We start from the raw sequence: 56,968 nt of genomic DNA, 5'->3' as shown, positions 1-56,968 counted from the left end.
CACTTACGGTATCTTCTCTAAGTGGATCTCGAATAGATAATAGTGCGGCTATTTTGCCATCTTGAGCAAGTAAAACGGGTGTAACCCCTTTTGCTGCTTGAGTTTCAATAAGTGTATTGATTTCACTAATATCAATACCTGATTCACTCATTAGTTTAGGGTTACCTAAAAGTACTGTTTTACCCTCAATCTCACCACTTAGCCCCATTCCTGCGAGCGTGCGAAATTGATTAATCTCAGGTAAATGAATTCCTTTAGCTCGAGTTAAAATTGCTTTGGCTAATGGGTGATTAGAGCCATTTTCAAGTGATCCCGCTAATGCTAATGCTTGAGCTTCACTCACTTGATTAAAGGTATGAATTTCAGTTACCTGAGGCATCCCTTCTGTTAATGTACCTGTTTTATCAAATACTAACGTATCAAGGTTGCTCGCTTGTTGAAGTGCGTCAGCATCGCGTACTAATACGCCATATTCAGCTGCACGACCCACACCTGAAATAATCGACATTGGTGTTGCCAGACCCAGCGCACAAGGGCAGGCGATAATCAGCACTGTTGTGATAATTACTAATGCATAGGTAATTTGTGGCGATGGGCCAAAGAAATACCAAATAGCGCCAGCTATTAGCGCTATCACAACAACAACAGGCACAAATACGCTTGAAATTTTATCGGCTAATTGCCCAATTTCAGGTTTACTACTTTGGGCTTGTCGGACTAATTTTATAATGCGAGCAAGAGTTGTTTTGCTACCAACAGCTGCGGCTTTAAATAGTACTGAGCCGTCTTGCACCGTTGTACCAGCATGTATGATGTCACCGATGGTTTTTTGCTGTGGAATTGGCTCACCAGTGAGCATAGCCTCATCCATCCATATTTCACCTTGAATGATTTCACCATCAACAGGCACTTTATCACCGGTTGCTAAACGTAAAGTCATTCCTTGTTTAACATCAGCAAGTGGCATTGCAATTTCACCTTTGTCAGTGACAACTCTTGCTGTTGGTGGTGTTAAATCTAATAGTCGTTCTAGTGCTTTAGATGAACGTTGGCGAGCCCTTTGTTCAAGCATATGACCAAGATTAATTAAACCAATAATCATCGCACTGGCTTCGTAATAGAGATGTCGCGCTTGTTCAGGAAAAACCTCTGGCCATAGATTTACTGTAATAGAGTAAAGCCAAGCGGTTCCTGTTCCTAATGCAACTAAGGTATCCATTGTTGCACTACGATTTTTTAAGCTTTGCCATGCACTACGATAAAAATGTCCACCAGCGACAACCATCACAAAGAGGGTGGCAATCCCAATAGCTAACCAAATACTGTGATTAGCTTCTGTTAGCATCATATTATCGCCGATCATTCCCCAGACCATAACTGGAATACCAACGACCAATGCTAATGCTGCTTGCCAACGAAAACGTTTCATATTAGCGACAGCGACCTCTTGCTGGCGTTCTCTACGTTTTACATCGTCTTGAATAATTTCAGCACCGTAGCCTGCTTTTTCAATGGCACTGATTAATGCATCATGATCAGCATCACCTGTTACTAAAGCGCTACGCTCAGCAAGATTAACTCTTGCATTATCAACACCTTCAACACTTTGTAATGCTTTGTGAACTTTACTAACACAACTTGCACAAGTCATGCCATCAATTAAGAGCTGAATACTGCCATCGTCATCAGTATCTATATCTACATCGTTATTAGGAATATCTGTATTTTCAACTGGAATATCACAAACAGCCGCTGACGATGCTTCCAGTTGTGCATGCGTTTGCGTCAGCGGCTCAGTTTTTGGGTGATCAGTACTCGCTAATTCAGCTTCAAAACCAGCATCCTTAATCACATTAATTAATTGTTCTGCTGAAACTGAGCCTGTGACTTTAGCGTGAGTTAGCTCTACATCTACGTTTTCTACGCCTTCTATTCCTTCAAGCGCTTTTTTTACTGAGCCAATGCAGTGGCCGCAATTTAAACCAGAAAGGGTTAATTCAATGGTATTATTTGTATCAGCTAAGCTTGCTTTAAAGCCTTCAGCTTCAATGGCAGAAATTAAGGTATCTGCGTTTGCATCACCAAAGATATCAGCCGATTCTTTAGTGACATTAACATCTACAACACCTTCAACCGCTAACAGCGCTTTTTCTGTTTTACCCACACATTTCATGCAGTTAAGGCCGCTTAGGCTTAATTTAACATCAGGGTGGGTTGCTATTGCCGCCTCATATCCAGCTTCTTCTATCGTTTTGATTAAGCTTTCAGCAGTTGCATCGCTATCAATTTTAGCGTATTGAATAGTTACTACGGACTGTTCTATATCATTGCGGGCATCAAGTGATTTTTTTACACTGTTTATACAGTGGGAGCATGAAAGCCCTTGTAGCGCGAGAAGCGTATTTTTTGCCATGATTTTTTATCTCCGAAATAAAAAAGCGAATACCTCTATTATTACGCAATATTAGGTAACTTGCTTTCTTTAAAGGTTTTTATTATCTGAGATAAAGGCTAAACCTTTCCGCAAGGGGAAGGTCAAGGGGGAATTTTGAATATTAGTGAAATCGCAAGTAAAACAGGATTAACAGCCAAGGCAATCCGATTTTATGAAGAAAAAGATTTAATCACACCACCAGGAAGAGGTGAAAATGGCTATCGCTATTATCGACCTCAACACCTTGAAGAGTTGACTCTGTTACGACAAGCCAGAGAAGTGGGATTTAATTTAGAAGAGTGTCGATCATTATTAATGTTGCTTAGAAATCCATTGCGGCATAGTGCTGATGTTAAAGAGGCAACATTAAAAAAAGTTGCTGAAATTGAGAAAACGATTAACGAATTAAATGCAATTCGTCATCGTCTTCTCTCATTAGCCAGTGAATGTCCTGGTGATGATGGTGCCGATTGCCCAATAATCAATCATCTTTCTGGGTGTTGCCACCAGCAGAAGTGATCGCGATAACGTGCAATGTAATACCATCAATGGTAACAACTTCAACTTTGTCACCAGCATGTAGTGGCGTGTCTGAATAAACACGCCAGCTACCATCAGCAAGTTTCACACGACTAAAGCCGCTTTCTGTATCTGACAATAAAACGGCTTTCACTCCCATAAGTTGATGACTTTTTTGATTTAAATTCTCAGCTTCTTTTGATAGTTTTCTTTGCTTAAGCCAAATTCGCCAAAGGATTGCACTAATAACAGTAAGCAAAGCAAACAGAATACCTTGAATAGGCCAACCAATAGGTAATATCCATGCAAGCAAAGAAACACATAGCGCTGCAATACCTGACCATAATAGATATCCCGCGGTTCCTAGCATTTCTGCTATTAACAGCAAGCCACCGAGGCCAAGCCAGAAAAGCGCAGATTGAGCACTAATCAGTTCAATCATCATTAATTGCTCTTGTTACCAGAATCAGTTTTTTTCGTGTTACTAATTAGCTCTGAAATACCACCAATTGCTCCCATTAAATTACTTGCTTCTAATGGCATCATAATGACTTTGCTATTTTCAGCAGAACCAATTTGTGACAGTGCATCAGTATATTTCTGCGCAATAAAGTAGTTAATGGCTTGCATATCTCCTTTAGCGATAGCATCAGAAACCATTTGAGTTGCTTTTGCTTCCGCTTCTGCCGCACGTTCACGAGCTTCTGCTTGCAAGAATGCTGATTGACGCTCACCTTCAGCTTTTAGAATTTGGCCTTGTTTTTCACCTTCTGCTTTTAAGATAGCAGCCTGGCGAATACCTTCCGCTTCTAAAATATCGGCACGTTTTGTACGTTCAGCTTTCATTTGCGCATTCATCGCAGAAATAAGCTCTTTGGGTGGACGAACATCACGAATTTCGATACGGGTAATTTTAATACCCCATGGGTTTGTTGCGTCATCAACAATCAGTAAAAGACGGCTATTGATTTGGTCACGTTGAGATAAAATTTCATCAAGCTCCATCGAGCCTAACACGGTACGAATATTTGTCAGTGTTAAGTTAATAATTGCCAGTTCAAGGTTATTAACTTCATAAGCGGCTTTTACAGGATCAATAACTTGGATAAAGCAGACCGCATCAATACTGACGTTGGCATTATCACGAGAAATGACTTCTTGAGAAGGGATATCAAGAACTTGTTCCATCATATTAATGCGACGGCCAATACGGTCAACAAATGGGATCAGAATTTGAAGACCTGGCGAAAGTGTGCGTGTATAACGACCAAAACGTTCGACAGTCCACTGATAACCCTGTGGCACGGTTTTAACACCACTTAACACTAAAATAACAGCAAATAAAATGATAATACCAATGACTATTTCCATATACCTGTCCTAAAGTCGTTTCAGTGAGTAAAAGTTAATAAAGTAAAGAGTACATCATACGGCGATATTTAGATGCCAGACTGTCATTAGCCCCTAAAGCCGACAAAATATCCATCAGGGTTTTCTTAACTTGCCCATCACCTGCATTGAGATCTCTTTTCAAGAAACGATAAAGTAATTCTAATGCTTCTTCATTACGGGCAACCTCATGTAATTTTAGTGCAAGTTGAGTTGCCAGCGCGGTATTTTCAGGTTGTTGATTAAAATCGACTTGTAACTGCTGAATCTCAGGGGTATCAGCTGCTTGTTTTTGCAATTCAATTTGCGCTAATAGGCTGTGATAGTAGCTATCTTGGTCTTGTAATGGGATGGTTGTTAATAACTCTTGAGCTTCTTCATTTTTATTCAATGAAATTAAAGCGCCAGCTAAAGCTAAGGTTATTTCACTGTTTTTAGGTGCTAGTTGATGTGCTTCTTTTAGCAATGGTAGTGCTTCATCAGCTTTACCTTCTGCCAGTAACTCAGCCGCCTGTGCTGCTTTTAGCTCTTCTGGTTTTGGTAGAGTTTTACCCAGAATATTGCGAATAACATCGTCAGGTTGAGGGCCTTCAAAGCCATCAACAGGGCGACCTTCTTGTAAAATATAAACAGTCGGGATTGCTCGTAAGCCAAATTGAGAGGCAATCATTTGTTCAGCATCGCAATCGAGTTTGGCTAAAATAAATTGGTCTGCATATTCTGCAGCGAGTTTATCTAGTGTTGCACCAAGCTCTGCACAATGTGGGCTGCGTTCTGAATAGAAATACATCATGACAGGCTTTGTCATAGATTGTTCTATAATTTGCTGAATATTTGATTCATTTACATCAACAATATGTGCAGTTGCTAACATTAACTTGTCCCTTTTTGAGAATTCTGAAAATAAATACTATTTTTAAAGCTATTTAGTTAATAAATAGGGATGAAATCCATAAATATCAAGCCTTGCCACTTTGATGGCTTAAAACAGCATCCATTAATGCATCAGGTAAAAAGCGTTTTAATATTCTGACAGCGTAAGTTAATAGGGTCACGGGATAACGTAACTTAGGTTTTGGACTTTCTAAAGCATGAATTAGCTTTTTCACTACGTCGTCAGGTGTTAATGTGAAACGGCTCGCAATCCCCGGATTTTTTACCGGTTTATCTTTTTCTGCTTGAGCAACGTTTTTAGTAAAAGAAGTCTGTATTGGGCCAGGTTCAATTAAACAGACTTTTACACCAGAGTGTGCGATTTCCATCCTTAATGCATCAGACCATGCTTCTACCGCATATTTACTCGCCGCATAAGCACCTCGACCCGGAGTGGAAATAATTCCCATTACAGAGCTGGTTTGAATAATACGGCCTTCACCATGAGGTAGCATGGCAGGCAGTAATAGCATTGTTAATTGATGCATGCCAAAAAAGTTAGTAGAAAATTGTTTTTCCATCTGTTGGCGGCTAATGGCATCTAACGGGCCATAAACACCAAAACCGCCATTATTAAATAATCCATATAAACGACCATTTGTTAGACGAATAACTTCTAATGCCGCTTTTTCGACACTTTTAGCATCATCAAGATCAAGGTAAATAGGTTCTAATCCCAGTGTTTCCATACGTTTAAGGTCTTCATCTTTACGGCAAGCGGCAAGTACACGAAAGCCTCTTTCTTTTAAAGTTTTTGCAGCACAAAGGCCAATTCCACTGGAACTTCCTGTTATCAATACCGTTTTTTGCATAATTTTACAATTAATCTCGTTTAATCTAGCTTAACTACTGTCAGAATAGTCTAGTGTGTTAAATAAGGAGATAACGTTTTGTCCATCCACTCAGCAATAAAAGGTTGAGCTGCTTCATTGGGATGAATGCTATCACTTTGCATCCACTCTGGTTTATCTGCTATTTGCACCATATAGAATGGAATTAGTGGTAGTGCGTTATTTTTAGCTAATTCTGGATAAATAGCGGAAAACGATTGTGTATAACGTTTACCGTAATTAGGGGAAATTATTATTTGCATAAACAAAGGTGTCGCGCCGGCATTTTTCACTTGTGTGATGATGTTTTGCAGTGCTTCTTTTGTTTGTGCAACAGGGTATCCTTGTAAGCCATCATTTGCACCTAGTTCAATCAATACCCAGCGAGGTTGATGCTGTTTTAATAAATCAGGTAGCCGATTTTGCCCTTGAAATGCAGTTTCACCACTAATGCTAGCATTAATAACCTTGATTTCAGGGTAGGTTGTTTTCCATTTATCAGTAAGGCGCTGTGGCCACGCGCTCTCAATAGGAAGGCGATACCCGGCACTTAAGCTGTCACCAAAGATTAAAAATGTATCAGCAGCAATTGCCTTAAAGCTAAACATCATGATAACGATAAGGAAAAATGTATGTCGTCGGAAAAGGTTCTTGAAGTTCATCAGTTAACCAAACAAGTAGGACAGGGTGATAGTCAGATCTCTATATTGCAGGGTGTTGAGCTTGTTGTCGAGTCTGCACAAACAATTGCGTTAATTGGTGAATCAGGATCGGGCAAATCCACCTTATTAGGTATAATTGCAGGATTAGATGATGGCAGTGCAGGTTCTGTAAAATTGATGGGACAAGATTTAACGACCATGAATGAAGAGCAGCGAGCGATGTTACGTGCTCAGCATGTGGGCTTTGTCTTTCAATCATTTATGTTGATCCCGACATTGAATGCACTTGAAAATGTGCAGTTGCCCGCATTATTAAAAGGGGAGTCAGAAAAACACAGCCATACGCGTGCAGTTAATTTACTAAACCAGTTAGGATTAAGCGAGCGGTTATATCATATGCCAGCGCAACTTTCTGGTGGCGAACAACAACGAGTCGCGCTGGCGAGAGCTTTTTGTACTCAACCCGCAATTTTGTTTGCTGATGAACCAACAGGAAATCTTGACCGTAAAACGGGAGATAAAATAGCCGATTTACTGTTTTCACTTAATCGTGATTATGCGACCACGTTGATTTTAGTCACTCATGATAATGAGCTTGCAGCGCGGTGTCAGCGTCGGTTACGTTTGGTTGATGGTCAACTTAAGGAGGAGTCATGATTTGGCGTTGGTTTTGGCGCGAATGGCGTTCTCCCGCTTTATTAATTGTTTGGCTATCACTCGCTTTAGCTGTAGCTTGCGTTTTAGCATTAGGGCGGATTGGTGATCGCATTGATAAAAGTATTTACGCCCAAAGCCGTGATTTAATTGCGGGTGATTTAGTTTTACGTGCATCTTATCCCGTGGATGAAAATTGGCTAAATGAAGCTAAAACAATGGGCTTAACGCTAAGCCGCCAAATGCAATTTACGACCATGTCGTATGCACCAGAAGGAGATACACCACAACTTGCCTTAGTTAAGGCTGCGGATAATTTATATCCACTTTATGGGGAATTAGAAACTCAACCTGTAGGCTTAAAACCAGAAAAAGGGCAAGCGTTAGTAGATGCTCGCTTATTATCATTATTAGATATTAATGTTGGAAGCAAAATTGATGTAGGTGATGCCACATTTACGATAGCAGGTATTTTAATTCAAGAGCCTGATAGTGGATTTAATCCTTTTCAAATCGCACCTAGGATTTTAATTAGTTTAGAGGATGTTGAATCGACGGGGGCAATTCAACCGGGAAGTCGACTCACTTATCGGTATATGTTTGCGGGTAATGAATCCGCAATTGATGCCTATCAGCAACGTTTTGATCCTCAGCTAAAGCCAGATCAGCGCTGGAATAGTTTAAAACAAGATACTGGTGCACTCTCTCAATCTATGGAAAGAGCGAAAAATTTCTTATTGTTATCTGCACTATTAACGCTGTTATTAGCTATCTCAGCCGTTGCTGTTTCTATGACTCACTATTGTCGTAGCCGTCATACCTTAATTGCAGTATTAAAAACATTAGGCGCTGATAAACGGGCATTGCGTAAATGGATTGTTGGGCAATGGGGCGTTATTATTTTTGCCGCAATTATTGTTGGTTCATTGGTTGGTTTGGCTTTTGAAACGATTTTGCTACAGATATTAGCGCCAGTGTTACCAAAGACATTACCCGATGCCAGCCTATTACCTTGGCTGTGGTCGGTGGGCTCTTTGCTGTTAATCGCTTTATTAACAGGTTTAAGGCCTTATCACCAATTAATGTCTACGCAGCCTTCTCGCGTATTACGTAGTGATGTTACTGCACCTGTTTGGCCACTAAGATATTATTTGCCAATAGTAGCGTTAATCGTAGTTGGTGCTTTAACGCTATTTGCGGGAACTGGAGTATTGTTATGGTCTATTTTATTGGGTGTTGTCATTATTGCATTTTTATTAGGTATTATTGGCTGGTTAGGGCTGTGGATCTTAAAACAGTTTAAATTTCGCCAATTAAGTGCGCGTTTAGCCGTGACACGATTGTTACGTCAGCCATTTCAAACCATGACGCAATTAGCCGCTTTTGCATTATCGTTTATGTTACTCACACTGTTGGTGCTAATTCAGGGGGATTTACTTGAAAAATGGCAAAAACAGTTACCCGAAGATAGCCCAAATTACTTTCTAATTAATATGTCGCAGCCACAGGTACAAGAAATTAATACCTTAATGGCGCAATACAAAGTAACGCCGACCGATGCTTATCCTGTGGTACTCGCGAGGCTTACGCAAATTAATGGTAATAATGCTAAAGAGTGGGCTGATGCGCGAGATAATGGCAACAATACGGTTCGTCGAGAATTGAATTTAACGTGGCATAGCGAGTTACCAAAAGATAACCTGATTATTGAAGGAACTTGGCCTCCTGTTGGCAATGGCGTTTCACTTGATCAAGGTGTTGCTGAAAAACTAGAAATTAAATTGGGTGATGAATTAACCTTTGTGGGTGATACCCGCGAATTTAAATCCGTTGTCACTAGTATTCGCCATGTTGATTGGGAAAATCTTCGTCCTAACTTCTTCTTTATTTTTTCAGAAGAAGGATTGAATAATCAACCTGAGAAATGGATGAGTAGTTTTTATTACCAAGGAGATGGTTCGTTGATCACGGCATTGAATCGACAATTTCCGACAGTGAGTGTGCTAGATACAGGTGCGTTGATTCAGCAAGTTCAGCAGATCTTACAACAAGTCAGTCGTGCGTTAGAGATAATGGTTGGGCTTGTGATGATTTGTGGTGGATTATTACTGATTGCTCAGATTCAAGTGGGAATGACACAACGGCGTATTGAGCTAGTGGTTTATCGTACATTAGGCGCAGGAAAATCACTGTTACGCAGAACTTTATGGGCCGAGTTTGCATTATTAGGTTTAATGGCAGGGCTCGCCGCCGCTATCGGTGCCGAAGTTGCGTTAAGTTTATTGCAAAAATCAGTATTTAATTTTCCTTGGCAGCCTCAGTGGTTAATGTGGATCACGGTTCCTTTATTAGCAGCACTTTTACTCTCACTTTGTGGCAGTGTATTAGGTGTTAGATTATTGCAAGATAAAGGGCAATATCGACGGATCCAAGGCGAGTAATAATCAAATTAGTTTCACCAAATAAAAATGCTGATGTGCAGTATATTAAAGACATCAGCATTTTTATATTTAGGTCATATATAAATTAGTTAGCTTTTTAAAACATAAGCATAAATACGTTTACTACCATCTTCTTCATGATGGGTATAAACACCTTGTAATTCTGTTGAAAATCCCGGCAGTTGATTGATGGTAACTTCAAGGGCTTGGAAATAACGTAATACAGCGCCATCCCAAACTTCACCAGGAACTGCACACAATACACCCGGTGGATATGGCAACGCACCTTCTGCCGCGATCCTACCTTTTAATTTACTGAGTGGTAAAAGCTCAATATTTCCACGCACAAATTCAATATTTGCTTGTTGTGGGCTAAGTGCTCGTTTGGGAAAATGTGATTTTCTAAACATCTGCTTTTGCAGTAATTTAATATTATAAGTGACACAAAGATTGTGCATTTCCTGGCAGAGTTGACGCAAGGTGTAATCTTGATAGCGTGATTGATGACGATGGCAAATAGACGGTAATACTTGCTCTAGTGGTGCATCTTCAATTAATAATTTCTCAAATCTAATAATCAATGATATTAAGCGTTCAAATTTCTCGCTATGTTCAGCTGGTGTTAATAAAAATAAAATAGAGTTCAGATCGCTTTTTTCAGGAATAACGCCATGCTCGCGTAAATAATTTGCCAATATAGTTGCTGGTACGCCAAAAGCCTCATATTCACCAGTATGAGGATCAATTCCTGGTGTAGTCAGCATTAATTTACATGGATCAACAAAATATTGGTTATTGGCATAGCCTTCAAAAGAGTGCCAATTATCATTAGGAATAAAATTAAAGAATCGTTGATCGTGGGCTATTTCATCGGTGTTATGATCTTGCCAAGCAATGCCATCAACCATTTCAGGAATAAAAGGTTTAATAAACTGACATTGTTTTATTAATGATTTACGTGCTTCGATGCCTTGTTTCACACAATCCATCCACATTGCCTCACCACTTTTACCTACGTGCATTTTTGCATTGATGTCTAATGCAGCAAACAGAGGGTAAAAAGGGCTGGTGGATGCATGCATCATAAAAGCATTATTCATACGTTTATGATTGATATAACGCTGCTGTCCTTTTATATGAGCATCTTTCTTATGAATTTGAGAAGTTTGCGAAAAACCAGCTAATTGCTTATGTACCGATTGTGTGACTAATATTCCGGGATCATTTTCATTTAGTGTGAGTAACAGTGGAGAGCACTGTTTCATCATCGGAATGAATTGCTCATATCCTACCCATGCTGAATCAAACAGAATGTAATCACAAAGATGCCCAATTTTATCAACGACTTGTCGTGCGTTATAAATTGTACCGTCATAAGTACCTAGCTGTATAACAGCTAAACGAAAAGGGCGTTTATCATATTGGCGTTCTGGGGTGATTTCTGCAATTTGTTGACGCAGATAATCCTCTTCAAAACAGTGGGCATCAATGCCACCAATAAAGCCAAAGGGATTACGGGCTGTTTCTAAATAAATAGGTATCGCACCCGCTTGAATCAATGCTCCGTGATGATTTGATTTATGATTGTTTCTATCAAATAACACTAAATCATTCGGCGCTAACAGTGCATTTAAAGCAACTTTATTTGAAGAAGAAGTACCATTTAAAACGAAATAGGTTTTATCAGCATTAAATACTTGTGCAGCAAAGGCCTGCGCATCATAAGGCGCACCTTCGTGGATCAGCAAATCTCCCATTTCAACATCAGCATTACAGAGATCAGAACGAAATAAATTCTCGCCAAAATATTGATAAAATTGCTCTCCAGCTGGATGGCGACGGAAAAATTCACCACCTTGATGACCAGGGCAATCAAAAGCGATATTCTGTTGTGCGACATAATTGACTAAACGTGAAAAGAAAGGCGTTGTAAGACTTTCTTCATATTGAAGTGCTGCTTTTTCAATTAATATGCTGTTTTTTTCATTAGCACTGTTCTCCATAATAATAATACCTTCAACTTGACTAAGTACATCAGCAGAAAGAGTGTCGTTAAGACCAACAGCAATAAATATAGGTAATTGGAATTCTGTTTTTTGAATACGTTTTAATTCACCTGCATTAACCGCAGTTAACGACAATATCACTGCTGATATTTGCGTTAAATTGGCGCCTGTAATGTCAATAACTGTGCGCTCAGTCGTAAAATAGTGTGAAACCGTTGGGCTAGATGCCAATTGCATTTTTTTCATTAGGCTTGGATTTTATTATGGGTCAACAAATATGCCGCCAATATACTTGGTTGCTTATATGAATGGAATGTATTAAAAGAAAATTAGTATCGTTTTATGCGGTTATTTTGCATAAAAAAACATTTTAATCATAAGGGAATAGAGTGAATAAAAAGCAAGAGAAGTTTACAGCTCAGCTATAAACCTCTCACTGTAATTACTGTGGTGCTACTGGTGATGATTTTTCAATATAAACAGTTTGAGATGGAAAAGCAAAATCAGCGCCATGTTTATGCACAATATCTATCATCTTTAAATAAACTTCTTGTTGGGCTGCTAACCATTCGCCCCACACTGTTGTTTTGGTAAAACAATACACCATGATATTAAGAGATGAGTCAGCAAATTGATTAAAATAGACCAGAATAGTTTGCTGAGTGTCTATTTTTTCATTTTGCATTAACATATTACGGATATCTTCTACTATCACACCGATTTTATCTGAATCTTCATAACGTAAACCAATTTCTGTTTCGATACGTCTATTGGTCATCCTGCCTGGGTTTTCAACGCTAATAGATGAAAATACAGAGTTGGGAATATATAAAGGTCGATGGTCAAAGGTAATAATTTTGGTAATACGCCAGCCAATTTCCACTACTGTTCCTTCAATATTACGATCAGGAGAACGTACCCAATCACCAATATTAAAAGGGCGATCAAAATAGAGCATCACACCGGAAAAAAGGTTGCTCATGACATCTTTACTTGCCATACCAATGGCAATGCCGCCTAAGCCACCAAAGGTCATTAATCCCGACAAGCTCATGCCAAAATGTTCACCAAATAATAAGATGATAACGACGAAAAGGGTAATTTTAAAGACACGAGAAATAATACGTGCTGATGTAGGGTCACTTCCTTTTTTAATTTGGTTTTGCTCTAATCTATTAATCAGCAAAAAGAATTTTCGCATCAAAATTAAGGCAATAGCCGCAGAGGTAAAGAAATTAACCAGTTTGAAAGAGATAAAGTGGAGATTAAAATCCACTATCGCCATTTCAACGTATTCTCCTAAGATAATCACTAAACTACATAGTAAGATAGCTTGGCTAATATGAATAATAATATTTCTTTGGCGTTTTTTCTTTTTGTGTTGAAAAAAAGAAATAATCAAAAAACCAATAAAACAGGCTAAAACAATCCCCACACCAATGGAGTACTTCATTATTAATGCTTCATTCATCAGCCTAACGTCTCCTTATAAAATCGCTTTTATATGATGCTACTTTAGTTATTAAGCTACCTTGCTGATTTAATAAAATAACTGCTTATTTCTGTTTTTTACTAGCATGTTGATAAGTTGGATAAGCGGGGGGCCGCATAAATAACGTTACCGCTAAGATAAGCAAAACAGGAATAGTAAGAATAAGAAAAGCAGGAGTAAAACTGCCCGATATATCTTTAATTGCACCAGCAAAAAAAGGTGCTAAACAAGCTAGTGTCGAAATTAAATTCATCACTGAGAAAAGCTCAAGATAAGGTGCCCGCCCAAAATAATTAGCCAGTAATATGCTTGATGCTAAAAAGGTCATGCCATAACCAATACCCACACAGATGGTAAATAAAATCAGATAGAGCCATGAATTCGCCATACTTAATGCGAATAAGCCGATAATAATAATACTCAAGCTTGCGATAAGTAGTTTTTTCGGTTCTAGCCATTCACCTATCGCACCACCCGCTAAGCGTGAAAATGCATTGATAAATGCCATCGTACTTAATAGTGTTGCAGCAATGGTTTCACTAAAGCCATTTTCAATAATATGAGCAACGGCAAAGCTATTTACGGTAATACCACACCAAAGAAAGGCGGTGTAAGTGGCAGCGATAACATAAAATTGCCATGTTCTTAAAGCATGGCGAGCTGTCCAAATCTCTTTGGTTTGATAGATACGTTTAGTGGTTTGCAGTTGGCTAATTTTTTTCGCATGTTCTTGTTCTGTTTTCCCTTCACGCAAAAATAAAATGGTAATTAAGGTAATAATAGTGAGTGCTATGGCAGAGATAAGCCAATGCATACGCCATGTATGCCATAAATGCGTTGCTAAAAAATAGATCCAAGGGCCTGCAACGCCACCTAAACCACCAATAGTAAAATAGACACCAAAAGCAAAGGACTGTTTTTCAAATAACCGAGAGATAACATAGGTGCCGGGAACGGTTGCCAGCAGAGTAAAACCAATACCTAACAGTGCGGTACCAAGAAAATAGCAAGCAATAGTGTAGGTTTCATATAAAAAATAGAAACCACTGACAAAAATCATTAATCCAATTAATAGTGTAAGGCGAACACTGAGCTTACGGATGAGCAGAGTAGGCAAAAAACTGGCAAGTCCACAGGTTAATCCTAACAAAGTAAAACCGAGGCCTGCTTGTGTCCAGTTCCACTCTAGCTCATTTATCATGCTTGGGAGAACGACACCTAACGAAGTAAACGTAGTTGCTGTGGCTAAAAAATACACCAAACCCAGTAATATCAGCATAGTCCACTGATACACGGGGCCAAAAATCTGTTGCGTGGCTTGCATCCTGACTCCATCAAACGGGTGCAGTAACCTGAATAATCAGGAGAAAATAGCGAATAACAGACCTTTATTTTAAAGGTCTGTTCGTTAAGGGCTATTATTCTCTAACTTTATGAGTCGGACTGCTAGCTTAATTTTTCTAAAGCCCATTTGATAGGATACTGATAAGCCTCATCAAGCAGAGGGCTTAATTGATTTAATGTGTTTTGAAGTGATTGGGTATCATTGTGTGTGATATTTAAATGTCCCACTTTGCGCGCTGGACGTACTTCTTTTTCATACCAATGAAGATGGACTAAAGGTAACGACAGCCACTGGGGATGCACTTCAGTACCAATAAGATTTACCATTACCGAAGTTTGACTCACTTCAGGTGTTGGCATCGGTAAATTTAATATGGCGCGTAGGTGCAATTCAAATTGGCTAATTGATGCACCATTTTGAGTCCAATGACCGCTGTTATGTACGCGAGGCGCTAATTCATTGATAAGTAGTTTATTACCAAGGATAAAACACTCCATTGCCATTACACCAACATAATTAAGCTTATTAAGAATAGCCTCAAGCATTTGCTGGGCTGATTGTTGTAGTGTTGGTGATGGCGTTGGTAGTGCGACACTCATGCGTAAAATACCATCTTGATGAAGATTATGTGTTAAAGGGTAAAAAACACAATTGCCGTTGTTGTCTCTAGCACCAATCAATGATACTTCGCCAGAAAATGGGATCCCTTGCTCAACGATGCATTCGCCATAAATTTCTGCAGGAAGTTGGTTTTCTTCGCCAGGATGGATACGCCATTGGCCTCTGCCGTCGTAGCCACCAACACGGCGTTTTACAATTATAAAATCACCAAGTTGAGCATAAATATCTGGCCATTGATCAGGGGATGTTAACGGCATCCAAGGTGCAGTTGCTAAATTGAGCTCATCAAGTAACTGTTTTTGCGGTAAGCGGTCTGCAAGTAGCGGAAAAATATCACGATTAACAAAGTTAGAATGACGCTCAAGTTCCTTAGTTAATGCCGTTTGTGGCCAACGTTCGATTTCTGCCGTTATAACACTTTGTTGATAAGGTACGGCTTCGGGTTCTGCATCTAGCCCAATAGGATAAACTGAAATACCTAGAGGTTCCCCAGCTTGGCGCAGCATTCTACCAAGTTGACCATTCCCAAGGACACAAACGGGTTTCATAGCGCCTCCCTAGGATCTGGGTTATTCAGTACATCGTCAGTTTGTGTAGTTCGCCATGTTGTTAATGAATCAAAAATAATAGGGTTATGTAAGGCTAAAATTTGTGCTGCTAATAAAGCAGCATTAGCTGCACCAGCCTTTCCGATAGCTAAGGTGCCAACTGGGATACCTTTTGGCATTTGAACAATAGAATAAAGGCTATCAACGCCACTTAATGCAGCACTTTGTACCGGTACGCCTAAAACAGGAACTAATGTTTTTGCTGCTAACATTCCTGGTAAATGGGCAGCACCACCTGCACCTGCGATAATTACATCAAAGCCGTTGTCTTTTGCATTTTCAGCAAAGCTAAATAGCTTATCAGGTGTGCGATGTGCAGAGACAATTTCAACATGATAAGGAAGTTGCAGTGCATCTAATACATCAGCAGCATGAGACATTGTTGCCCAGTCACTTTTAGAACCCATCACTATGGCAATTTGTGGCGAAGGAGTATTTAGACCAACTTGAGAAGACATTACTTAACTGCTCCTGTAAGCATAAACAGAGATAGCCTGATAAACAGAAAGTGATAGTATCACGCTAATACGTCAAGGAAAACGTTTGCGTAAAGAAAAAAACGTCTTTTTATCGTGTAAATGACAGTGGTAAATTAAAAGGGAAAAGAGATTAATTCAATGTTTTCAGCAGTGACTTTAAACATAGAGCCTTCTGTGTGCCATGCGCCTAATACACCGCGGTAATGATTCTCTCCCTCAATCTCAACTGTGTGAATAGCGGGGCGATGAGTGTGACCATGGATCATCCATTGGGTATTAAAATGCTTAAAAGTATCGATAACTGTTTGAGAATTTACATCCATAATCGTTTCAGATTTATAACGATTGGCATGTTGGCTGCGTGTTCGCATTTTATCTGCAATACGAAGCCGGATAAAAAGAGGAAGAAGCAAAAATAGGCGTTGAATAAGCTTATTATGCACTTTTTTTCGATAACGTTGATAGGACTCATCATCGGTACAAAGCGTATCACCATGTAAGATTAAGATGCGATGCTGATAAATCTCAAGTACTTTTTCTTGTGGCAATATCGTGATGCCACTCTCTTTGGCAAAACGTGAGCCAATTAAAAAATCACGATTTCCATGAATAAAATAACAAGGAATACCTGCATTTTTCAGTTGCATTAATGCTTGAGCTATTTGTGGATGTAATGGATTTGGGTCATCGTCACCAATCCAAAAATCAAAAAAATCACCTAAGATATAGAGCGCATCGGCATAAACAGCCTGTTCTTTTAAAAAGCGAAGAAAACCGGCAGTAATTGCCGGTTCATGTTCACTTAAATGTAGATCTGCGATAAACAGCGTACACATAAAAAGTGACTGCTTATTCGCTAACAGTAACGCTGTTGATTACGATATCTTCACGAGGAACATCTTGGTGGGAACCGCTGCGACCCGTAGATACAGCTTTGATTTTATCAACAATATCCATCCCTTCAACAACTTCTGCGAATACACAGTATCCCCAGCCATTTGCATTTTCAGCACGGAAATTTAAGAAATCATTGTCTGCTACGTTGATAAAAAATTGTGCAGTTGCAGAGTGTGGATCGTTAGTACGAGCCATTGCCAATGTGCCACGGTTATTTTTTAAGCCATTGTTTGCTTCGTTTTTAACGGGTGCTTTGGTCGCTTTTTGCTTCATACCAGGTTCAAAACCACCACCTTGGATCATAAATCCATTGATAACGCGGTGGAAAATAGTGTTATCGTAGAATCCTTCTTTACAGTAGTCTAAAAAATTCTCTACGGTTGCAGGTGCTTTATCTGCAAATGTATTAATCACGATATCGCCGTAATTGGTATGAAAAGTAACCATATTTAGATCCTAATATAATTTTAGCTTTACCCAGACTTGGGCAGAAACAATTGTGCTTTTTTTTATACCACAATTACCTTATTTAGTCAGTATTCATCTTTTTTTCACTGGCATTTTTCGCTTAAATCAGTGGGTAAAATAAGTAAAAAACACTTTTAGCCAATTTTTTGGCTGATAAAGCGAAATTTGATTGTTCACAGTCAACTATTGGGCAGTGAAAATAAGTGCAGAGCAGAGTAATATAAGCGGTTGTTAATCTGAATTGCTTTTGTAATTGGTGTTCAAAACCCTTATAAAGGTAATGTTATATTGGTATTTTATCGTTGTAATTACTATTTTTATTATTACATACGTAATTTGCGTATATAGACATGTAATAAACACGTACAGTTGAAAACGGGAACGTCCTCTGATGCTAAAGATTTATAATACTCTCACTCGCCAAAAAGAAGAATTTAAGCCTATCCATGCAGGGAAAATAGGTATGTACGTGTGTGGCATCACTATTTATGACCTATGTCACATTGGTCATGGACGTACATTTGTGGCGTTTGACGCTATAACCCGTTATCTGCGTTTTTTAGGATACGATGTTAATTATGTCCGTAACGTCACGGATGTTGATGACAAAATTATCAAACGTGCGATAGAAAATAATGAAACCTGTGATCAACTAACAACTCGAATGTTAGCTGAAATGCACAAAGATTTTGATGCACTGAATATTGCTCGTCCTGATTCTGAGCCACGTGCAACTCATCATATTGCTGAAATTATTGCGTTAACAGAGAAACTGATTGAACGTAAACATGCTTATGTTGCTGATAATGGCGATGTGATGTTTGCGATAGATACAGACTCTGATTATGGTTTACTTTCTCGCCAAGATCTTGAGCAACTGCAAGCGGGTGCTCGTGTTGAAATTGCTAACGCAAAACGTAACCCAATGGATTTCGTATTATGGAAAATGTCTAAACCGGGAGAGCCAAGTTGGGAGTCTCCGTGGGGAGCAGGTCGCCCTGGTTGGCATATCGAATGTTCTGCGATGAATGGTAAAGAGTTAGGCCATCATTTTGACATTCATGGCGGTGGTTCTGATTTAATGTTTCCACACCATGAGAACGAAATTGCACAGTCAACTTGTGCTCATGATGGTCCTTACGTTAATTACTGGATGCACTCTGGTATGGTGATGGTAGACAAAGAAAAAATGTCTAAATCGCTAAATAACTTTTTTACTATTCGTGATGTGCTTGCGTATTACGATGCTGAAACTGTTCGTTATTTCTTATTATCAGGCCACTATCGTAGTCAGCTAAATTATACTGAAGAGAACTTAAAACAGGCTCGTACCGCGTTAGAGCGTTTATATACGTCATTACGTGGTACAGATTCAAATGCACAACCCGAGGGGGGCGAAGCATTTGAAGCTCAGTTTATTGAAGCGATGAATGATGATTTCAATACACCTGAGGCTTATTCAGTACTCTTTGATTTAGCTCGTGAAGTAAATCGCCTAAAAGTGGTTGATATCAATGGAGCCAATGGATTAGCAGCAGTACTACGTAAACTTGCTAAAGTACTTGGTTTATTAGAACAAGAACCAGAGCACTTTTTACAAAGTGGCGCTAAAACTGAAAGTGCTGATGATGTTGAAAAAATTGAAGCGTTAATTCAGCAACGTAATGATGCACGTAAAAATAAAGATTGGGCAGCCGCTGATATTGCTCGAGATGCATTAACGGCAATGGGAATTGTATTAGAAGATAGCTCACAAGGAACAACGTGGCGTCGTAATAACTAATATTTGTCTGAGATGCTCAGTTAAATAAGCCAAATAAAAATATCGGATATTTATTATCCGATATTTTTTTCATTATATTGAGTTGTTATTATCATCTAATGAGGCGTTGGTCGGCGAGGGAGCATAAAGGTATATTTATAATTTTAATGGTGTTAATTCAACTTCAGTCATCATACGAGCGAGTTGCTCGCGATCTGTAATACCTACATTGGTTTGGCTAACCGCCAAGGCTGAAACGGCTGTTGCAAGGCGTAATGTATGTTCACTTGTTTGGCGCATCATTAAACCATAAATAAGCCCACCAACCATAGAATCACCCGCACCTACAGTGCTTACAACATCACATTTAGGCGGTTTAGCCATCCAAGCACCAGATGCATTGACCCACATTGCTCCTTGTTCACCTAATGAGATTACAACATGAGCAATGCCTTGCTGACGCAAATCTTGTGCCGCTTGCACGATATCTGAAAGTTCTGGTAAAGGTTTACCAGCCCAAATCTCTAGCTCATGGTGATTAGGTTTTACCAACCAAGGCGATGCTTTTAATCCAGCGACAAAAGCATCTCTGCTACTGTCGAAAATAATACACATGCATTCACTGCGTAGTTTTGTCATCCAGGCAGTAAAATCATTTAAATCAACACTGGGGGGAACACTCCCACTAACACAGATCATATCAAACTGACCCGCCCAACTTAGTGAGTCGTTAACGAATTTATGCCAATCTTGTTTAGTGATATCAAAACCTGAAAAATTAAAATCTGTCACTTCACCATTTGGCTCAGTCAGTTTTACATTTATACGTGTACGACCTTCAACCAATTGAAATCGATTCACAATACCAGATTCACTAAACTCTTTTTGAAAGCCATCTTGATTCTCTTTACCCAAAAAACCACCTACAGTGACATCAACGCCTAAGCTTTTTAAGACTTTAGCAACATTGATACCTTTGCCTGCTGCATGAAAACCCGCTGTTTTAACGCGGTTAACTTCACCAAGTTCAATAGGCGTACTTAATCCCACTAGATCATAAGCAGGATTGAGGGTAATGGTCGCGACTCTGCGTCTCATGCTAATTTCTTACCCTAAGCAATAGAATAGGTAAGCATTTTTTCTCTGCCATAAGAGTAAAAACGTTACCTTGAATAGGTTGGTTAAGCATAAGATCTCCTGTTAGATAAAACATCAAATAATGCATAAATAGCGTAAAACTGCTTGTTAAATAATATCACTAGGCTGAATCGTTTCAAATTATAAGTTATAATTTAGTACAAACAATGCTCTTTTGCCTATCTAAAGTAAGGAAAAATTAGATCCAAATCACGTTTTGGTGCTTTAAATCAATAATAAATAGACAAAATAGTCACTGAAAGATTGTTGTTTTAGTTTTGAATACTATATCTAAAATTAATATTTATTTTATAAAACAATACGTTATGCTTTACATTGTCACGTTGTATTTTTGAATATGATAAATATATTCTTTTTAAGATAATAGATTATAACCATAAATGATGTTTAAAAAGATGATTTAAATTAGATAATTTCAGTTTTATATTAATAAAAATATTAAAATTCAAAACGTTATCTTATTTTTTATTTTAGAAGTTAAAATAAAAGAAGGTAAAACAACTCAAAAAACAAGATAGAGAGGAAAAAAACATTAAAAATAAGAAAAGCGCTACTTACAAAGTAACGCTTTGGGTAACACTATCAAATTGCTGATTATTTGCTGACGGTGGCTGAAAACTCACCAAAGGTCACAACTTTGCCCGCTATAATCTTACAGCGTTTACGTGTTTCCACTTTGCCATCTACGCTGACTTTACCTTCAGCAATAAGATTTTTTGCTGCTGCACCACTTTCTGTCCAGCCTTGAAGTTTTAATAAATCACAAAGCTCAACATAGTCGTGCCCATCTAATTGAAATTTTTCCATTGCTTAATAATTACCTGTTTCAGGATCATGATACTCTTCACATGCCTGTAAAGTGTTTTGAATAAGTGTTGCTACTGTCATTGGGCCTACGCCACCAGGAACAGGTGAAATCCAGCCTGCGCGCTCTGATGCTTGTGCAAAATCGACATCACCCGTTACTTTACCATTTTCAAGGCGATTAATACCTACATCAATAACGATAGCACCAGGTTTTATCCATTCTCCAGGAATAAAGTTAGGTTTACCTACAGCAACGATTAACAAATCAGCATGTTCGACATGAAAACGCAAATCTTTGGTGAATCTATGAGTCACTGTTGTTGTGCAGCCTGAAAGTAATAGCTCTAAGCTCATTGGACGGCCAACAATATTAGATGCACCAACAATAACGGCATTTAAACCATACAAATTGATATCGCAACGTTCTAGCAGTGTGACAATACCGCGAGGTGTGCAAGGGCGCAATTTAGGTGCACGTTGGCATAAACGGCCAATATTGTAAGGATGAAAACCATCAACATCTTTATCAGGATGGATGCGTTCTAATACTTTGACATTATCGATACCAGCAGGAAGAGGCAGCTGTACTAAGATACCATCAATAGTGTCATCATTATTAAGTTGATCGATTAGGTTTAATAAATCAGCTTCACTGGTTGTATCGGGTAAATCATAAGAACGAGAAACAAAGCCAACTTCATCACAAGCACGGCGTTTGCTAGCGACATAAATCTGCGATGCAGGGTTATCACCCACTAAAACAACAGCTAAACCAGGGGCGCGTTTGCCTGCTTCAAGACGCTGTTTTACTTTTTCTGCAACTTCACTTCTAATGGTCTGCGCAATCGTTTTCCCATCTATAATTCTTGCTGACATCTGTACATCCAAATTATCTAATTACGGTATGTGTCTATTTTGTCAGATCAAGAGCAATCTGTCAGTTGCTTCCTTGCCATATTTTAACCACATAGATTGATATCGTTGAAAAAGCGTTGACTCTCAGAATGTTGAACGTATAATTCACACCCGTTATCAGCAAGAACGATGACGCCTATCTTTTCTAGGCGCCCTTAGCTCAGTTGGATAGAGCAACGGCCTTCTAAGCCGTAGGTCACAGGTTCGAATCCTGTAGGGCGTACCATTTAAAATCAATGAGTTACAAGATTTTAAAAAGAAACCCGCAAGAGATGCGGGTCAAGTAACGGGTCAAGTTAGCATTACAGTTTTTCACTTCTAACCCACTCTTCATAGACATGTTCTGGCCAGCCTAAAAACGTACCACCTTTTGTTCTTTCTGGTCTGGGAAACTCATTTCGTTTTGCGTACATTCTCCAAATTGTAGGTTTGCTTTTGCCAGTTAACTGGATCATTTCCTTCCACTTAATGTATCGAGTCACACTTGTCATTTTTTATTTCCTTCCCTATACCCGTTCTCCATAATGCACTGTGCGATAGTCGCTGGTGGGTTATCCCAATGGGCATCAAAAATGATATCGTTTAAATGATATTTACTGATGTCATCTAAAGTCTTAGGTAAGGTGTCATGGGGTAATTTTAAACAAATAGAATCACCCGTCATGCTTACTGCAATATCAATGATCTGCTCAGTGGTAAAATCTGTTTTACGATAACCGGCTTTCCAGACTGCATCAGTTATATCACCGGGATCACTACCTGCATTTTTGATGACACTAACGAGATTGAAATCTAAAGTTGTCATTAATCATCATCCTTAATTAAGCTGTAAACTTTATCAGCAATATCAAAAGCATTATCAGCCACTGCTAATACAAGTAATTTAGGATCACCAAATGATTTTTTTGTCAGAAGTGAAAAATCGAAAAGCACACTTTTGCTATCTTTTGTTTTCAGCATTCCCGTAATAACACGGCCAAATAGTAGATAAGGCAAGGCTAAATACATGGACTGCAATAAAGGTGCTTCACCTTTAATAAATTCCTGCTCAAAAAGACGATTAAATGACGGGTACTTATCTTTGATTAAAGTGAGTTTTGTTTTATAGTAGGGATAGAAATTTTCATCCTTCTCTTGCTTATAATGAATAGCGACATAAGAACCATCGTCATATGATTTAATATGTGTATATTCAGCATCGCTAGGAATTGCTTCATCAAATTGAATAACAATATCATCACTGAATTCAGAGTTGTGTTTCATGCGTAATACTACATGCCCATTAGACACTTCGATATGTTCAGCGTTGATATGTACACAGTTAGTAACAAGACGAACATCATCACTCATTTTTAATAATGTAAGTGCAGCTCTTAATTGGCTTGTCTCGATGTAAGGTAATTTAGTTGTCATTTTTTACCGTCCTTAGTGCATAGTTGGCATAGCTAGAAATCCGTTATTAGCTTCTAACTCGCGAATATAATCATCATGAAGAATACAGAGCCCTTCACGTCCTTTTTCTGATAGGCGAGGACCATGTTCAAGGGAGATGTCCAGAAAGCCGATATAGGCTTTTATGATGAAGTCAGGACAATAATCTTTATAGATACCCCCTAACTCTTCGATAAGAATGCTTTCAAAATGGCTTGCAAGACAAAGGCGCAAAGAAGCTGGGTAAATGGTTAAAGCGTTTTCTCCGTTACTGTAAATAGTGGCAAGATCAACACCGCCTTCTTCATTACGAATTTCAGTGGTGCCATTCTTTTCTTGTAGTTCACGAATAAAGCAAGTTGCTACCACCCAGCGCCAGACAGAAATTCTCTGTTCAGGTGTTAATGTTTCAGGTTCATCAGCTAACTTACCCATGACTGCAGCGGCTAAATATAAACCTTTCAATAACTCTTTATCGTATTGACCTGATTCAAGGGCTGTTACAGCTTCAGAGTAAGATATTAAAGCACCATCATCAGAAATAACGCCATTACTAGTATCAGTAAAATAAGCCATTATTTACCCTCCTAGCCAATTGCCTGAAACAATCCCATTTTAGGATGATGCCAGCGAGTGCCACGTTTTTCGGCTTCACTCATCATTGCCTTGAATGCAGATATAAAATCAGCTTCATGAATAATGGCCATAGGCCTAGGCATACCTTCGGGCGTAAGAATAGTTATTTTATTTTTGCGAACATTGAACTGTTTGGTGAGTGTTTTGCATTTATCCACCGTCATACCTGATTTAGTTCTCGCCAGAGAGTACCCAATCCAACCTACAGGGATCGTTCCTTGTTTTATTTGCTCAACGACTTCATTCACTTGTTCAACTTTTTGCTCTACATGAGATATACGGCGTTCGCTTTCTAAGTTAGCCAGCGCCATAGCAGCAATAATTTCTGCTTGTGATTTTGGTTTGACTCGTTCATCTTCAAGTTCTTTCCAGCGATCAACTAACCGAGCTGTAAACTCTGGGGACAGTTGCGCAACGACAATTATACTGTCTCGTTTACCTTTTTCACCTGTGAAAACATAATGTAGTGGAGTGGTTCCGTTTGCTGCTTTAATCCCATCCACCGTTGGTGGTTCGGATATAACATTTTTCTCTGCCAACCGTTCGATAGTTCTTTTAACACTATCTTCACGGCTACCAACTAATTCGGCGATCTCTTTAGAGGTCATTGACGCATTGGTGCTAATTAAATTATTCATATTGACTATCCTTAGTGTATTAATTGACTTTTACCTTGTGAGATAAGCAAAGTGGCGCTATTGATGAGTAGTTGATCAAGCATGTCTTGCATCCATTTATCACCTTCTTCGCCTTTTGCTTTGTTACCTTCGTAAAAACGGAACAGGGCGAATACGCCATCGCCTGACTGATCGAGAATGACTGACTCAACTTTTACAATGAGTAGCTTCTCGATAATTTTTAAATCCAAATCGACAACAATATTTTTGTGTCTAAATGAAAACTGCTCATTAAGACCAGGACCGAATCGCGTTACACAGGAGATTAAATATTTATTTGCTACAATCGTTCTTAAATTATCAACAATGTGCTTAACAAATATCTCTTTTTCTTCTGGTGTTAATTTACGATTTGACTTAATAGCTTCTTTATCTAATAAGGAAGCAGGGAAACCTTTTTCTTTTAAATATTCGATGATTTCATTTGTTGTCATTTTTTTACTATTCATAACATGCCACCCGGTATTTTAATTTTGGCTTTATCTAAACAACGCTTAGATGATTGATTACTTATTTTTTGTTGATAACTCATTGCGCCTTTAGCTGGTGGATCTGCGATAATAAAAGCTTGGTTATATTGCTCTAGTGCGCGTCTATAAAATCCTTTCCCCTCTAATTGCTTACCTTTTTTCATGAATTCAGAATACGTCATGATATTTATATTCCTCTCCATTTAAGTAAGGAGGTAAATACTCAACGATATAATCAATCATGAATTTACCCATTTCAGAAATAGAGCCGTTAGATTTATATAAACGCTCATAGGTGTTATAGATATCTTTATCACTCCACTTACAACGTTGTCGACAATCTTTTTCTTCATAGATATCACGGAAGAAATTATTTAAATTTTCAAAGTTAATTTCTGTAATAACAGTTTTACTATTTACCTTTGATTTAAACTCAGCTTTCTTTCCATTTTGTTTAATGTAAATAAGCACTGAGTTGATAAAACGCTTTCTTCTTACCTCAAGTAAATTAACTTTATCCATGTTGCTTACTCCTGATTCAGAGCGCAGCAATCCCTAGCATGAACGCTATAATTAATTTTTATGTAGTGGATATTTTATTTATTGGTTAAAGCATTATTTAATTCGTAATATAATCTATCAGCTTCTTTTTCTGCATCATCATATTTAGCGACAGCTTTGGCATATTCTTTTTGCAATCGTTCAATATTACGTTCCTGCTTTAATCGCTCTTGGAGTTCGGTTAGTTTAGCTTCCTTGCGTTCCATAAAGTGTTCGGTAGGCTCGCCACGCTTGAAAGCGATTGTGCCATTTTCAAGTTCGCATCGTTCACCTTGATAATTAGTCTCAATGCCTTCTTTATGGAATTCACACTCAGTGAGAATGTTGGCTAGCTTGTTTAATGCTGAACGTTCACTCAAGTAAGCACGATTAGCACCTGCGATAATATAAACAGGGCGCATAGCAATAGTAATTTGATTATCAGTTGCTTTCTCAATAGCTTCGTGTTGGTTATTCATTCCCGTGTTCCTTTTATTTTTCGATTTGATATTTCGTATTCAACTCCACCAAGTTTGTCATTTAATATTGATATCAATAATGACACTTGGCTTAAAAATAATCCCACATCACCAAGATGATCTTTACCATCGGGATAATTTTCATTAGCATCAGCCCAAAACATAAAATCGCCGAATATCTTCATTCCTGTAATGAGTGAGTCAATAGCTAATTCTAAATTAGCTCTTAAATTACCTATTTCTTTTCCCGATAATTTGTTTAAATCAGGAAGGGTAATTAATTCATCGATATTCATTAGGCCTCCGTGAAGCTTACTTTTTTATAAATAGTTTCTAAATTTAATTTTGCTGACTGGATTAAATTTGTAATTTGAATATCGTAATTTTTAATATGACCGCTTTCTTCAGCTACTTTTAAATTAATTGCAGTTTCTAATGTGTTTAAAATACACCCGACAGCCGTTTCAATTGTATCGTTATTACTGATTTTAATTTCACCGATAGGCTTTGGTGATTTGTCAGTATTAATGCTTGATACATTTTCTTTAGCTCTTTCTATATTGGCTACTGCAGATTCAATCGCATTAAACATATTATCGCTAGGTGTTACGTTATCGTTGATAATGAGATTTAAAATAGAAGTTGCATAAAGTAATTCATCACAGGCAGATTCTTTTAATTTAGTGTTATTCATCATTTAAAACCTCATTAATTTCATCTTCTGCTTGAGATAACAAGCTAAGTTGAATCGCTTGCTCTTCGCTATTACGAGAAAGAAACTGAGCTGAAATTAAGAATGCTTTTACTCGATGTAATGTATCTAGCATTTTCCCGCTATCTACAGTAATTATTTCTTTTGTCATGATCATTATCTCTCTGTGCATTTTCTTCGATTAACCAGATCGAGATGTCACCTGATAATTCGTAAGCCAATCCGATTAAACTTTCTATTTCAGGTTGACCCGATATACGTTCAGCATTGAGCTGGAATAAAAGGGCGTTTAGTTGGTCACTTTTTTTTGCAACAGCTTCTAAGTTGAGTTCGTGAGCCATAATTAAGCCTCGCAAGGAAATTGAGCAGAGAAAACAACATTACCACCGAGTAATTCTTTAGCTTGTTCAGCGCTGGTGGCCATAACTTCTTTTTTCTCTGGATGCTCTGTTTTAGTCCAAAAACGAAACAAGAACATAGGTAACATTACTCCTGTATTTATGTCAGGTTTCGGTAAATCAGCTATTGCAGTAGAATGTAAAATGGTCATCTTATAATTCCTCTGTTTTTGGGGTACAAAAATTTGTCATTTCACCTTCTCCGTAAGCCAACCAGTTACGATCAATACCTAATGCTTTGGCTATTACGCTAGTGCGACACACCCCTGATACCTTTCCGTTTATCACCTGACTAATTGTGCTTTGCGATACGCCTATTTTTTTTGCTAATTCAATCTGAGTCATTCCGGAGTAAGCAAGTGCTAGACGTAAACGTTCTGCAAATGAGTTGCAAGTAGCGAGAGTTTCTATCGCTAGAGTCTTTGGTTGCTGGTCAGATTCAGGCTTATTTTCGATAATAGAGTTAATTGTCTTACTTTTCTCTATCGCCATTTCTATCAGTGATTGAACTTCACTTGATGAGCTTGACTCAAGCGCACAGCCAAGCAGAGTTTGCACCTGTGAATTTGTTCGTAACAATTTTGATTCATCAATAATCTGGATCATGACACGCCCTCAATAATTACCTTTCGAAACCTAGGTTACAAAAAGCTGGGTTTTGTGTCAATAGAGAAATGAAAGAAAAGTTTCGGGTGAATAAAGGTAGGAAAGAAATTCGATAGTTGCAGACAACAAAAAACCCACCGGAGTGGGTTAGTTTTCATCTCATCATCCGATTTAGATTGCTTCAGATTCCCTATAATTAATATTTTCTGGTATGAATTTTCTATATTTTTCTTCTAGGTAATCTGTAGCTGTCGTTCTGCTTGCTTCATACCCTAGTTGTTTTTGGAAAAAATGTAGCCTTGCTTGTGCTGCCTGAATTATTTCAGACCAAGTATAAATCCACACTGATAGGTTATCTTTTTCATAAATCAAACCTCTAGCCCTGTTCGTTTGGTCGATTTCTTCTAATGCAAAACTATCCATTTCATTTGAAACAGCTATAAAAGTCCATCTAGTATTTGTTTTGTCAAATCTTTCATCCGATGAAACAGCAAATGCATAGCTTTTTATTTGAGATATTATTTCGGCATTTATTTTTTGTGATGGACGCTTTATTTCAACAACTAAGTGCTCAATTTTACCCTCACTCGGCTGTCTAGTTTTACTCAGCATCAAATCTATTCTTCCAGTAGAGCCATCAGGACGAGTTACTGGCTCGCTCTCATCATCGGACCGCTTTCCTAACTTTTGCATGTGCTTTTTAAGAACTTCATTTAAAGTTTCTTCACTACCAGTTAGGTAAAAGTCCTCTCTAAATATCCAAGCTTCTTTTTCTAAGATCTTATGCAGCTGATCTCTTTCCAGTAGGGCCTTCTTTGATTCCTTATCAAAGACTAGTTGCCTCAAACCATGAATAAAATCAAGCCTATCTGTAACAGATTTTGAAGCGCTAATAATAGATGAAAATGTAGTTTTTTCTAGTAGGTTAGCTAAATCGTCCTGCTCTTCTTGGGATAATTCCAAAACATCATTAACTATCTTCTGGACTGACTCTGGATTAGATTCAAGAGCCTGCTTCAATAACTTAAAAGTAAATTTTTTAGTTTTATTATCCGATTTTTCAAACTTTTTTAAATACGTCTGAACATTTACTGCCAATATATCGAATACTTTTTTTTCAGCCTCTAGGACAGGATTGAAAGTATTAACGTTTTCATATGGATATATGTTTTCATCAACCCAAGAGCTAACAACTTTACTTCTTTCTATGGACTTTAACTCTAAAAAATAATCTAAAGTTTTATCTGTAATGATTCTTCTTATTGCCGTAAGCTCATCTGACAGATCTATTTCTTGTAGCGTGCCATTGTCTTTGCATTCATCAAAATAGTCAGACTCTGCAAACACTGTAAAATTAGAGATTACGGCAGGTAATTTTTTAGTTATTTTTTCTTCGTATAGAGTAAATCCATTTTTATTACAATAATTTACCTGCTTGCAGGATTTTATGCTTTCCTTCCATTCAACTATGTTTATTACTAACTCTATTGTCAAATCTTCACTAACATAGACATCGCCCATATTGATTTTTTTAACACTTTTTTGTACCAAATCAGGCGTTATTTCTTCATCCTTAAAAAATAGCTTTTTATCTTTATACTTTGATAAATACATGCAAAATATTTCAGCAAGCTTCACCTTAATCTCGGTGTTTAATATGCTTGCTTCTTTAGTTACATTGCTAATTGTGACCGTAGTCCCTTTCTTCTTTACTTTATTTTTAGTTTTTTCAGTTTTATGCGCTCTGAGCAACTCATTAACATCTGACTTAATTTTATAGTTATAACTGTCGTCACCATCTATATAATTGGTATCCCACTCAACAAGCCCTCCCAATGAAAAAGACTTAAATCTACCCTGCCCATTTTCTCCATGTAGATAATCTTCCCCTGATTTTTTTGCACTTTTTTTCCACGAACCGCCAAGGTCACCAAATAGATCGTCTAGCTTCTCAAAAACGATACCATCACCAGTATCCATTACCTCTATTGAGTCTATAGAACCCAAGTCATTATTATAAATTTTTACATGGACATTTTTAGCCTTAGCATCAAACCCATTCCAAATTAGTTCCGCCAATGCCTTTACTGGCGTTTCTTTAGATATTTTTTCCAGTAGGTCAGGATGAGCCTTTATATCAATAGGTTCCATGCTATAACCTTTCAGTAAAAAGTTGACAATTTTTTTGATCATAGCAGTTTGGACCTATTTATGTTATCTGTTAATTTACACAGGGAATAAACACTGTATATAAAAACAGTATATCTTGTTTTTTAGGGAGCTCAAGAGAAGTCTTGCAAGGATTCTTTTAGTAATTCGGATATCTTCGGACAAGGTTGGGATTGTAGCTTTCAAAAAACGAACAAAGGGCACGGATGCCCTGAGTTTGAGCGATAAGAATCAAATACAGCAGTTTGTTTTGAAAGTTCAATGTATCATACGAAACGCATCATCATTTGAACCACGACGCCGATAATTTTACAATTACCATTAATCGATATCATTGGCCATGCTGGGTTTAAACCCTTGAGAAAATGACTACTTCCATCTATTACTAGTTTTTTAAAAGTAGCTTCATTGGTATCAGTCAGTTTAGCAATCACTAAGCTTCCATTTATAGGTTCTCTACCTGTATCAACAAGCACAAGCGAGCCTTCAGGAATACTAATCCCAATAGGGGCAGTCATTGAATCGCCCTCCACCCGTAGCCAGAATGCAGAGCCATGTACTTTGACCTCTGATTCATACCATTCATCTATTTGATCTAGTGTATATGGCTCGCAAGCCTCATTCCAATTCCCTGCTTGAACCATGCTCAATACTGGATATTTGGGGGACGGTTTGTATGGCCTTGGGTTTGATACATTTCTATCAAATTGCTCAGTAACTTCCTGCTTTGGTTCTTTCCCATGAAGTAACCATTTTGGTGAACATTTCATCGCTGCTGCAATCTTGAAAAGATTTGCTGATCTTGTGTCTTGAGATTCACCGAGTTCAATTTTACTAATTGTTACTCTCGACACACCTGTTAATTTTGCAAGGTCATCTTGCGACATACCCAGCTCAGTTCGCCGCTCAAGCAATCTTTCTCCAAATGTACTCATTTTTTCGCCTCAAAAAGTTATTCCGAAACTAATATATCAAAAAGAATTGAAACTTAACTTTCTTTTTAATATGATTTAACGAAAGAAAACTTTCAAGGATAAATTATGAATTTATATGAAATCTTAAAAGGCATTCATAAAACGAATGCTGCGATAGGCAAAGCTTATCCGTTAAAAGGGAAGGCTCGTAGTAGTCAAGGCGTTGGTAAATGGAAGTGGCGTGGTGTTCCTGAAGATGTGGCAATTCTCTGCCATTACGACCCTGAAATCCCATATACACATGAGCGATTAAATCATGCACCAAATCAACATGCCGATGCCTGAATATTACTTCCATGATGATGCTAAGTGGATTCAGGAACAACTTACGAAGTTAAGCCCAAGCATGAGACAGAAGGCATTAGTTAAATATTCAGAAGTGTATCAAACGGAATGGGAACGAGAACAAGTTCCCTACCGTAAAGACAACAAAGCTCGTCATGAAGCTAACGTCAGATTAAGAGAGTTCATAAAGCGTTATCAGAGAGCAATGCAAGGGTATACAGCAAAGCCGTTATCGATTTAGCAGTAATTAGGTTTAGGAGTTATTGGAGGTTAAGACGTTTAGCCGTCTAGGTTGTTTTCTGGGGAAGAGGGGAAAACTTTCTAGGGGGGAAAGGGGGGTGATCTTTGAAAGGGGTGTTAGGGAAGGCACAGCCAAGGGAGTGAGTAGATCTTAAATATAGATCTCTATAGGAGTTAAAAAGCCAACAGCCGTTTAGACGTCCAGATAAAAATAAATCCCTTCCTTTGGCAGTGCTAATTATTAGATGAGGAAACCGATGTTAACAATCACACCAAATTTTGCACAGGAACGCGGATTGACGATGTTACGTCAGGCATGGAAGCAAAATAGAACATTCATGATTTATAGCCCAACAGGAAGCGGAAAAACGGCATTAGCCGCGTTTATTACTGACGGACATATTCAGCGTGGAATGAGAGTGATGTTTCTTGTTCCTTACACCATTTTGATTGATCAAACAGCCAGCCGTTTTATTGAGTATGGGTTGCCAGCCGAAGAGATTAGCTATGTATGGCGCGATCATCCTAATTACGATCCGACCCGTTTTATTCAGATAGCGTCAGCAGATACCGTTATTCGTAGAGATTTTCCAGACAACATCGATTTACTCATTATCGATGAGGCACATTTACGCCGTAAGAAAATATTAGAAGTGATCAGTGAAAGTGAATTCAAGGTAATTGGTTTGTCTGGCACACCGTTTGCGCCATTTCTTGGTCATTACTACGAGACATTGATTAAGCCAACCACGATGAAAGAGTTGATCAAGCGTGGTGATTTAAGCTCATACGAGTTCTATGCGCCGACTAAACCCGATTTATCAAAAGTGAAATCGTCCAGCAACGCAGAGTTCGGTAGTGATTACAAAGAAGCTGAGATTGCTGAAATCATGAGTGGTGCGGACTTGGTGGGGGATATTGTTGATAACTGGTTGGTGAATGGTCGAAATCTACCTACGATTTGCTTTTGCGTCACAGTCAGTCATGCCAATTTTGTCACCGTCGAGTTTAATCGTGCAGGTGTCAATGCTGAGGTGATCACCGCAGATACGCCACATGATGAGCGTCAGATCATTATTCATCGGTTTGAGCAAGGCGCGACTAAGGTGCTTGTAAGTGTGGGAACATTGATTGCCGGCTTTGATAGTGATGTTCGTTGCATTATTTACGCTCGTCCAACTAAATCAGAAATTCGTTGGTGTCAGGCTATTGGTAGAGGATTGCGTACTGCGCCAGGGAAAGAAACTTGCCTTATTTTCGATCACTCCGGTTCTGTTCACCGCTTAGGTTATCCAGATGACATTGAGTATGACGAACTACCTACCAAAAACGACGGTATGAGTGAATCTTCGTCTAGCCGAGAGCAAGAAAAACGAGAGAAGAAACCGAAAGAATGTTCCTCTTGCCATTACATGAAACCAGCAGGTGTTTATGTTTGCCCTAAATGCGGATTCAAACCTTTAGTCGGTGAAGATATTGATGTTGATACTAGCCGAAACATCAAAAAGTTGAATAAAAAAGAGCGCACTTACACCCAAAAAGACAAGCAAAGCTGGTGGTCTCAATTGAAATACTACCAGAATCAACGTGCGACACAGGGTAAGCCGATTAGTGACGGCTGGGTTTCTAATACCTTCAAAGATAAATTTGGCGTATGGCCACAAGGTTTTCATGACACGCCACAAGAAATCACACCTGAAGTGAGCAACTTTATTAAATATAAACAAATCGCCTTTGCTAAATCTCGCAAGAAGGCGCAAGTCAATATTCAAAAATTACGCACTCAAATTAGCCACCAGCCACAGCAAGGAGGTTTACTGTGAATACAATTGATGCCGTAAAAGGGCTATGGGCAAAAATATTTGCACATTATGGATTACCTCCTATAACGGGGCGTAAGCACTTTAAAGGAAAGTGCCCTATCTGCGGACAAAAAGGAAAATTCCGTATTGATGATAAAGACGGGCGAGGAACTTACATCTGTACATGTGGTTCGGGTAATGGCTTTCAATTACTGGAAAGAACACAAGGTAAAGACTTTAAAACATTAGCAGATGAAATTGATGTATTGATTGGTAATCAGCGAGAAAAAGAAGCTATTTTGCCAACTAAAATAAATAAGAATAATTTATTCCAACGCATCACTGGCTGTTATTCCAAACTACCCATACTGAAAAACACACCCGCCATGCAGTATTTGCAGAATCGAGGAGTTTTTGAATTACCAGCAGATAATGTCCGTTATTGTGATCATCAACCTGTTCGTAATAGTTTTGACAAATTTCAAGCTATTTGGTCACTAGCTACTGATGCTAAAGGGCAACTTTGTTATTTACATAGAACATATTTACAAGGAGACAAAAAAGCCCCTCTTGATGTTGTGAAGAAAATGACCGCGGTGCAGGAAGATAACTATTTAGAGTATGCAGAATCTGTCGCGATAAGAATGTTTCCTGTCGATACCACACTTGGCATAGCTGAAGGTATCGAGACGGCACTTTCCTGTAAGCAACTCTATGGTGTAAATACTTGGTCGGTCATTAATACTAACTTCATGAAAAAATTCAAAGCACCGAAGGGTGTTACGCATCTTGTTATTTTTACAGATATGGATTGGAATGCGGCAGGTCATGCGGCCGCTATGGAGTGTGCACATAAAAACCTACTTTCTAATAATGATGTAGAAACGGTCAGTGTGAGATGGCCTGATAATGGTGATTTTAATGACATGCTAACAGAAGCTTGTGAGGTAAGAGAGTTAGTATTTTCAAGACAACATAAGGAAGTGGCGTAATGCGTGATATACAACAGGTATTAGAAAGATGGGGTGCATGGTCGGCAGATAATACAGAGTCGGTTCAATGGTATTCGATTGCTGCGGGATTTAGTGGATTAATACCAAGCAAGGTTAAAGCTCGTCCTCAATGCTGTGAAGACGATGCAATAATTATTTCTAGTTGTATGGCGCAATTGAATAAAAAGAATAGTGATATGCATGATCTATTGCTTGATTATTACTTATTCGGAATGACATTTATGCAACTTGCTAACAAGCACAATTGTTCTGATGGGCATATAGGTAAAAAATTACAAAAGGCAGAAGGAATAATAGAAGGTATGTTAATGATGCTAGATGTTCCATTAGAGATGGATCGATATGTAGAAAAAATCATATAAAAACTTTACGTACGTAAAAATGATGATATTGTGATAAGACTGACATCAAGGTCAACTAGCTTATGAACCTCATTTAAAGTGAGGTTTTGTGTTTTTATTGGTTATTCTCTTTGTCTGCGCTTTTAATTTTTAAAATGAAATAGCTTCATATTAAATATGAAATAGTTTCAATATCCATTTTTTTTATTAATGCTATGTTTGGTAGCAAAATTCTTAATAAGAAAATATAGGATATATTGAATGAGCACTAACATCCCTCCATTTAAAGCTGATGTCGTTGGTAGTTACCTTCGACCTGAATATCTACATAAAGCGCGTAGCGATTATGCTAATGGCACTATTTCTAGCCATGAATTAAAAAAAATAGAAGATAAAGCAATCATTGAGTTAGTAGAAAAGCAGAAAAAAGCCGGATTACATGTTATTACCGATGGTGAGTTTCGTCGTAGCTGGTGGCATTTAGACTTTATGTGGGGATTAAACGGCGTTGAAAAAGCCTTTTTATCTAAAGGATATTCATTCGATGGTATTGAAACTCGTCCAGAGACGGCTCGATTAACAGGGAAAATCTCTGGAAATAACCACCCTTTTATTGAACATTTTTCATTTTTGTTGAAATTTGCTGAAGATAATATTGTTCCTCGTTTAACGATCCCAGCACCAGCTCAATTTTTCAAAGAGCTTTATCGGCCAGAGAATTTAGATAGCACTAATGTAATTTATTCTTCAAAAGATGAGTTAATTAACGATATTATTGGTGCTTATCAAGAGTTCATAAAAGAGTTATATCTTGTAGGGTGTCGTAATTTGCAATTAGATGATTGTACTTGGGGCATGATGGTTGATTCTCGATATCACAACTCAGGTATTGCTGAGAGCGAAAGTGTAAATAGTTGCTCATGCCATTCAGATCATACTGTAATAAGCAATGATATAAACTCATTAGCGGAAACGCTTGTTTATTTGAATAATGAAGCTATTAAAAACGCACCATCAGATTTAGTGTTAACAACGCATGTTTGCCGAGGTAATTATCGCTCTACATGGGCAGCTAGTGGTGGCTATGGACCGATTGCTGAGATCCTTTTTGGAAGAGAAAATGTATCAGCATATTATTTAGAGTTTGATACAGATAGAGCTGGTGATTTCTCCCCGTTATCTTATGTTTCAGGCAATAAAAAAGTTGTTCTGGGATTAATTTCTTCAAAAACTGGAGAGTTAGAGAGTAAACAAAAAGTAATAGAGCGAATCTATGAAGCTAGTAAGTTCGTACCATTAGATCGACTATGTTTAAGTACTCAATGTGGATTTGCATCAACTGAAGAAGGGAATGCATTAACTGAAGAGCAACAATGGGATAAAATTGCATTAGTAAAAGAGATTGCTCAAGAAGTCTGGAAATATTAATCCCACAGACTGAAAACGTTATTACTCATAAGACTCTATATATCGTGAGATTATTGATAGTTTTTTCAAAACCTCGTTTGGCGAGGTTTTTGTTATTTGTGTAATACTTATCTTTGTGGGTAAGTATTAATGGTGTTATCGGTTGTATCGTTATAATTCTTTTGCTAATTTTAAAAAACATAATAATGAAACTAAACATGGAATGAGCGATGGACTACTATTTAACAAACGCAATAAATGGTATAGGGTTCACATTACATAAAGACGCTTGTAAAAAAGTTCTTTTAACCGAGAGACGATTTTATCTTGGATACTATTTTGGAGAATATAATGCTATCCAAGAAGCAAAAAGAGTCACTTCTGGTATGGTGGTTCTTTGCTCTGAATGCATGAAAAAACCACAATAAAACCACTATGAACTCGAATGGCTCAGTAGTATGTGATCTAATAGTAAGTATAATTTAACTAATTAACATATTATCTCTTTGTGTACACAAAAACAGGAGGTATTTATGTATCGTTATTATGTTCACACATCCACTGACAACCATGGAGATTATGAAGTGCATAAAGAAGGTTGTAGTCATTTACCTACCTACTATATTAAATAGAGAGTATTTAGGATTATTTTCTAATTGCACACAGGCTGTTGCTCAAGCAAAGGCTAAAGGTTATAAAACTGCGGATGGTTGTTATTGGTGCTGTCAGGCATGCCATAGATCATAAATAAAAGTGTGTGAGTTAATTAAAGATCGCCTAGGCGGTCTTTTTTATTATCTAAAATAAGGAACGAAATTATGTACGCACTTAAATTAATTACTGAACGTGAAGGTCGTAAAGTGGAAGAAGTCCACTGCTTAGGAGAAATGTACCGCCTAGAGTTTTACCCAGAATCAGAAAATAAAGATATCTTGGCGCGGGTTGAACACACAAAGAAAGATGCTATCCCTTCATTTGATATTAAGCGTACAGATCATGCTTACATTACGACAGTAACAGGTGATACTGTTCGGGTTATTTCCAGAGGCAGAAAAGCTTGCCAGTAAGGTCATTTCGGTGGCTTTTTTTATTTCTACCATTTTGTTGATATCACCGAAATGGTTTCGTATATGCTCCTTTAGTTTCAATATGGTAGAACGGCTATCTTCGGATGGACGGCTTGGGTTCGAATCCCGAAAGGAGCCTCACTTATGCCGACCACAGAATCAATCACAACACCTCACATTCACACAAGAGCTGTGAGTCGGCGTTCTATTAACTAATTCCTCCAAAAAGGAGGCGGTATGACACGAATGGACGAGAAAGACAAATTCAGTGCCACCGCATGGGGTGTCATATTCGCTATCTCCCTATACGGTGGATTAGCTAGATACATTATTGACAATAAACGTAACGGTTATCGGTGGAGTTGGGTAGGAGCAATTATGCAAATGTTCGTATCTGGCTTTGCTGGAATGATGGGCGGTCTTATATCAATAGAGCTTAACGCCTCATTCTACTACACGTTATTTACGGCTGGCTTATGTGGTTCTGCCGGCTCTTTAGCATTGGACTTCTTCTGGGATAAATTTACAGGAGGCAGGAAGTGAGTAAGTTTAGATTAAGCAGACGTAGTGAAGAAAACCTCCGTGGCGTTCATCCTGATTTGGTTAAGGTAGTACATCGAGCATTAGAAATTACCGATATTGATTTTATGGTGATTGAAGGTAAGCGCAATGAAGCCCGCCAACGACAATTAGTTGCAAGCGGTAAAAGCCAAACGATGAATAGTCGTCACTTAACTGGCCACGCTGTTGATTGTGCTCCGCTGGTAAATAATCAGATCCCTTGGAGCGATTGGTCATACTTTAAAAAAGTAGCTGATGCCATGATGCAAGCAGCGAAAGAGTTAAGCGTCGATATCGAATGGGGCGGTAACTGGAAAACATTTAAAGATGGCCCTCATTTCCAATTAACCCATAAGACATATCCCGCATGAGCACGCTAACTAAGGTATTAGCTGGACTACTGGCAATATCTGCATTCTGGCTATGGTGGGTAATAGATGACTACGGCAAACTGAGCAAAGATTACAACACAGCAACCAATCAGTTATCTCAGCAAGTCGAAATCAACAAAGACTATCAAGCCCGTATAACTAGACTAAATCAACTCGATATTCGTCACTCACAGGAGTTAGCCAGTGCAAGGAATGAAATTGATAGGTTGCGTGTTAGTGCTGAGCGCAATCCTGAACGGGTGTACATCAAAGCCAACTGTCCAGAGAGCACCAGTAATCCCACCACCAGCATGGCTAATGCAACCACCGCCCGACCTACTGACACCGCTATCCGAAATTATTGGTTACTCAGAGAGCGAATTGCAGAGTCAGAGCAAATAATTGAAGGGTTGCAGGATTACATTAGAGTGGAGTGTGTAAACAAAAAAAAGCCCAGCATGGGTGCATGGGCAAACTAACAATATATCAATTAAAGTATAGTGATATTTGCTTAGTATAGCTTAAGTAAGTATATATACCAGATTGATAATTCTGATTAACCCATCTCCTACCTAAATAAACAACGCAAGATAAAAATAACCCTGTGATTTTGGGCTTCCTCAGGGCTTTCACTGGTATGTGTGAAAACAATAGATTACCAATATCCACTAAGCCAATCTGTTAATAATCAACGTAAGTTTTTAGAAAACAATCGCCTCGCAATAGCGGGGCTTTTTAATGGAGAAATATCATGGCAGTAGAAGGTTCAGATAATCCAGTTAAATTCCGTGAAGAACTGGATAAAAGCATTCCGAAAGAATAAAAAAAGCCCAGCATGGGAGGCTGGGCAATACTAACAATATATTGTTTCATATGGGTATAGTTAGACTTATTATTATAACTAAAGTAAATATATATGCTAGTTTATTGTGTTTAATTATTTATTTTTATTTGATTAATAGACGTAAGATAAAAAATAACCCTATGATTTAATGTTCATAGGGCGGTTAAAATGAAGCAAAAAGTAAATATCAATCATTTCCAATTATATAATTATTATTTCTTTATGCAATAGAATATATTGTATTTCTGTTATATTAGTAGATTAAAAAATATATTTAATTGTAATATGTCATATAGTATCTATTTGATGTAAGTGCCTCTTTAGAGGTAGATAGTATTCCACTCTATCTGAACTCCCAATGGAATAAATAACGATGTGTAATCAAAAGTTAGTCGCACTTTTACTCGCTGATGGATCATGTAAACAAGTTGATATCACGGACATGTACTAATGACATGAGCATAAATACTCCAGATATCTATTTAGATAATAGTGACTGCTCGTCATTTGTACTGGGTTAGGGGGGCAGTAGATTTTGATGAAAAAAAACTGTAAGAGAGATTATAGGGCTGAAAAAACATAAATATATTTATATATCTTTTTGAAACAGAAAGCGCCGCATTGTCGCTGTTTCCTATGTTAGCCATGACCTGTTTTATTCTCGACAGATAGCGCATAGTGAGAGTCAAAAACAATGAATACCACCGCCTTAGCTATTTTCGGTCATTATCAGCAACGTCAGCTGTAGGTAGAAGAAAGGACGTGACGATGGAGAGACATCATCTACAAACGTCATTCATTGATTGGTGTATACAGATAGCCATCAGTTAACCGCTGGTGGCTTTTTTATTGCGGAAAATTTGTAATGGAATGAAAAAAATGAAAAAACGCAATGTCTATGGTGGTCGCTGGGCTAAAGTGCGATTAGCTTTTCTTAATGAGAACCCGCTCTGTGTTATGTGTCAAGAGCAAGGTCGTATTACTGCAGCAACTGTTGTTGACCATATTATTCCGCATCGACTTAGAGATGCAATCCAATCTGGTGATAAGGCGCTCATCACAAAAGCACAAGCCCTATTCTGGGATAAGAAGAACTTTCAGAGCTTATGTGACCTTCACCACAACTCAACAAAACAGCGAATGGAAAAGAGTGGAAAAGTTGTTGGTTGTAATGCTGACGGCATTCCCCTTGATCCTAACTCTCACTGGAATAAGTAAAGTAATATCAATTGTAATTATAACGGTGGGGGCGGGTAAAAAGTTCAAATCTTTTTGTTTGGATTACCTAGCCCCGTCATTTGTGTGCACAACCGCGAAATGAAAAGTTTTTTTCTGGGAGGTTCCGATGGCAGGACGACGCCCGAAACCGACCCACTTGAAGGTGGTCACCGGTAATCCGGGGAAAAGAAAACTTAACGATAAAGAACCCCAACCTAAACGTGAAATTCCAAGCCCACCTGAACATTTGACGGACTGGGGAAAAATGGCATGGGTAAAGTTAACGCTATTGTTGGATGGGATGGGCGTTCTGACTATTGCTGACGTATTTGCGTTAGAAAGGCTGTGTGATATTTATGCCGATATTCTTCAGTTGCGAGACACCATCGCCATTGAAGGTCGAACATATACAACAAAAACCCAATTAGGGGATTTTTTAATTAAAGCGAATCCCGCAGTGGCGATGCTGGCTGATGCGGATCGACGTTTCAAAAGTTATTTAGTCGAGTTTGGTTTAACGCCAGCATCTCGCTCAAAGGTGAAAGTAGATGGTGGAGAAGAAGAGGAAGACCCACTCAACCAATACTTCGGTTGATCCTGCAACTCAATATGCTCAAGACGTTAATAGTGGAAAGATACTGGCTGGCCCTGACATCAGAAATTCTTGCGCAAGGCATCTCAAAGATCTAAATGAAGCTAAAAAGCGTGGTTTAGTCTGGGATGTTGATGCTGTACAGCGCGCCATTGGATTTTTTGCAAAGGTGTTAAAGCTTAATGGTGGTGAGCATGAAGGGAAGCCATTTATCCTATTGCCTTGGCAATGTTTTGTCATCGGCTCCATCTTTGGGTGGAAAATGGAAGATGGTACACGTCGATTTCGCATGGCGTATGTTGAGTCAGGAAAAGGCTCAGGCAAGTCTCCATTAGCGGGTGGTGTTGGTCTTTATTGCTTAGTCGCTGATGGTGAGCCTCGTGCTGAAGTTTATGCAGCAGCAACAAAGAAAGACCAAGCCATGATCTTGTTTCGTGATGCAGTGGCAATGGTTGATCAGTCACCTGCGCTTAGTCAGCGTATCACTAAATCAGGCGGTGCTGGCAAAGAGTGGAATTTGGCTTTTTTAAAGACAGGCTCATTCTTTAGGCCAATTAGTTCTGATGATGGGCAATCAGGCCCTCGACCACACTGCGCCCTTATCGACGAAATTCATGAGCATCGAAATAACACTGCTGTTGAAATGATGCGTGCGGGTACAAAAGGTAGGCGACAGGCACTGATATTCATGATCACAAACAGTGGTCATGATAAAACAAGCGTATGTTATGACTACCATGAGTACGGACGAAAAGTTGCTGAAAGCACCATTGAAGATGACAGTTTCTTTTCTTATATCTGTTCTCTTGATGAAGGCGACGACCCGTTTAAAGATGAATCGTGTTGGGGAAAAGCAAATCCTTCTCTAGGTTATACCTTCACGGATCGCTATTTACGTGAGCAAGTCACACAAGCCCAAGGCATGCCAGCAAAAGAAAGCATTGTTCGGCGTCTTAACTTTTGCCAATGGGTAGATGCAGATAATCCGTGGATCAATGGTGACACATGGATGAATAGAGAGAAACTCTTTACTTTGGAAGATCTACAAGGTGAAGAATGCTATGGCGGATTAGACTTATCAGGAACACGAGACTTAACTGCGCTCGCGCTCTATTTTCCTCGCATCAAACACCTATATGTTGAATTTTGGACACCCAAAGACACTTTATTGGAAAGAGCTAAAACTGACCGGGTTCCTTATGATGCATGGGTTAGACAAAGCTTTGTTCATACAACACCGGGTAAAGCAGTTAAATATGAATTTGTTGCAGAGCGTCTCTCTGAAATAACTCACCACGTTAATTTGCTTGCAATTGGATTTGACCAATATCGTATTAAATATCTTGAGCCTGAGCTAGATGAAGCTTCAGTTACTGTGCCTCTTATTCCTCATGGGCAGGGATATTACAAAGCTAAGGACTCAGGATTATGGATGCCTCACTCAATAGAATTATTTGAAGAACTTATAGATGATGAAAAATTAGTTATTCATGCGAATCCTTGTTTGAGATGGAATGCAGCTTCTGCTGTTTTAGAAGCTGATCAAAAAGAAAATCGTATTTTTGCTAAAAAGAAAAGTACCGGACGAATTGATGGTGTTGTTGCATCAGCCATGGCAATTGGTACTGCTGAAGGTGAGGTTACTGATGATGGTAACCTTGATGATTTCTTCTCTAACCCTCTGAGTATGTGATGACAGATAAACAATATTCAATAGATTTGCGCACTAATCATGGTTGGTTTGCGCGTCTGGCTTCTTTCTTTGTTGGTGGAAGGCTCGTAACACCTGAACAAGGTTCACAATCAGGCGTTATTTCTGCACAAGGATCACTTGGTGATTCCTCTGTAAATGATGAGAGAATATTACAAATATCAACGGTTTGGCGTTGTGTTAGCTTGATTTCGACGTTAACTGCCTGCTTGCCATTGGATGTTTTTGAAACGGATAAGCAAGGAAATAGAAGCAAAGTTGATTTAAGTAACCCATTGGCTCGATTACTACGATATTCACCCAATCAATATATGACTGCTCAGGAATTTCGAGAGGCAATGACCATGCAGCTTTGCTTTTATGGTAATGCTTTCGCACTGATTGAGCGAAATAAATTTGGTGACGTGATCAGTTTGCTTCCTTTGTTGTCTGCCAATATGGATGTCCGCATGGAGGGGAAAAGTGTTATTTATAAATATCAGCGAGATCATGAATTTGCGAAATTTAAACAACACGAAATTTTTCACTTAAAAGGGTTTGGTTTTAATGGGTTGGTAGGGTTGTCACCCATTGCGTATGCGTGTAAGACAGCAAGTACGGCAGTTGCGATGGAAGATCAACAGCGTGAATTTTATGCCAATGGAGCGAAGTCCCCTAAAATCCTGACAACGGGTGATAAGGTATTAAATAAAGAGCAACGTGGCCAACTTGAAGAGAATTTCAAAGAAATCGCAGGTGGTCCCGTTAAAAAACGATTGTGGATATTGGAGGGAGGGCTTAAAGCCGAAGATATTGGTGTTAGCCCTCAAGATGCAGAAACAATGGCATCGCGTAAGTTTCAAGTCAGTGAGTTAGCTCGTTTCTTTGGTGTCCCCCCTCATTTAGTTGGTGATGTTGAAAAGTCAACGAGCTGGGGAACTGGTATTGAACAGCAAAACTTAGGGTTTCTTCAATATACCTTACAACCCTATATCTCTCGATGGGAAAATTGTGTTTCAAGATGGCTTCTAAAACCGAGTGATATTGGTAAATACCATGCAGAGCATAATCTTGATGGGCTATTGAGAGGGGATTCTACTTCTCGTGCGACCTTCATGAAAGCGATGGGAGAATCAGGTCTAAGAACTATTAATGAAATGAGACGGCTCGATAACTACCCGCCACTTGAAGGAGGGGATGTTGCATACCGACAAGCGCAATATTTACCAATAAATCAACTTAGCAAAGAGCCTCACGAAAGTGGGGCTTAATTATTTATGGGGGCAAAATGTCCGACATTAGAAAAACACTCGCCTTTGATGATGCAGAGATTAAATTCACCGGTGATGGAACCCAAGGAATTTTTGAAGGGTATGCATCTGTATTCAGTAATACCGATTCAGATGGAGATATTATTTTGCCCGGTGCTTTAAGGGCGTTTTAGCAAACCAGAAGCGTAAAGTAGCCATGTTCTATAACCATAGAGCATGGGAATTACCAGTAGGTAAATGGGAACACATGGAAGAGGACTCAAAAGGATTGCTTGTTCGAGGGCAACTGACACCCGGTCATAGTGGCGCTCAAGATTTAAAAGCAGCAATGAAACACGGTACCGTGGAAGGTATGTCAGTTGGTTTTGGTTGCGTTCGTGAGGATTTTGATGTGACTTCCTCTGGACGTATTTTTAAAAATATTTCTATGCTACGGGAAATCAGTATTTGTACTTTCCCTGCAAATGAACAGGCTCAAGTTTCGTCACTAAAAAGTGTCGATGGACTATCCACTATTCGTGATATTGAAGATTGGCTGAGAGAGTCAGTAGGTCTGTCAAAATCAGAAGCGATTGGCTTCATCTCCCGCTTCAAATCAGCTATTCGGAGTGAGTCCGATGGCACTCAAAAATCTCAAGTAGATTCCATTATTAACCAAATTAATTCATTTAATCTGAAAGGATAAATTATGTCTGATTTAACCCAAATTCAAAAAGCCATCGAAGACTCACAAACTAAAGTTAAAGAGTTATTTGATGAGCAGAAAAAGCAAATTGAAGAAACGGGAACCATTTCAAAGCAATTACAGACTGATTTAACAACCGTGCAAGAAGAACTAAAAAAAGCGGGTGAACGCCTGTTTGATTTAGAGCAAAAAGGTGCGACAAGTGCTGATGACCCAAATGCTAAAAAGGATTTCTCAGAACGAGCATCAGAAGAGCTTATTAAGTCGTGGAATGGTAGTGCAGGGTCTTATGAAGTGAAAACATTCAATAAGTCACTGGGTAGTGATGCAGGTTCAGCGGGGCCGTTAATCCAACCGATGCAAGTGCCTGGTATTGTCATGCCAGGTATGCGTCGTCTCGTTGTTCGTGATTTATTAGCGCAAGGTCGTATTTCTAGTAATTCACTAGAATATGTTCGCGAAAAACTATTTACCAATAACGCTGCTCCTGTGAAAGAAAAGGCTCAAAAGCCTGAATCTGACCTGACTTTTGAAAAGCAAACCACTAACGTGATCACTATCGCGCACTGGATCCAAGCGTCACGCCAAGTTATGGACGATGCGGCACAACTGCAGTCTTACCTGAACACTCGTTTATTATACGGTTTAGCATTAGTTGAAGAAAATCAACTACTTAATGGTGATGGTTCAGCTGATAACCTGACAGGTGTTAACCAAGTCGCAACTGCGTACGACATCACGCTAAATGCCACTGGGGACACGCAAGCTGACTTAATCGCCCACGCTATTTATCAGGTAACAGAATCTGAGTTTAGTGCATCAGGAATTATTTTAAACCCTCGTGACTGGCATACCATTGCACTAATGAAAGATAAAGAAGGGCGTTATATTTTTGGTGGTCCTCAAGCATTTACTTCAAATGTCATGTGGGGATTACCAGTTGTACCAACAAAAGCACAAACACAAGGTGAATTTACTGTCGGTGCATTCGATTTAGCTTCTCAAGTTTGGGATCGTATGGATGCAACCATTGAAGTGAGTCGTGAAGATCGCAACAACTTTGTGAAAAATATGCTGACTATTTTATGTGAAGAACGTCTAGCGTTAGCACACTATCGCCCACAAGCACTTATCAAAGGCTCTTTTGCAACAGCGGAAGGTAAGTCAACAAAATAAATAACAGGCAGGGGGAGGCAACTCTCCCTAATATTGCTTATGGATATCTTAGATGTAGTCTCACTTCCATTGTTAAAACAACATATTGAGTATGACGATAATGATCGCGATGAACAAATTACATTCTATGCTCAAAGTGCTCTCGATTATTGTTTGAGATGGTGTGATGAGCCAGCATGGAAATTACCTGAAGATATTCCTCATCCAGTTAAGTCGGCCATGCTCTTAGTGCTCGGAGATATGTTTGAACATAGAACTAGTCAAAGTGAAATTCAATTATATGAAAATAAAGCGGTAGAACGGTTGTTATTTCAATATCGGAATTGGCGAGGTGCTGAATGAATCCTGGTCGATTACGTCATAATATAAAAATACAAAAACCAACATTAGCACCCGATGCAATTAGCGGTAATGAAGTAATTTGGGAGGATTTCTTACCAAAAATACGAGCATCTATTGCACCTTATCAGGGGCGTGAATACTTTCAGGCACAGCAAGTCCAAAGTGAAGCCAGCACACGTATTCTTATTCGTTATGTGTCAGGAATAAACACGTCAATGCGTGTCGTTTATGGTGAAAGGGTATTCGATATCATCTCAATTATTGATCCGAAAGAGCAACACAGAGAGCTACAACTGATGTGCAAGGAAGGAGTTAATGATGGGTGAGATTAAAATCAGTGGATTGCCTGAAATACAACGAAAAATGCAAGAAGTTGCGCGCAAAGTTAGAAACCGTAGCGCACGCAAAGCAATGAATGCAGGGGCATCGACATTAAAAAAGGAAATTAAGAGCCGTGTCCCTATTTTAAAAGAAGATGTTCCACATCGACGCAAGGGGACGATTAAACGTAACGTTCGCTCTAAAACAAAGGTACAGCGTAACGGGCAAACAAAAACACGTATCTGGATAAAGTCTTTACCGGATAAAAAAATCACTGCATTCAAACAAGCCACAGGAAAAAGTGCAGCATTGAATCCGAATGATCCCTTTTATTGGTGGTTTGTTGAGTTTGGTACTTCAAAGATGCCGGCTCAACCTTTTATGAGACCGGGTTTTGAAGCTAAAAAAGAAGCCACCGCAAAAGTGATTGTTCAAACGTTAAAAGAGGAAATTGAGAAAACAAGGTAATAATATGATTTATCAATTAAAGGAAGCCCTTTCACCGCTAGTCGATGAAAGGGTTTTTTTTCAGGTATTGCCTGAAGGTAAATTGGTTTACCCCGCTATAGTGATCCAATTTTCCAGTATCACACCGAATAACGCGCTTGCTGAGATGGATCTTGATGATTATCGCGTCCAGCTCGATGTGTACGACTCTAACCCAAAAAACCTCACCGTAATGCGTAAGAAAATAAACTCAGTTATGACTGAAAGCATTCCTTTTTCTCAACGCATTAACACGTTTTTCGAATACGAACCCGATGTCAAATTACATCGGCTCATTCTGGAATTTATTATCTCATCAGATAAATAGGATATTGATATGGCAAAGCAAAAAAGTCATAAAGCAACTCCCTTCCTTGGCACGAAGCTGTTTGTTCAAACAGGATTAGGTGAAGAGGTTAGCATTACTGCTGCGACACTCTCTCCTGCCACGCTCACCATTGAAGGAAGTAAATTAAAAGCTGATGACATGATTGTGTTATCAGGTTTAGGCGAACTCGATGGGCGTTTTCCTGTCGCCAGTGTTGAAGGTGATAAGGTGACGTTGTGTGATGAAGTGGATTGGAGCGAGAAAACATTACCCACCGATTTCACCGAAGCAAAAGCACAACGAATTCAATGGTCAAATAATTTCTGTGCCGTAAAAAGCTTCAGTAAAGATGGCTCAACAACTGAACAAATTGATGTGACGACAATTTGTAGTGACGGCAAAGAATATGAGTCGGGTGACACTGAATACGGCTCAATTAAATTAACGTTCTTCTTGCAGTATAGCTCTAGCGCTGTTCAGCGATTATTACGTAAGTATGAAAATAGCAAAGAAAAATTTGCTGTAAAAATGGTGCTCACTCGCGATGAAGGCGCCATGTTCTACTTCGGCTCAATAGAAACAGGGATGAACATTGAGGGGAGCGTTGGACAGATGATGGACTCAGGTGTGTCGATTAAATTGTCTGGTCGTGACTATTTAAATGCTCCTTTAGCTTCTGTACAAAAAACTAATCTTAGCAAAACGAAATAAGGGGCACTATGTCAAGCGCATTATTACGTGAGTTGGTGTTAAATCAAGCACTTAAAATTACTCCTTTTACTTATCTAGATAATACCTTTTATGTTAAAGAACTGGATGTTGGCACCATGAATTACATTCAGCGAAAATTACGTCAAATAAAGATTAAGCTTGCAGAAGAGCAAGATATTTATTTAGACGAAGAGGATTCGGATCAATTCAATGAAGCAGTGAACCGTGTTTATGACGAGTTTGATGTGGCACGTATGCTGGCCTTTAAACTCTGTGATGAAAAAGGAGAGTTACTTTTTGATGCTGAAAATGAAGAGGACCTAAAAGGCCTTAATCGCTTAGGGCAAGGGTTCTCTAATGCTGTTTTTAATGCGGAGGCAGGTAACGAAAAAAACTCACAGACCGACGACAATTCCAAATAATATTGTCGTTGGCATTAGGTAAAACCCTTTCTGAAATAGAACAAATGCCAGAAAGCCATTTGTGTGAATACGAAGCCTTTTATCGCAAACAGCCCTTTGGTTTATGGCGAGAGGATTACCGAATAGCACAAGTGGCTCATCTTTTAGCAATAGCGAATTGCGATCCGAAATCTACCCCGCCTCAACTAACTGACTTCATGCCCATGTGGCAGAAAAAGCCCACAGAAGCTGAAGAGTGGGATAGCGTGACTCAGAATGTTTTAGCTCATCGTTAGCCCCTTAGTGGGGCTTTTATTTTATCGTTTTAAGGAGTTTCTATGGCAGGCGCATTGGGAACATTAAATATTGACTTAACGCTGAACACGGCTAGTTTCACCAATGCGATTAACCGTAGTCAGCATCAAACAGAACGATTTAATCAAAGTGTTCGTGTGAGCCTGCAGTCTATTACTGTTCAACAAGAACGCATGGCATCACAAACAGCAAAATCAGCCTCGTCATTTGCTAACTTTGCTAAAGTAGTGACAGGCGCACTTTCTGTTCATCAGGTGATCAGTTATGCCGATGGTTGGACGGACTTACAAAACAGATTGAAGTTAGTTACAAAAAGCACTCAAGAATTAAATAAAGCAACCAATGACGTCTATACCATCGCTCAAAAAACTTACCAATCTTTGGATGCTACGGCACAGGTTTATCAGCGTTTTTCTGATAATGCAGAACGATTAGGTATTAACCAGCAAAAAGTCGCTGAACTGACTGAAACGGTATCTAAAGCCGTCTCTCTTTCTGGAACCAGCGCAGCAGCTGCAGCAACGGGTTTAACACAATTTGGTCAAGCATTGGCGGCAGGTCGGTTACGTGGGCAAGATTTAAACTCTGTTATCGAACAAATCCCCGGTTTAGCACAAGCTATTGCCGAAGGCATGGGGATCAGTATGGGAGAGTTAAAACAAAAAGCTCAAGATGGTGAAACCTCGATAGATAAAATTATTGAATCATTAGAACGAGTGAAAGCCTCTGTTGATCAAAAGTTTGCCACTAGCATTACTACTGTTAGCCAATCCTTTACTAATTTACAGTCTGCAATGACGAGGTTTGTTGGTGAAACAAATCAAAGTACTGGTGCAACTCAATTATTAAATATGGGGTTATCTGCATTATCTAATAATTTTTCTGAAGTAATGAAAGTAGTAGAAGCATTAGCGGTTACGGCTATTGTGATAAAAATAACAAAATGGACTCAAGCTACTTATGCGCAAACTACAGCAACAAAATTAAAAGTCCAACAAGACCTGATTGCAGCTAAAGCGACGCAAGCAAAAATGACAGCAGAGTTAGAATTGGCTCGTGTTGAGATGCGTTCTTTGCAAGCACAACTTCAATTAGCTCAGACAGAAGCTCAGCGCAGTAGTATTAGAATGCGAATGAAAGCGCAATCTTCAATTATTGTATCGGCTACAAATGCCGAAACGTTAGCAATACAACGACTGAATGCAGCACAAAGAGCCAGTTCAACATTAGGGCGTGGATTTGGAGGGGCGCTTGCTTTTCTTGGTGGTCCATTAGGGATCGCGACGGGCCTATTGACAGCAGGTGCAATGGCTTATTATGAGTGGCAACAGCAAGCTGAACAATCAAGGCAAAAGGCTCTTGAGTATGCCGAATCATTAGACGTTGCAACAGAGTCATTGAAGAAATTAAGTGACGCAGAGCGTCAGGCGTCAATAGGTAAATTGTTTGATAGTTTTGACGCACAAATTGAAAAAATAGAAGAGCTAAAGAGAAAACAAGAGGATTTAAAAAAATCATCAGATTTTGGTGGAGCAAATAAAGGCATCTCTTTTTATTATACAGGAGATTACGAGTCATTTTCAGCGGAAGCAGTTAAGGCAAGGAAGGACGAAATCCAAGTAACTGCTGATCTTGAAACAAAGAATAGAGAATTAGAAGTTATACGTAAAAAAATGGCATTATTGCTTGATGCTGAAGTTCAAAAAAATGGAATGGTTTCTAATGCCTATGCACTTTATGCAAGTCGTATTTATGATGCATCGGTTAGATCTGATGAATTAATTGGTAAACTTCATCTACAAGGTTCTGCTTTTGATAATTTAGCGCAATCTATTCGCTCAGCCACTCAAGAGCAACAACAGTTTTCAGCGAATTCTTTAATCATCGTATCTGCTGATGCTCAAAAATCAATAGATGCCTCTCTCCGAGCTATTGAAAAAGCTAAGGCTACTGGCGAAGCATTAGCTAAACTGAACGCTGAGGATGTTCTCGCTAGTAGAAAAGTAACGCCTGATATGCAAGGCTATGATAAAGCGTTACAGGCTGAAATTGACGCACAACTTGCCTCACAATCTAAAAAAATCAAACCACCTAAAACGCCAAAATCAAGCATTGATTATGCCAAACAGTACACAAAACTCCTTTCTGATTTACAAGAAAAACAAGCTTCATTAATTGCAGATGGACAGAGTATTCAACTGTATGGCACCACATCTTCATTTAATGAATATAATTCTGCACTTGCCGATATCAAAAAGAATAAAGAAAAATTCGACGAAATATTAAAGATTGACCCAAAGGCAATCGAAACTATTAAAGAGAAAGCTAAAGCCATTGATGATATGGCTCGTGCTAATTCTGTTGCGCAATTTGCTTATGATCGCGGTAAAGAAGTTGAGCAAATGCAGTTTGAAACCTCTCTAATAGGAAAATCAAGGGCGGAACAGGAACGATTAAATGCCTTGAGGCAGGTTGATTTGCTTTATCAACAAGCAAAAGTTGATTTAGGAGATAAAGAACTCGCAAACTTACAGCGCAATGTTGAACTTACAAAGCAAAAAATTGATGCCGAATTACAAAAACGGGAGTTAATGAAATTAGATCCAGTCGAAGGGCTAAATCAGGGACTTTCAGATTTTAGTGATTCTGCTACCAATGTGATGGAAAACGTTAAAAATGTAACCGCTAATGCTTTGAATAATATGTCTGACTCTTTAGCTGATTTTGCTTTAACTGGTAAAGACAATTTTAAAGACTTTGCGAATGCTGTGATATCTGACATTACTCGTATGGTGATGAAAATGCTGGTTTTCAAAGCGATTGAAGCAGGAACCAGCTTTTTTATGGGCGGAGCTTCTGGCGGTGGTGATGCTGGTGGAGGACCAGGAGGACTTTTTGCGTATGGCGGATATACGGGCCATGGCGGAAAGTTTGAACCTAAAGGCGTTGTTCATGGTGGTGAGTTTGTTTTCACAAAAGAAGCGACAGCAAAATTAGGGATCGGCAATCTTTATCGCTTGATGAATTCGACACAGGGCTATGCTTCTGGTGGTTTTGTTGGTTCATTGGCTGGAAAGGTGCCTTCAACACCAGTCACAACATCATCTTCATCAGGAGTTAATATCACAGTGGTAAATCAAATTACAGTGACAGGTAATGGTGATGCTGTTCTTGCTCAAGCAATGAAAGAAGCGGCAGAGCAAGGCACCGAAGCTGGTGCACAAAAAGCAAGAGCGATTATATTGCAAGATTTTCAGAGTAATGGAACTGCACGTAGAACGTTAGGAGTGTAGATGAATATTTTAGCATGGCCAGAAGATGTATGCCCTATTAATGAAGATTGGCAATTACTCAGTAATAGTAAAACATTCACCTCTCCGTTTAATGGCAGTAGTCAAACAGTTCGTTTTCCGGGGAGCCGTTGGCGCTGTGAGTTAACGTTTAGTAATTTAAGCGAAGAAAAATCACGTAAACTTGAGGCTCTTGTTGCTGCACTTGATGGTATGTCAGGAAGAGTGAGAATATCGAGCTGGATCAGAAAAGGGAAAGAAGGGTACGGAATTCCTAAAGTTGCTTTAGCCGGTCAGTCTGGTGTCTCTTTACAAACATCAGGCTGGAAGCGAAATATGCGCGTCTTACAGCAGGGTGACCGCCTCACAATTGGGAATGAGTTGAAAATGGTAGTAGCCGATGTTGTTAGCGATAACGAAGGGCGAGCTGTTATTTCAATTTCTCCCATGCTCAGAACGCCACCTGCATTGAACGAAGAGGTGATCATCAAAGCCCCTTTTGGAGTTTTTCGATTATCAGACAACGATCAGGGAAAGTTTCAACATCGCCGGTTGGGATACTCTAATGTTACCCTTTCATTTGAGGAGGTACTGTATTAATGCAATATCATCCATTTTCTGATGGTATGGTAAAAGCAATCAATGAGGGTGCTTATATCGTACTTGCGGCTCGACTAAACCTAAAATCAGGGGTTACTTGTGCGCATACTGGCGTTGGTCAACTTGTGATTGCAGGAGAGACTTATTTAGGTGTTGGGAGTCTTGGTGAAATTAGCCAACTTAATGAAAACAAGACAACAAGCCCCCCTCAATTACAGCTTAAACTAGCTGGTTTTGACAAATCCCTTGTCGGTATGGTGATGAATGAACAAAGCCGAGGGAGAGAAGTGCGATTAATGATGGTAGCGATTGGGGAAGATGGAAAACCATTGTTAGCAGAAATATTGTTTGTCGGGCAGATCTCATCAATTAGCGTCGTTTCTGGTGAAGAGAACGCTGTTTGTGTTAATGTTTCTAATCGATTCGAACGATGGTCAATCGGTTTACCTGACAGGTTCACTGATGAATCATGGTCATCTAGAAGGCAAGGTGACCGTATCTTTCGCTATGTCGCTCAAATGGCTGAAAGGGCTATTTATTGGGGTAGCAAGAAAGACGCACCTGCATTTATTTATAAATAATTTTCATAAGGTAATGAAGTATGTATAAATATTTCTTTTGTATATTTTCTATTTTTTTCATGACGGGGTGCGCTAACCAAGAACCATTAAAGAAAGTAACTTCATCAGGCAAGCCGGAGGGCGTATACAGCAATACGACTAAATCATCAGTAAAAGATGCGTTAAGCACTTACTGTAATGAGAGAGGTTTTATAGTATTAGAATCAACGGATTCAGGGGTTTTGTGCTCAAAGAAAACTGAAGGCGGCACAGCTGTTATGTCACAACTTGCTATTGGTAACTCTTATTCAACAACACCAGAAGTAAAACTAAAATTTTCGATAAGTGAAGTGGGTGAAGTTATTAAAGTTTGGGCTGATGCTTGGTTTGAGACCCAAATGGCTATGGGGCAAGTTAATAGAATGGATATTAAGAACAATTCAGATATTAACCAAATACAAGATAGGTTAGATAATTTATCTCCTAAAAAAATTCAAGAAAAGAAATAAAGAAATTATCGAGGGGTGAATGAAACAACCAAACTGGACACTCCAGTTACCAGAAACCATAAGGGTGGCCATGAGCCGCCCTTTTTCATGGGGTGAATTTGACTGTTGTATTTTTGCCTCTGAATGTATTTACGCACAATGTGGTTTCTCTCCAATAAAACTCTTTCTTGGGCAATACAAAACCAAAGCAGAAGCCTTCAACCTTATTAAATCTAAATTTGGCTCACTTGATAAGGCAGTTTCCCACTACTTTAAATCTATTTCTGTTAATTATGTACAGCGTGGGGATCTTGTCATGTTTAAGGGTGATGACGGGGACAGCATGGCCGTAGTATGGGCGGGTAATTATTGGGGCGTTACTTCTATTGGCGTTAGACCCGTGCAAATTAACCCTATCAAAGCGTGGAGAGTAGAATAATGGGTGGTAATGGTGGATTAATTACAAAAGTGGTTGGCGCTGGGTTGATGATCGCAGGGTTATTCAATGGGGGGATCACCGCACCACTAGGCATCGCGTTAATGTCGGCAGGTATTGCAGTTCAAGTTGCTGGCTCTTTAATATTCAAACCGAAAATTCCCTCAATGGACTATCGTGACACTAGCGAACGCAAGCAAATGTTACGCTCTCCTTCTGCGTCAGAAACCGTCATTGTTGGGAAAACCGTTGCTTCTGGATTACTTTTCTTTGCTGAAGAAGAACCAGGAGAACAAGAGGAAAATGAAAAAATCACACTGGCGCTTGCTTTGGCTGGGCATTCTATCGATAGGGTGGGAAAAATTTGGCTTGGTGATGATCTTATTGAGACTTTTGGTGACAAGGCTTCGTGGGAATTACATAACGATAGAAAAGATGCTGATCCCTTTATGCTAAAAAACTGCCCATCATGGAAAGAGGATATGATTGGGCGAGGTATGGCTTGGTTACGTGTGACACTCACATTTGACCAAGAAAAATTCCCTTATGGTTTACCCAATGTGAAATGTGAAATTTGGGGTAAAGAACTCTTCGATCCGCGTACAGGGGAAACACAATGGTCGAATAATGGTGCTCTAGTTATTCTTGATTATTATAGAGATTATTTAAAAGTTCCTGATAGCGATATTGATTTTGAAAGTTTTAAACAATCTGCGGATTTATGCGATGAAAATGTAAGTAATGCTGAAAATGGCTCGGAGCACCGATACACGTTAAATGGTGCTTATGATCTAAATGAAAGCCCATCTAGCGTATTGGAAGCAATGCATAAATGTATTAATGCGGAGCCTACATTCACGGCAGGAAAACACGGTATTCAAGTTGGCGCCTATTATGGACCAGCATTGAAAACTATTACAGAATCACAACTCATTGATACTGTAACTTGCACCCCTGAAACGGGGCTGAAAGATGCTACTAATGCGGTGTATGGTACTTTTATTGACGCTGAGCAACTCTATACTAAGACAGATTTTACGCCTGTTATTGTCAATGAATGGATAGAAGAGGATGGTTTAGAAATCAGGGAAAACGTTGATTACCGCTTTGTTACCAGTCCTTATCAAGCACAGCGATTAGCTCGACAATACTTGCGCAAAAAGAAAGCCGGTAGGCGTGTTCAGCTGACAATGAATTTAGATGGTTATGCGTATCGCCCTGGTGAAGTTGTTATATTAGATTTACCTTCTTTAAATATTAGTGGTCTTGAGTTTCGTATTGCAGAATGGACATTTCATGCTTTAGATGGTGTATCTTTAACACTTGAAGAAGACGGTGCTTATTTATATGAAGATGTGATTGGTAAGCCTTTTATTAGACCTCCATTCACTAAATTACCCACCGGTGGCGTTGCAGCGCCTATTAATCTGGCCTTTGTTCCGCTTTCTGTCACCGATATCGTTCAAGGTTACATATCATGGCAGAACGTGGCATCTGATATTCGCTATAACACGGTTAATATTCTCCAGAATGGCAAGGTTATACAGTCTATTCAGGTACCGGGTGAACGGGTCGAGATTAATGGTTTAACGAGAGGCACTTATCGTGTTGAGGTGAGAGCGATTAATGTCGCCGGTGCTATGTCTGCACCTGCTATTAGTGATTTTGCTATTCAAGCACCACCTGCGCCGATTGGTGTTGAAATAACGCCGGGTATGTTCAGTTTAACAGCATCACCTAAACAGGGCGATAGTGCTGTCTTTGGCTACACATTTGAGTTTTGGTTCAGTGAGAAAAAACTCGCTAATCTCTCTGAAAATGAAGTAATCACCAAAACAAACAAAGTTGGTCAAGGAAATTTCTGGACGCAAGAGAATTTAAAAGCTGGCCACACGTATTATTTCTATATCAGAACTATCAATAGCTATGGTAAATCTGCATTTATAGAAGCTTCCGGTATTCCAGTTTCATTGCCTTCAGATATTTTTGATGATTTAGATAACACGGTTAGAGAAACAGATGCGTTTAAAGAGCTGGGTAAAAAGCTTGATTGGAACTCAGAAACTGCGCTAATTCTCAGTAATGCGGACTCTCAGCTATCACGCAGTTTGTTAGTGAAACATGGGCAATCTCAAGCTGGCATTCGCGAGCTATGGCAGGCTCGTGCAACGGATATCGAAGCATGGGCACAGGAAGTTAAAGAAATTTACTCCGCTGTTGGTGACAACAAGTCTGCAATTAAAGAAACTCAAACTTCAATTACCAAGCTTGATGAGGCTTTTGGTCAGCGATTTACTGAGATTCGTACGGAAATGGATAAGGCTCAGGCCGATATCATTTCAAACTCTACTGCCATCTCTAACACAAATAAGGCTTTTGCTGAAAACAAAACACAAGTTCAGGCTAAGTTTGATAAACAAGAAGGCATGATTCAGGAGAAGATGCAAGCCACCTTTAATCAAGCGGGTGATGGTGTTGTCACTCATTCCATCAATATCACGATTGTTCATAACAACGTGAAATACAATGCGGCAGGGCAAGTCATTAGTGCTCAGGTTAAGAATGGTAAGTTGGAATCATTCTTTGGTTATAACGCCAATAACTTCGCATGGTAC

64 protein-coding genes, 2 tRNA genes and 1 pseudogene (1 of these 67 cut by a window edge) are annotated in these 56,968 nt (G+C 38.9%); 35 read left to right on the top strand and 32 right to left on the bottom strand.

What is annotated here, in order from left to right:
• Positions 1–2,413, bottom strand: partial view of a copper-exporting P-type ATPase CopA gene (copA, locus tag M997_RS14795; RefSeq protein ID WP_064720880.1) — the 5' portion only. 533 nt of this gene lie to the left of the window's left edge; 2,413 of the gene's 2,946 nt are visible here — the first part of the coding sequence; the start codon lies at positions 2,411–2,413; the stop codon falls past the left edge of the window.
• A 135-nt stretch (positions 2,414–2,548) separates the two neighbouring features.
• On the opposite strand from copA, the gene cueR reads away from it, so the two are divergent.
• Complete coding sequence (gene cueR, locus M997_RS14790) at positions 2,549–2,953, top strand: Cu(I)-responsive transcriptional regulator (RefSeq protein WP_064720879.1); 405 nt, start codon at positions 2,549–2,551, stop codon at positions 2,951–2,953.
• Here the strand turns inward: cueR and M997_RS14785 are convergent.
• The 5 genes from M997_RS14785 to tesA form a co-directional block, all read right to left on the bottom strand.
• The gene (locus tag M997_RS14785; RefSeq protein ID WP_064720945.1) at positions 2,916–3,395 is read right to left on the bottom strand and encodes an NfeD family protein; all 480 of its coding nucleotides are present in this window, start codon (positions 3,393–3,395) and stop codon (positions 2,916–2,918) included. The genes cueR and M997_RS14785 overlap by 38 nt on opposite strands.
• 2 nt (positions 3,396–3,397) lie before the next feature.
• Positions 3,398–4,324, bottom strand: coding sequence for an SPFH domain-containing protein (locus tag M997_RS14780; protein WP_064720878.1), 927 nt, complete (start codon positions 4,322–4,324; stop codon positions 3,398–3,400).
• A 34-nt stretch (positions 4,325–4,358) separates the two neighbouring features.
• Positions 4,359–5,216, bottom strand: coding sequence for a co-chaperone YbbN (locus M997_RS14775; RefSeq protein ID WP_064720877.1), 858 nt, complete (start codon positions 5,214–5,216; stop codon positions 4,359–4,361).
• An 85-nt stretch (positions 5,217–5,301) separates the two neighbouring features.
• The gene (locus M997_RS14770) at positions 5,302–6,087 is read right to left on the bottom strand and encodes an SDR family oxidoreductase (RefSeq protein ID WP_064720876.1); all 786 of its coding nucleotides are present in this window, start codon (positions 6,085–6,087) and stop codon (positions 5,302–5,304) included.
• 50 nt (positions 6,088–6,137) lie between these two features.
• On the bottom strand, positions 6,138–6,767 hold the full coding sequence (gene tesA, locus M997_RS14765; RefSeq protein WP_064720875.1) for a multifunctional acyl-CoA thioesterase I/protease I/lysophospholipase L1: 630 nt from the start codon (positions 6,765–6,767) through the stop codon (positions 6,138–6,140).
• Between tesA and ybbA the strand changes: the two genes are divergently transcribed.
• Positions 6,738–7,424, top strand: a complete 687-nt coding sequence (gene ybbA / locus M997_RS14760) for a putative ABC transporter ATP-binding protein YbbA (protein WP_064720874.1) — start codon at positions 6,738–6,740, stop codon at positions 7,422–7,424. The two genes, tesA and ybbA, sit on opposite strands and share 30 nt — an antisense overlap.
• Entirely contained in the window at positions 7,421–9,862 is a 2,442-nt protein-coding gene (gene ybbP / locus M997_RS14755; protein WP_064720873.1) for a putative ABC transporter permease subunit YbbP, read from the top strand. Before ybbA ends, ybbP begins: the two co-directional genes overlap by 4 nt.
• A gap of 89 nt (positions 9,863–9,951) precedes the next feature.
• Here the strand turns inward: ybbP and M997_RS14750 are convergent, their stop codons facing one another.
• The 7 genes from M997_RS14750 to ppiB all read right to left on the bottom strand — a co-directional run bounded on the left by M997_RS14750 (position 9,952) and on the right by ppiB (position 17,757).
• The gene (locus tag M997_RS14750) at positions 9,952–12,114 is read right to left on the bottom strand and encodes an ornithine decarboxylase (RefSeq protein WP_064720872.1); all 2,163 of its coding nucleotides are present in this window, start codon (positions 12,112–12,114) and stop codon (positions 9,952–9,954) included.
• A gap of 196 nt (positions 12,115–12,310) precedes the next feature.
• Positions 12,311–13,339 carry a mechanosensitive ion channel family protein gene (locus tag M997_RS14745; RefSeq protein ID WP_064720871.1) on the bottom strand — a complete coding sequence of 343 codons (1,029 nt, stop codon included), beginning with the start codon at positions 13,337–13,339 and terminating at the stop codon, positions 12,311–12,313.
• 85 nt (positions 13,340–13,424) lie between these two features.
• Positions 13,425–14,684: an MFS transporter gene (locus M997_RS14740; RefSeq protein ID WP_064720870.1), complete on the bottom strand. Its 1,260-nt coding sequence runs from the start codon at positions 14,682–14,684 to the stop codon at positions 13,425–13,427.
• A gap of 122 nt (positions 14,685–14,806) precedes the next feature.
• On the bottom strand, positions 14,807–15,874 hold the full coding sequence (gene purK / locus M997_RS14735; RefSeq protein ID WP_064720869.1) for a 5-(carboxyamino)imidazole ribonucleotide synthase: 1,068 nt from the start codon (positions 15,872–15,874) through the stop codon (positions 14,807–14,809).
• Positions 15,871–16,392 carry a 5-(carboxyamino)imidazole ribonucleotide mutase gene (purE, locus tag M997_RS14730; RefSeq protein WP_064720868.1) on the bottom strand — a complete coding sequence of 174 codons (522 nt, stop codon included), beginning with the start codon at positions 16,390–16,392 and terminating at the stop codon, positions 15,871–15,873. The genes purK and purE overlap by 4 nt, the downstream gene beginning before the upstream one ends.
• 134 nt (positions 16,393–16,526) lie before the next feature.
• On the bottom strand, positions 16,527–17,249 hold the full coding sequence (gene lpxH / locus M997_RS14725) for a UDP-2,3-diacylglucosamine diphosphatase (protein ID WP_064720867.1): 723 nt from the start codon (positions 17,247–17,249) through the stop codon (positions 16,527–16,529).
• A gap of 13 nt (positions 17,250–17,262) precedes the next feature.
• Complete coding sequence (ppiB, locus tag M997_RS14720) at positions 17,263–17,757, bottom strand: peptidylprolyl isomerase B (protein ID WP_064720866.1); 495 nt, start codon at positions 17,755–17,757, stop codon at positions 17,263–17,265.
• A 412-nt stretch (positions 17,758–18,169) separates the two neighbouring features.
• Between ppiB and cysS the strand changes: the two genes are divergently transcribed.
• Positions 18,170–19,561 (top strand): cysteine--tRNA ligase, encoded by a 1,392-nt coding sequence (gene cysS, locus M997_RS14715; protein WP_064720865.1) that lies wholly within the window; start codon positions 18,170–18,172, stop codon positions 19,559–19,561.
• Between the two features lie 135 nt (positions 19,562–19,696).
• Here cysS and fruK read toward each other — a convergent pair whose 3' ends face one another.
• From fruK to folD, 3 genes are all read right to left on the bottom strand, one after another.
• Positions 19,697–20,638 (bottom strand): 1-phosphofructokinase, encoded by a 942-nt coding sequence (fruK, locus tag M997_RS14710; protein WP_064720864.1) that lies wholly within the window; start codon positions 20,636–20,638, stop codon positions 19,697–19,699.
• Positions 20,639–21,292: 654 nt separating this feature from the next.
• Complete coding sequence (gene ybcJ / locus M997_RS14705) at positions 21,293–21,505, bottom strand: ribosome-associated protein YbcJ (RefSeq protein WP_064720863.1); 213 nt, start codon at positions 21,503–21,505, stop codon at positions 21,293–21,295.
• A 3-nt stretch (positions 21,506–21,508) separates the two neighbouring features.
• Complete coding sequence (gene folD / locus M997_RS14700; RefSeq protein ID WP_064720862.1) at positions 21,509–22,381, bottom strand: bifunctional methylenetetrahydrofolate dehydrogenase/methenyltetrahydrofolate cyclohydrolase FolD; 873 nt, start codon at positions 22,379–22,381, stop codon at positions 21,509–21,511.
• Between the two features lie 188 nt (positions 22,382–22,569).
• Between folD and M997_RS14695 the strand changes: the two genes are divergently transcribed.
• Positions 22,570–22,646, top strand: a tRNA-Arg gene (locus M997_RS14695).
• Positions 22,647–22,722: 76 nt separating this feature from the next.
• On the opposite strand, the gene M997_RS14690 is transcribed toward M997_RS14695, so the two are convergent.
• The 16 genes from M997_RS14690 to M997_RS14615 form a co-directional block, all read right to left on the bottom strand.
• Positions 22,723–22,911, bottom strand: coding sequence for a helix-turn-helix transcriptional regulator (locus M997_RS14690; protein WP_064720861.1), 189 nt, complete (start codon positions 22,909–22,911; stop codon positions 22,723–22,725).
• Positions 22,908–23,225 carry a hypothetical protein gene (locus M997_RS14685; RefSeq protein ID WP_036934679.1) on the bottom strand — a complete coding sequence of 106 codons (318 nt, stop codon included), beginning with the start codon at positions 23,223–23,225 and terminating at the stop codon, positions 22,908–22,910. Before M997_RS14685 ends, M997_RS14690 begins: the two co-directional genes overlap by 4 nt.
• Positions 23,225–23,833 carry a hypothetical protein gene (locus M997_RS14680; RefSeq protein WP_036934676.1) on the bottom strand — a complete coding sequence of 203 codons (609 nt, stop codon included), beginning with the start codon at positions 23,831–23,833 and terminating at the stop codon, positions 23,225–23,227. The genes M997_RS14685 and M997_RS14680 overlap by 1 nt, the downstream gene beginning before the upstream one ends.
• A gap of 12 nt (positions 23,834–23,845) precedes the next feature.
• Positions 23,846–24,427 carry a hypothetical protein gene (locus M997_RS14675; protein WP_064720860.1) on the bottom strand — a complete coding sequence of 194 codons (582 nt, stop codon included), beginning with the start codon at positions 24,425–24,427 and terminating at the stop codon, positions 23,846–23,848.
• Between the two features lie 11 nt (positions 24,428–24,438).
• The gene (locus tag M997_RS14670; RefSeq protein WP_064720859.1) at positions 24,439–25,125 is read right to left on the bottom strand and encodes a Rha family transcriptional regulator; all 687 of its coding nucleotides are present in this window, start codon (positions 25,123–25,125) and stop codon (positions 24,439–24,441) included.
• An 11-nt stretch (positions 25,126–25,136) separates the two neighbouring features.
• Complete coding sequence (locus tag M997_RS14665; RefSeq protein WP_064720858.1) at positions 25,137–25,613, bottom strand: hypothetical protein; 477 nt, start codon at positions 25,611–25,613, stop codon at positions 25,137–25,139.
• Complete coding sequence (locus M997_RS14660) at positions 25,610–25,816, bottom strand: hypothetical protein (RefSeq protein WP_052038446.1); 207 nt, start codon at positions 25,814–25,816, stop codon at positions 25,610–25,612. Before M997_RS14660 ends, M997_RS14665 begins: the two co-directional genes overlap by 4 nt.
• Positions 25,803–26,156 carry a hypothetical protein gene (locus tag M997_RS14655; protein WP_064720857.1) on the bottom strand — a complete coding sequence of 118 codons (354 nt, stop codon included), beginning with the start codon at positions 26,154–26,156 and terminating at the stop codon, positions 25,803–25,805. Before M997_RS14655 ends, M997_RS14660 begins: the two co-directional genes overlap by 14 nt.
• 74 nt (positions 26,157–26,230) lie before the next feature.
• Positions 26,231–26,653 (bottom strand): hypothetical protein, encoded by a 423-nt coding sequence (locus M997_RS14650; protein ID WP_064720856.1) that lies wholly within the window; start codon positions 26,651–26,653, stop codon positions 26,231–26,233.
• Entirely contained in the window at positions 26,650–26,949 is a 300-nt protein-coding gene (locus M997_RS14645; RefSeq protein WP_064720855.1) for a hypothetical protein, read from the bottom strand. Before M997_RS14645 ends, M997_RS14650 begins: the two co-directional genes overlap by 4 nt.
• The gene (locus tag M997_RS14640; RefSeq protein ID WP_064720854.1) at positions 26,949–27,350 is read right to left on the bottom strand and encodes a hypothetical protein; all 402 of its coding nucleotides are present in this window, start codon (positions 27,348–27,350) and stop codon (positions 26,949–26,951) included. Before M997_RS14640 ends, M997_RS14645 begins: the two co-directional genes overlap by 1 nt.
• Complete coding sequence (locus tag M997_RS17600; RefSeq protein ID WP_169816681.1) at positions 27,340–27,516, bottom strand: hypothetical protein; 177 nt, start codon at positions 27,514–27,516, stop codon at positions 27,340–27,342. Before M997_RS17600 ends, M997_RS14640 begins: the two co-directional genes overlap by 11 nt.
• A gap of 192 nt (positions 27,517–27,708) precedes the next feature.
• The gene (locus tag M997_RS14630) at positions 27,709–27,915 is read right to left on the bottom strand and encodes a hypothetical protein (protein WP_064720852.1); all 207 of its coding nucleotides are present in this window, start codon (positions 27,913–27,915) and stop codon (positions 27,709–27,711) included.
• Between the two features lies 1 nt (position 27,916).
• Positions 27,917–28,369, bottom strand: a complete 453-nt coding sequence (locus M997_RS17805) for a helix-turn-helix domain-containing protein (protein ID WP_064720851.1) — start codon at positions 28,367–28,369, stop codon at positions 27,917–27,919.
• Positions 28,370–28,540: 171 nt separating this feature from the next.
• Positions 28,541–30,520 carry an ATP-binding protein gene (locus tag M997_RS14620; protein ID WP_157957773.1) on the bottom strand — a complete coding sequence of 660 codons (1,980 nt, stop codon included), beginning with the start codon at positions 30,518–30,520 and terminating at the stop codon, positions 28,541–28,543.
• Positions 30,521–30,804: 284 nt separating this feature from the next.
• The gene (locus M997_RS14615; RefSeq protein ID WP_064720849.1) at positions 30,805–31,473 is read right to left on the bottom strand and encodes a LexA family protein; all 669 of its coding nucleotides are present in this window, start codon (positions 31,471–31,473) and stop codon (positions 30,805–30,807) included.
• Between the two features lie 105 nt (positions 31,474–31,578).
• Between M997_RS14615 and M997_RS14610 the strand changes: the two genes are divergently transcribed.
• From M997_RS14610 to M997_RS14460, 30 genes and pseudogenes are all read left to right on the top strand, one after another.
• The gene (locus tag M997_RS14610; RefSeq protein WP_064720848.1) at positions 31,579–31,797 is read left to right on the top strand and encodes a hypothetical protein; all 219 of its coding nucleotides are present in this window, start codon (positions 31,579–31,581) and stop codon (positions 31,795–31,797) included.
• A gap of 61 nt (positions 31,798–31,858) precedes the next feature.
• Positions 31,859–32,038: a hypothetical protein gene (locus M997_RS14605; RefSeq protein WP_239994717.1), complete on the top strand. Its 180-nt coding sequence runs from the start codon at positions 31,859–31,861 to the stop codon at positions 32,036–32,038.
• A gap of 256 nt (positions 32,039–32,294) precedes the next feature.
• On the top strand, positions 32,295–33,860 hold the full coding sequence (locus M997_RS14600) for a DEAD/DEAH box helicase family protein (protein WP_064720846.1): 1,566 nt from the start codon (positions 32,295–32,297) through the stop codon (positions 33,858–33,860).
• Positions 33,857–34,831, top strand: a complete 975-nt coding sequence (locus M997_RS14595; protein ID WP_064720845.1) for a DUF7146 domain-containing protein — start codon at positions 33,857–33,859, stop codon at positions 34,829–34,831. The genes M997_RS14600 and M997_RS14595 overlap by 4 nt, the downstream gene beginning before the upstream one ends.
• Positions 34,831–35,214 (top strand): antiterminator Q family protein, encoded by a 384-nt coding sequence (locus M997_RS14590; protein WP_036934643.1) that lies wholly within the window; start codon positions 34,831–34,833, stop codon positions 35,212–35,214. Before M997_RS14595 ends, M997_RS14590 begins: the two co-directional genes overlap by 1 nt.
• A gap of 240 nt (positions 35,215–35,454) precedes the next feature.
• Positions 35,455–36,621: a 5-methyltetrahydropteroyltriglutamate--homocysteine S-methyltransferase gene (locus M997_RS14585; protein ID WP_064720844.1), complete on the top strand. Its 1,167-nt coding sequence runs from the start codon at positions 35,455–35,457 to the stop codon at positions 36,619–36,621.
• A 797-nt stretch (positions 36,622–37,418) separates the two neighbouring features.
• Positions 37,419–37,667, top strand: coding sequence for a hypothetical protein (locus tag M997_RS14570; protein WP_064720842.1), 249 nt, complete (start codon positions 37,419–37,421; stop codon positions 37,665–37,667).
• A gap of 65 nt (positions 37,668–37,732) precedes the next feature.
• A tRNA-Pro gene (locus tag M997_RS17520) sits at positions 37,733–37,805 on the top strand.
• Positions 37,806–37,904: 99 nt separating this feature from the next.
• Positions 37,905–38,210: a phage holin family protein gene (locus M997_RS14565; protein WP_064720841.1), complete on the top strand. Its 306-nt coding sequence runs from the start codon at positions 37,905–37,907 to the stop codon at positions 38,208–38,210.
• Entirely contained in the window at positions 38,207–38,599 is a 393-nt protein-coding gene (locus tag M997_RS14560; RefSeq protein ID WP_064720840.1) for a M15 family metallopeptidase, read from the top strand. Before M997_RS14565 ends, M997_RS14560 begins: the two co-directional genes overlap by 4 nt.
• A complete protein-coding gene (locus M997_RS14555; protein WP_064720839.1) occupies positions 38,596–39,078 on the top strand; it encodes a lysis protein in 483 nt (160 codons plus the stop codon). The genes M997_RS14560 and M997_RS14555 overlap by 4 nt, the downstream gene beginning before the upstream one ends.
• A gap of 1,244 nt (positions 39,079–40,322) precedes the next feature.
• A complete protein-coding gene (locus M997_RS14550; RefSeq protein WP_064720838.1) occupies positions 40,323–40,661 on the top strand; it encodes an HNH endonuclease signature motif containing protein in 339 nt (112 codons plus the stop codon).
• A gap of 127 nt (positions 40,662–40,788) precedes the next feature.
• Entirely contained in the window at positions 40,789–41,256 is a 468-nt protein-coding gene (locus M997_RS14545) for a phage terminase small subunit P27 family (RefSeq protein ID WP_064720837.1), read from the top strand.
• Positions 41,210–42,946, top strand: coding sequence for a terminase large subunit (locus tag M997_RS14540; protein ID WP_064720836.1), 1,737 nt, complete (start codon positions 41,210–41,212; stop codon positions 42,944–42,946). The genes M997_RS14545 and M997_RS14540 overlap by 47 nt, the downstream gene beginning before the upstream one ends.
• Positions 42,946–44,214 (top strand): phage portal protein, encoded by a 1,269-nt coding sequence (locus M997_RS14535; RefSeq protein ID WP_064720835.1) that lies wholly within the window; start codon positions 42,946–42,948, stop codon positions 44,212–44,214. Before M997_RS14540 ends, M997_RS14535 begins: the two co-directional genes overlap by 1 nt.
• A gap of 17 nt (positions 44,215–44,231) precedes the next feature.
• Positions 44,232–44,899 (top strand): annotated as a pseudogene (locus M997_RS14530) (HK97 family phage prohead protease).
• A 3-nt stretch (positions 44,900–44,902) separates the two neighbouring features.
• Positions 44,903–46,075, top strand: coding sequence for a phage major capsid protein (locus tag M997_RS14525; protein ID WP_064720833.1), 1,173 nt, complete (start codon positions 44,903–44,905; stop codon positions 46,073–46,075).
• A 39-nt stretch (positions 46,076–46,114) separates the two neighbouring features.
• Positions 46,115–46,417, top strand: a complete 303-nt coding sequence (locus tag M997_RS14520; protein ID WP_064720832.1) for a head-tail connector protein — start codon at positions 46,115–46,117, stop codon at positions 46,415–46,417.
• Positions 46,414–46,743: a phage head closure protein gene (locus M997_RS14515; RefSeq protein WP_064720831.1), complete on the top strand. Its 330-nt coding sequence runs from the start codon at positions 46,414–46,416 to the stop codon at positions 46,741–46,743. The genes M997_RS14520 and M997_RS14515 overlap by 4 nt, the downstream gene beginning before the upstream one ends.
• A complete protein-coding gene (locus tag M997_RS14510) occupies positions 46,733–47,206 on the top strand; it encodes an HK97-gp10 family putative phage morphogenesis protein (protein WP_064720830.1) in 474 nt (157 codons plus the stop codon). The genes M997_RS14515 and M997_RS14510 overlap by 11 nt, the downstream gene beginning before the upstream one ends.
• Before the next feature lie 4 nt (positions 47,207–47,210).
• Positions 47,211–47,552: a tail completion protein gp17 gene (gp17, locus tag M997_RS14505; RefSeq protein ID WP_064720829.1), complete on the top strand. Its 342-nt coding sequence runs from the start codon at positions 47,211–47,213 to the stop codon at positions 47,550–47,552.
• Between the two features lie 9 nt (positions 47,553–47,561).
• Positions 47,562–48,263, top strand: a complete 702-nt coding sequence (locus M997_RS14500) for a hypothetical protein (RefSeq protein WP_064720828.1) — start codon at positions 47,562–47,564, stop codon at positions 48,261–48,263.
• Positions 48,264–48,271: 8 nt separating this feature from the next.
• On the top strand, positions 48,272–48,685 hold the full coding sequence (locus tag M997_RS14495; protein WP_064720827.1) for a hypothetical protein: 414 nt from the start codon (positions 48,272–48,274) through the stop codon (positions 48,683–48,685).
• 2 nt (positions 48,686–48,687) lie between these two features.
• Positions 48,688–48,960: a phage tail assembly protein T gene (locus tag M997_RS14490; RefSeq protein WP_231619365.1), complete on the top strand. Its 273-nt coding sequence runs from the start codon at positions 48,688–48,690 to the stop codon at positions 48,958–48,960.
• Between the two features lie 42 nt (positions 48,961–49,002).
• Positions 49,003–52,272: a phage tail tape measure protein gene (locus tag M997_RS14485; RefSeq protein ID WP_064720825.1), complete on the top strand. Its 3,270-nt coding sequence runs from the start codon at positions 49,003–49,005 to the stop codon at positions 52,270–52,272.
• Complete coding sequence (locus tag M997_RS14480) at positions 52,273–52,869, top strand: hypothetical protein (RefSeq protein ID WP_064720824.1); 597 nt, start codon at positions 52,273–52,275, stop codon at positions 52,867–52,869. It begins immediately after the preceding gene.
• Positions 52,869–53,450, top strand: a complete 582-nt coding sequence (locus tag M997_RS14475; protein WP_064720823.1) for a hypothetical protein — start codon at positions 52,869–52,871, stop codon at positions 53,448–53,450. Before M997_RS14480 ends, M997_RS14475 begins: the two co-directional genes overlap by 1 nt.
• A 20-nt stretch (positions 53,451–53,470) precedes the next feature.
• Entirely contained in the window at positions 53,471–53,938 is a 468-nt protein-coding gene (locus tag M997_RS14470; protein ID WP_064720822.1) for a hypothetical protein, read from the top strand.
• A 19-nt stretch (positions 53,939–53,957) separates the two neighbouring features.
• On the top strand, positions 53,958–54,356 hold the full coding sequence (locus M997_RS14465; RefSeq protein WP_064720821.1) for a DUF6950 family protein: 399 nt from the start codon (positions 53,958–53,960) through the stop codon (positions 54,354–54,356).
• Positions 54,356–56,968 (top strand): phage tail tip protein J-related protein (locus M997_RS14460; RefSeq protein WP_156510827.1); only part of this gene is annotated, 2,613 nt, incomplete at its 3' end. The genes M997_RS14465 and M997_RS14460, both read left to right, overlap by 1 nt.

The organism is Proteus hauseri ATCC 700826, from assembly GCF_001654965.1.
GTDB classification, from domain to species: Bacteria; Pseudomonadota; Gammaproteobacteria; order Enterobacterales; family Enterobacteriaceae; genus Proteus; species Proteus hauseri.
Note: the sequence above shows the minus strand (reverse complement) of the source record. Positions and strands in the feature narration are given on the sequence as shown.

Excerpts from the sequence above, each read along its gene's own strand:
- M997_RS14785 (WP_064720945.1), bottom strand. The coding sequence starts at position 3,395 with ATGATTGAACTGATTAGTGCTCAATCTGCGCTTTTCTGGCTTGGCCTC.
- M997_RS14780 (WP_064720878.1), bottom strand. The coding sequence starts at position 4,324 with ATGGAAATAGTCATTGGTATTATCATTTTATTTGCTGTTATTTTAGTG.
- M997_RS14775 (WP_064720877.1), bottom strand. The coding sequence starts at position 5,216 with ATGTTAGCAACTGCACATATTGTTGATGTAAATGAATCAAATATTCAG.
- M997_RS14770 (WP_064720876.1), bottom strand. The coding sequence starts at position 6,087 with ATGCAAAAAACGGTATTGATAACAGGAAGTTCCAGTGGAATTGGCCTT.
- ybbA (WP_064720874.1), top strand. The coding sequence starts at position 6,738 with ATGTCGTCGGAAAAGGTTCTTGAAGTTCATCAGTTAACCAAACAAGTA.
- tesA (WP_064720875.1), bottom strand. The coding sequence starts at position 6,767 with ATGAACTTCAAGAACCTTTTCCGACGACATACATTTTTCCTTATCGTT.
- ybbP (WP_064720873.1), top strand. The coding sequence starts at position 7,421 with ATGATTTGGCGTTGGTTTTGGCGCGAATGGCGTTCTCCCGCTTTATTA.
- M997_RS14750 (WP_064720872.1), bottom strand. The coding sequence starts at position 12,114 with ATGAAAAAAATGCAATTGGCATCTAGCCCAACGGTTTCACACTATTTT.
- M997_RS14745 (WP_064720871.1), bottom strand. The coding sequence starts at position 13,339 with ATGAATGAAGCATTAATAATGAAGTACTCCATTGGTGTGGGGATTGTT.
- M997_RS14740 (WP_064720870.1), bottom strand. The coding sequence starts at position 14,684 with ATGCAAGCCACGCAACAGATTTTTGGCCCCGTGTATCAGTGGACTATG.
- purK (WP_064720869.1), bottom strand. The coding sequence starts at position 15,874 with ATGAAACCCGTTTGTGTCCTTGGGAATGGTCAACTTGGTAGAATGCTG.
- purE (WP_064720868.1), bottom strand. The coding sequence starts at position 16,392 with ATGTCTTCTCAAGTTGGTCTAAATACTCCTTCGCCACAAATTGCCATA.
- lpxH (WP_064720867.1), bottom strand. The coding sequence starts at position 17,249 with ATGTGTACGCTGTTTATCGCAGATCTACATTTAAGTGAACATGAACCG.
- ppiB (WP_064720866.1), bottom strand. The coding sequence starts at position 17,757 with ATGGTTACTTTTCATACCAATTACGGCGATATCGTGATTAATACATTT.
- cysS (WP_064720865.1), top strand. The coding sequence starts at position 18,170 with ATGCTAAAGATTTATAATACTCTCACTCGCCAAAAAGAAGAATTTAAG.
- fruK (WP_064720864.1), bottom strand. The coding sequence starts at position 20,638 with ATGAGACGCAGAGTCGCGACCATTACCCTCAATCCTGCTTATGATCTA.
- ybcJ (WP_064720863.1), bottom strand. The coding sequence starts at position 21,505 with ATGGAAAAATTTCAATTAGATGGGCACGACTATGTTGAGCTTTGTGAT.
- folD (WP_064720862.1), bottom strand. The coding sequence starts at position 22,381 with ATGTCAGCAAGAATTATAGATGGGAAAACGATTGCGCAGACCATTAGA.
- M997_RS14690 (WP_064720861.1), bottom strand. The coding sequence starts at position 22,911 with ATGACAAGTGTGACTCGATACATTAAGTGGAAGGAAATGATCCAGTTA.
- M997_RS14685 (WP_036934679.1), bottom strand. The coding sequence starts at position 23,225 with ATGACAACTTTAGATTTCAATCTCGTTAGTGTCATCAAAAATGCAGGT.
- M997_RS14680 (WP_036934676.1), bottom strand. The coding sequence starts at position 23,833 with ATGACAACTAAATTACCTTACATCGAGACAAGCCAATTAAGAGCTGCA.
- M997_RS14675 (WP_064720860.1), bottom strand. The coding sequence starts at position 24,427 with ATGGCTTATTTTACTGATACTAGTAATGGCGTTATTTCTGATGATGGT.
- M997_RS14670 (WP_064720859.1), bottom strand. The coding sequence starts at position 25,125 with ATGAATAATTTAATTAGCACCAATGCGTCAATGACCTCTAAAGAGATC.
- M997_RS14665 (WP_064720858.1), bottom strand. The coding sequence starts at position 25,613 with ATGAATAGTAAAAAAATGACAACAAATGAAATCATCGAATATTTAAAA.
- M997_RS14660 (WP_052038446.1), bottom strand. The coding sequence starts at position 25,816 with ATGACGTATTCTGAATTCATGAAAAAAGGTAAGCAATTAGAGGGGAAA.
- M997_RS14655 (WP_064720857.1), bottom strand. The coding sequence starts at position 26,156 with ATGGATAAAGTTAATTTACTTGAGGTAAGAAGAAAGCGTTTTATCAAC.
- M997_RS14650 (WP_064720856.1), bottom strand. The coding sequence starts at position 26,653 with ATGAATAACCAACACGAAGCTATTGAGAAAGCAACTGATAATCAAATT.
- M997_RS14645 (WP_064720855.1), bottom strand. The coding sequence starts at position 26,949 with ATGAATATCGATGAATTAATTACCCTTCCTGATTTAAACAAATTATCG.
- M997_RS14640 (WP_064720854.1), bottom strand. The coding sequence starts at position 27,350 with ATGATGAATAACACTAAATTAAAAGAATCTGCCTGTGATGAATTACTT.
- M997_RS17600 (WP_169816681.1), bottom strand. The coding sequence starts at position 27,516 with ATGACAAAAGAAATAATTACTGTAGATAGCGGGAAAATGCTAGATACA.
- M997_RS14630 (WP_064720852.1), bottom strand. The coding sequence starts at position 27,915 with ATGACCATTTTACATTCTACTGCAATAGCTGATTTACCGAAACCTGAC.
- M997_RS17805 (WP_064720851.1), bottom strand. The coding sequence starts at position 28,369 with ATGATCCAGATTATTGATGAATCAAAATTGTTACGAACAAATTCACAG.
- M997_RS14620 (WP_157957773.1), bottom strand. The coding sequence starts at position 30,520 with ATGGAACCTATTGATATAAAGGCTCATCCTGACCTACTGGAAAAAATA.
- M997_RS14615 (WP_064720849.1), bottom strand. The coding sequence starts at position 31,473 with ATGAGTACATTTGGAGAAAGATTGCTTGAGCGGCGAACTGAGCTGGGT.
- M997_RS14610 (WP_064720848.1), top strand. The coding sequence starts at position 31,579 with ATGAATTTATATGAAATCTTAAAAGGCATTCATAAAACGAATGCTGCG.
- M997_RS14605 (WP_239994717.1), top strand. The coding sequence starts at position 31,859 with ATGAGACAGAAGGCATTAGTTAAATATTCAGAAGTGTATCAAACGGAA.
- M997_RS14600 (WP_064720846.1), top strand. The coding sequence starts at position 32,295 with ATGTTAACAATCACACCAAATTTTGCACAGGAACGCGGATTGACGATG.
- M997_RS14590 (WP_036934643.1), top strand. The coding sequence starts at position 34,831 with ATGCGTGATATACAACAGGTATTAGAAAGATGGGGTGCATGGTCGGCA.
- M997_RS14585 (WP_064720844.1), top strand. The coding sequence starts at position 35,455 with ATGAGCACTAACATCCCTCCATTTAAAGCTGATGTCGTTGGTAGTTAC.
- M997_RS14570 (WP_064720842.1), top strand. The coding sequence starts at position 37,419 with ATGTACGCACTTAAATTAATTACTGAACGTGAAGGTCGTAAAGTGGAA.
- M997_RS14565 (WP_064720841.1), top strand. The coding sequence starts at position 37,905 with ATGACACGAATGGACGAGAAAGACAAATTCAGTGCCACCGCATGGGGT.
- M997_RS14555 (WP_064720839.1), top strand. The coding sequence starts at position 38,596 with ATGAGCACGCTAACTAAGGTATTAGCTGGACTACTGGCAATATCTGCA.
- M997_RS14550 (WP_064720838.1), top strand. The coding sequence starts at position 40,323 with ATGAAAAAACGCAATGTCTATGGTGGTCGCTGGGCTAAAGTGCGATTA.
- M997_RS14545 (WP_064720837.1), top strand. The coding sequence starts at position 40,789 with ATGGCAGGACGACGCCCGAAACCGACCCACTTGAAGGTGGTCACCGGT.
- M997_RS14540 (WP_064720836.1), top strand. The coding sequence starts at position 41,210 with ATGGTGGAGAAGAAGAGGAAGACCCACTCAACCAATACTTCGGTTGAT.
- M997_RS14535 (WP_064720835.1), top strand. The coding sequence starts at position 42,946 with ATGACAGATAAACAATATTCAATAGATTTGCGCACTAATCATGGTTGG.
- M997_RS14525 (WP_064720833.1), top strand. The coding sequence starts at position 44,903 with ATGTCTGATTTAACCCAAATTCAAAAAGCCATCGAAGACTCACAAACT.
- M997_RS14520 (WP_064720832.1), top strand. The coding sequence starts at position 46,115 with ATGGATATCTTAGATGTAGTCTCACTTCCATTGTTAAAACAACATATT.
- M997_RS14515 (WP_064720831.1), top strand. The coding sequence starts at position 46,414 with ATGAATCCTGGTCGATTACGTCATAATATAAAAATACAAAAACCAACA.
- M997_RS14510 (WP_064720830.1), top strand. The coding sequence starts at position 46,733 with ATGATGGGTGAGATTAAAATCAGTGGATTGCCTGAAATACAACGAAAA.
- gp17 (WP_064720829.1), top strand. The coding sequence starts at position 47,211 with ATGATTTATCAATTAAAGGAAGCCCTTTCACCGCTAGTCGATGAAAGG.
- M997_RS14500 (WP_064720828.1), top strand. The coding sequence starts at position 47,562 with ATGGCAAAGCAAAAAAGTCATAAAGCAACTCCCTTCCTTGGCACGAAG.
- M997_RS14495 (WP_064720827.1), top strand. The coding sequence starts at position 48,272 with ATGTCAAGCGCATTATTACGTGAGTTGGTGTTAAATCAAGCACTTAAA.
- M997_RS14485 (WP_064720825.1), top strand. The coding sequence starts at position 49,003 with ATGGCAGGCGCATTGGGAACATTAAATATTGACTTAACGCTGAACACG.
- M997_RS14480 (WP_064720824.1), top strand. The coding sequence starts at position 52,273 with ATGAATATTTTAGCATGGCCAGAAGATGTATGCCCTATTAATGAAGAT.
- M997_RS14475 (WP_064720823.1), top strand. The coding sequence starts at position 52,869 with ATGCAATATCATCCATTTTCTGATGGTATGGTAAAAGCAATCAATGAG.
- M997_RS14470 (WP_064720822.1), top strand. The coding sequence starts at position 53,471 with ATGTATAAATATTTCTTTTGTATATTTTCTATTTTTTTCATGACGGGG.
- M997_RS14465 (WP_064720821.1), top strand. The coding sequence starts at position 53,958 with ATGAAACAACCAAACTGGACACTCCAGTTACCAGAAACCATAAGGGTG.